Annotated in this window: 47 protein-coding genes and 4 pseudogenes (1 of these 51 only partly in view); 23 read left to right on the forward strand and 28 right to left on the reverse strand. The window is 69.6% G+C overall.

From position 1 onward, the window contains the following. Positions 1-752, forward strand: partial view of a fatty acyl-AMP ligase gene (locus ACIBBH_RS17555; RefSeq protein WP_399405439.1) — the final stretch only. The gene continues 1141 nt to the left of window position 1, outside the view; the window shows 752 of its 1893 coding nt (coding positions 1142-1893); its start codon lies off the left edge, out of view; it ends in the stop codon at positions 750-752. Positions 753-826: 74 nt separating this feature from the next. Then, on the forward strand, positions 827-2635 hold the full coding sequence (locus tag ACIBBH_RS17560) for a fatty acyl-AMP ligase (protein WP_399405441.1): 1809 nt from the start codon (positions 827-829) through the stop codon (positions 2633-2635). Positions 2636-2940: 305 nt separating this feature from the next. Here the strand turns inward: ACIBBH_RS17560 and ispG are convergent, their stop codons facing one another. The 13 genes from ispG to gap all read right to left on the reverse strand — a co-directional run bounded on the left by ispG (position 2941) and on the right by gap (position 19258). After that, positions 2941-4110, reverse strand: coding sequence for a flavodoxin-dependent (E)-4-hydroxy-3-methylbut-2-enyl-diphosphate synthase (gene ispG / locus ACIBBH_RS17565; protein ID WP_399405443.1), 1170 nt, complete (start codon positions 4108-4110; stop codon positions 2941-2943). Between the two features lie 198 nt (positions 4111-4308). Then, complete coding sequence (locus tag ACIBBH_RS17570) at positions 4309-6096, reverse strand: 1-deoxy-D-xylulose-5-phosphate synthase (protein WP_399405445.1); 1788 nt, start codon at positions 6094-6096, stop codon at positions 4309-4311. A 29-nt stretch (positions 6097-6125) separates the two neighbouring features. Then, positions 6126-7124 carry a 4-hydroxy-3-methylbut-2-enyl diphosphate reductase gene (ispH, locus tag ACIBBH_RS17575; protein WP_399405447.1) on the reverse strand — a complete coding sequence of 333 codons (999 nt, stop codon included), beginning with the start codon at positions 7122-7124 and terminating at the stop codon, positions 6126-6128. Then, positions 7121-8515, reverse strand: a complete 1395-nt coding sequence (gene ptlI / locus ACIBBH_RS17580; RefSeq protein ID WP_399405449.1) for a pentalenene oxygenase — start codon at positions 8513-8515, stop codon at positions 7121-7123. The genes ispH and ptlI overlap by 4 nt, the downstream gene beginning before the upstream one ends. Positions 8516-8627: 112 nt before the next feature. Continuing rightward, on the reverse strand, positions 8628-9641 hold the full coding sequence (ptlA, locus tag ACIBBH_RS17585) for a pentalenene synthase (RefSeq protein WP_399405451.1): 1014 nt from the start codon (positions 9639-9641) through the stop codon (positions 8628-8630). A gap of 126 nt (positions 9642-9767) precedes the next feature. Then, on the reverse strand, positions 9768-10781 hold the full coding sequence (locus ACIBBH_RS17590) for a polyprenyl synthetase family protein (RefSeq protein WP_399405453.1): 1014 nt from the start codon (positions 10779-10781) through the stop codon (positions 9768-9770). Further along, complete coding sequence (gene ptlD / locus ACIBBH_RS17595; RefSeq protein WP_399405455.1) at positions 10778-11677, reverse strand: neopentalenolactone/pentalenolactone F synthase; 900 nt, start codon at positions 11675-11677, stop codon at positions 10778-10780. Before ptlD ends, ACIBBH_RS17590 begins: the two co-directional genes overlap by 4 nt. Before the next feature lie 35 nt (positions 11678-11712). Next, on the reverse strand, positions 11713-13467 hold the full coding sequence (gene ptlE / locus ACIBBH_RS17600; protein WP_399405549.1) for a neopentalenolactone/pentalenolactone D synthase: 1755 nt from the start codon (positions 13465-13467) through the stop codon (positions 11713-11715). A 17-nt stretch (positions 13468-13484) separates the two neighbouring features. Next, positions 13485-14312, reverse strand: coding sequence for a 1-deoxy-11-beta-hydroxypentalenate dehydrogenase (gene ptlF, locus ACIBBH_RS17605; protein WP_399405457.1), 828 nt, complete (start codon positions 14310-14312; stop codon positions 13485-13487). A gap of 100 nt (positions 14313-14412) precedes the next feature. Continuing rightward, complete coding sequence (locus tag ACIBBH_RS17610) at positions 14413-15867, reverse strand: MFS transporter (RefSeq protein WP_399405459.1); 1455 nt, start codon at positions 15865-15867, stop codon at positions 14413-14415. A 59-nt stretch (positions 15868-15926) separates the two neighbouring features. After that, positions 15927-16778 (reverse strand): 1-deoxypentalenic acid 11-beta-hydroxylase, encoded by an 852-nt coding sequence (ptlH, locus tag ACIBBH_RS17615; RefSeq protein ID WP_399405461.1) that lies wholly within the window; start codon positions 16776-16778, stop codon positions 15927-15929. A 99-nt stretch (positions 16779-16877) separates the two neighbouring features. Next, positions 16878-18074, reverse strand: a complete 1197-nt coding sequence (penM, locus tag ACIBBH_RS17620; RefSeq protein ID WP_399405463.1) for a pentalenolactone synthase — start codon at positions 18072-18074, stop codon at positions 16878-16880. 179 nt (positions 18075-18253) lie between these two features. Continuing rightward, the gene (gene gap / locus ACIBBH_RS17625; protein ID WP_399405465.1) at positions 18254-19258 is read right to left on the reverse strand and encodes a type I glyceraldehyde-3-phosphate dehydrogenase; all 1005 of its coding nucleotides are present in this window, start codon (positions 19256-19258) and stop codon (positions 18254-18256) included. A gap of 138 nt (positions 19259-19396) precedes the next feature. On the opposite strand from gap, the gene ACIBBH_RS17630 reads away from it, so the two are divergent. Beyond that, on the forward strand, positions 19397-19858 hold the full coding sequence (locus tag ACIBBH_RS17630; RefSeq protein ID WP_399405467.1) for a MarR family winged helix-turn-helix transcriptional regulator: 462 nt from the start codon (positions 19397-19399) through the stop codon (positions 19856-19858). A gap of 114 nt (positions 19859-19972) precedes the next feature. On the opposite strand, the gene ACIBBH_RS17635 is transcribed toward ACIBBH_RS17630, so the two are convergent. The 3 genes from ACIBBH_RS17635 to ACIBBH_RS17645 form a co-directional block, all read right to left on the reverse strand. Beyond that, the gene (locus tag ACIBBH_RS17635) at positions 19973-21544 is read right to left on the reverse strand and encodes a flavin-containing monooxygenase (protein ID WP_399405469.1); all 1572 of its coding nucleotides are present in this window, start codon (positions 21542-21544) and stop codon (positions 19973-19975) included. Positions 21545-21728: 184 nt separating this feature from the next. Next, a complete protein-coding gene (locus ACIBBH_RS17640) occupies positions 21729-23066 on the reverse strand; it encodes a PucR family transcriptional regulator (RefSeq protein ID WP_399405471.1) in 1338 nt (445 codons plus the stop codon). Between the two features lie 140 nt (positions 23067-23206). Beyond that, entirely contained in the window at positions 23207-23821 is a 615-nt protein-coding gene (locus ACIBBH_RS17645; protein WP_399405473.1) for a cysteine hydrolase, read from the reverse strand. Positions 23822-23934: 113 nt separating this feature from the next. On the opposite strand from ACIBBH_RS17645, the gene ACIBBH_RS17650 reads away from it, so the two are divergent. Next, on the forward strand, positions 23935-24636 hold the full coding sequence (locus ACIBBH_RS17650) for a FadR/GntR family transcriptional regulator (protein WP_399405475.1): 702 nt from the start codon (positions 23935-23937) through the stop codon (positions 24634-24636). Continuing rightward, positions 24633-26003, forward strand: coding sequence for an FAD-binding oxidoreductase (locus tag ACIBBH_RS17655; protein WP_399405477.1), 1371 nt, complete (start codon positions 24633-24635; stop codon positions 26001-26003). Before ACIBBH_RS17650 ends, ACIBBH_RS17655 begins: the two co-directional genes overlap by 4 nt. A 392-nt stretch (positions 26004-26395) precedes the next feature. On the opposite strand, the gene ACIBBH_RS17660 is transcribed toward ACIBBH_RS17655, so the two are convergent. Beyond that, on the reverse strand, positions 26396-26995 hold the full coding sequence (locus ACIBBH_RS17660; protein WP_399405479.1) for a TetR/AcrR family transcriptional regulator: 600 nt from the start codon (positions 26993-26995) through the stop codon (positions 26396-26398). Between the two features lie 458 nt (positions 26996-27453). Here ACIBBH_RS17660 and ACIBBH_RS17665 point away from each other — a divergent pair, with 458 nt between their 5' ends. The 4 genes from ACIBBH_RS17665 to ACIBBH_RS17680 all read left to right on the forward strand — a co-directional run bounded on the left by ACIBBH_RS17665 (position 27454) and on the right by ACIBBH_RS17680 (position 30786). After that, complete coding sequence (locus ACIBBH_RS17665; RefSeq protein WP_399405551.1) at positions 27454-28245, forward strand: SDR family NAD(P)-dependent oxidoreductase; 792 nt, start codon at positions 27454-27456, stop codon at positions 28243-28245. A 73-nt stretch (positions 28246-28318) separates the two neighbouring features. Next, a complete protein-coding gene (locus ACIBBH_RS17670) occupies positions 28319-29095 on the forward strand; it encodes a response regulator transcription factor (protein ID WP_399405481.1) in 777 nt (258 codons plus the stop codon). 146 nt (positions 29096-29241) lie between these two features. After that, complete coding sequence (locus ACIBBH_RS17675) at positions 29242-29970, forward strand: dioxygenase (protein WP_399405483.1); 729 nt, start codon at positions 29242-29244, stop codon at positions 29968-29970. Between the two features lie 429 nt (positions 29971-30399). Next, positions 30400-30786 carry a hypothetical protein gene (locus ACIBBH_RS17680; RefSeq protein ID WP_399405485.1) on the forward strand — a complete coding sequence of 129 codons (387 nt, stop codon included), beginning with the start codon at positions 30400-30402 and terminating at the stop codon, positions 30784-30786. Positions 30787-30809: 23 nt separating this feature from the next. Here the strand turns inward: ACIBBH_RS17680 and ACIBBH_RS17685 are convergent, their stop codons facing one another. Both ACIBBH_RS17685 and ACIBBH_RS17690 read right to left on the reverse strand, forming a co-directional pair. Beyond that, on the reverse strand, positions 30810-33248 hold the full coding sequence (locus ACIBBH_RS17685; RefSeq protein WP_399405487.1) for a SpoIIE family protein phosphatase: 2439 nt from the start codon (positions 33246-33248) through the stop codon (positions 30810-30812). Between the two features lie 490 nt (positions 33249-33738). After that, positions 33739-34155: pseudogene (locus ACIBBH_RS17690) on the reverse strand (transposase); the annotation flags it as partial. A gap of 142 nt (positions 34156-34297) precedes the next feature. Here ACIBBH_RS17690 and ACIBBH_RS17695 point away from each other — a divergent pair. Then, on the forward strand, positions 34298-34897 hold the full coding sequence (locus tag ACIBBH_RS17695; protein WP_399405489.1) for a TetR/AcrR family transcriptional regulator: 600 nt from the start codon (positions 34298-34300) through the stop codon (positions 34895-34897). Positions 34898-34986: 89 nt separating this feature from the next. Here ACIBBH_RS17695 and ACIBBH_RS17700 read toward each other — a convergent pair whose 3' ends face one another. Then, positions 34987-35286 (reverse strand): hypothetical protein, encoded by a 300-nt coding sequence (locus tag ACIBBH_RS17700; RefSeq protein ID WP_399405491.1) that lies wholly within the window; start codon positions 35284-35286, stop codon positions 34987-34989. Between the two features lie 160 nt (positions 35287-35446). After that, on the reverse strand, positions 35447-38773 hold the full coding sequence (locus tag ACIBBH_RS17705; RefSeq protein ID WP_399405493.1) for a BTAD domain-containing putative transcriptional regulator: 3327 nt from the start codon (positions 38771-38773) through the stop codon (positions 35447-35449). A gap of 175 nt (positions 38774-38948) precedes the next feature. Here ACIBBH_RS17705 and ACIBBH_RS17710 point away from each other — a divergent pair, with 175 nt between their 5' ends. Beyond that, complete coding sequence (locus tag ACIBBH_RS17710; RefSeq protein ID WP_399405495.1) at positions 38949-39986, forward strand: NADP-dependent oxidoreductase; 1038 nt, start codon at positions 38949-38951, stop codon at positions 39984-39986. Continuing rightward, a complete protein-coding gene (locus ACIBBH_RS17715; RefSeq protein ID WP_399405497.1) occupies positions 39983-40666 on the forward strand; it encodes an NAD(P)H oxidoreductase in 684 nt (227 codons plus the stop codon). The genes ACIBBH_RS17710 and ACIBBH_RS17715 overlap by 4 nt, the downstream gene beginning before the upstream one ends. Positions 40667-41160: 494 nt before the next feature. On the opposite strand, the gene ACIBBH_RS17720 is transcribed toward ACIBBH_RS17715, so the two are convergent. Further along, positions 41161-41331: a hypothetical protein gene (locus ACIBBH_RS17720; protein ID WP_399405561.1), complete on the reverse strand. Its 171-nt coding sequence runs from the start codon at positions 41329-41331 to the stop codon at positions 41161-41163. Between ACIBBH_RS17720 and ACIBBH_RS17725 the strand changes: the two are divergent. The 5 genes and pseudogenes from ACIBBH_RS17725 to ACIBBH_RS17745 form a co-directional block, all read left to right on the forward strand. Further along, positions 41293-41650 (forward strand): annotated as a pseudogene (locus tag ACIBBH_RS17725) (ATP-binding protein); the annotation flags it as partial. The gene ACIBBH_RS17720 and the pseudogene ACIBBH_RS17725 overlap by 39 nt on opposite strands. A 54-nt stretch (positions 41651-41704) precedes the next feature. Beyond that, the gene (locus ACIBBH_RS17730) at positions 41705-42208 is read left to right on the forward strand and encodes an STAS domain-containing protein (RefSeq protein ID WP_399405553.1); all 504 of its coding nucleotides are present in this window, start codon (positions 41705-41707) and stop codon (positions 42206-42208) included. Between the two features lie 218 nt (positions 42209-42426). Next, a complete protein-coding gene (locus ACIBBH_RS17735; protein ID WP_399405498.1) occupies positions 42427-42885 on the forward strand; it encodes an SHOCT domain-containing protein in 459 nt (152 codons plus the stop codon). Positions 42886-43274: 389 nt separating this feature from the next. After that, a complete protein-coding gene (locus ACIBBH_RS17740) occupies positions 43275-43505 on the forward strand; it encodes a hypothetical protein (RefSeq protein ID WP_399405500.1) in 231 nt (76 codons plus the stop codon). Further along, positions 43502-43723 carry a hypothetical protein gene (locus ACIBBH_RS17745; protein WP_399405502.1) on the forward strand — a complete coding sequence of 74 codons (222 nt, stop codon included), beginning with the start codon at positions 43502-43504 and terminating at the stop codon, positions 43721-43723. The genes ACIBBH_RS17740 and ACIBBH_RS17745 overlap by 4 nt, the downstream gene beginning before the upstream one ends. A gap of 33 nt (positions 43724-43756) precedes the next feature. Here the strand turns inward: ACIBBH_RS17745 and ACIBBH_RS17750 are convergent, their stop codons facing one another. The 3 genes from ACIBBH_RS17750 to ACIBBH_RS17760 form a co-directional block, all read right to left on the reverse strand. Further along, entirely contained in the window at positions 43757-43939 is a 183-nt protein-coding gene (locus ACIBBH_RS17750; RefSeq protein WP_399405504.1) for a hypothetical protein, read from the reverse strand. A gap of 471 nt (positions 43940-44410) precedes the next feature. Further along, on the reverse strand, positions 44411-44935 hold the full coding sequence (locus tag ACIBBH_RS17755; RefSeq protein ID WP_399405506.1) for a histidine kinase: 525 nt from the start codon (positions 44933-44935) through the stop codon (positions 44411-44413). Between the two features lie 303 nt (positions 44936-45238). Continuing rightward, positions 45239-45586, reverse strand: a complete 348-nt coding sequence (locus ACIBBH_RS17760) for a hypothetical protein (protein WP_399405508.1) — start codon at positions 45584-45586, stop codon at positions 45239-45241. Positions 45587-46533: 947 nt separating this feature from the next. Here ACIBBH_RS17760 and ACIBBH_RS17765 point away from each other — a divergent pair. Then, positions 46534-47829: a phosphatase PAP2 family protein gene (locus ACIBBH_RS17765; protein ID WP_399405510.1), complete on the forward strand. Its 1296-nt coding sequence runs from the start codon at positions 46534-46536 to the stop codon at positions 47827-47829. A gap of 204 nt (positions 47830-48033) precedes the next feature. Here the strand turns inward: ACIBBH_RS17765 and ACIBBH_RS17770 are convergent. Together ACIBBH_RS17770 and ACIBBH_RS17775 are read right to left on the reverse strand one after the other, a co-directional pair. Beyond that, a pseudogene (locus tag ACIBBH_RS17770) lies at positions 48034-48668 on the reverse strand (integrase core domain-containing protein); the annotation flags it as partial. Positions 48669-49130: 462 nt separating this feature from the next. Then, on the reverse strand, positions 49131-50534 hold the full coding sequence (locus tag ACIBBH_RS17775) for an alpha/beta hydrolase family protein (RefSeq protein WP_399405512.1): 1404 nt from the start codon (positions 50532-50534) through the stop codon (positions 49131-49133). A 13-nt stretch (positions 50535-50547) separates the two neighbouring features. Between ACIBBH_RS17775 and ACIBBH_RS17780 the strand changes: the two are divergent. Further along, a pseudogene (locus ACIBBH_RS17780) lies at positions 50548-50955 on the forward strand (transposase); the annotation flags it as partial. Positions 50956-51061: 106 nt separating this feature from the next. Here the strand turns inward: ACIBBH_RS17780 and ACIBBH_RS17785 are convergent. Next, the gene (locus tag ACIBBH_RS17785) at positions 51062-52129 is read right to left on the reverse strand and encodes a LacI family DNA-binding transcriptional regulator (protein WP_399405514.1); all 1068 of its coding nucleotides are present in this window, start codon (positions 52127-52129) and stop codon (positions 51062-51064) included. Between the two features lie 355 nt (positions 52130-52484). Between ACIBBH_RS17785 and ACIBBH_RS17790 the strand changes: the two genes are divergently transcribed. From ACIBBH_RS17790 to ACIBBH_RS17805, 4 genes are read left to right on the forward strand one after another with little or no spacing between them, the layout of a single operon-like run. Beyond that, positions 52485-53780, forward strand: a complete 1296-nt coding sequence (locus tag ACIBBH_RS17790) for an ABC transporter substrate-binding protein (protein ID WP_399405516.1) — start codon at positions 52485-52487, stop codon at positions 53778-53780. An 8-nt stretch (positions 53781-53788) separates the two neighbouring features. Beyond that, the gene (locus ACIBBH_RS17795) at positions 53789-54847 is read left to right on the forward strand and encodes a carbohydrate ABC transporter permease (RefSeq protein ID WP_399405518.1); all 1059 of its coding nucleotides are present in this window, start codon (positions 53789-53791) and stop codon (positions 54845-54847) included. After that, on the forward strand, positions 54844-55677 hold the full coding sequence (locus ACIBBH_RS17800; protein ID WP_399405520.1) for a carbohydrate ABC transporter permease: 834 nt from the start codon (positions 54844-54846) through the stop codon (positions 55675-55677). Before ACIBBH_RS17795 ends, ACIBBH_RS17800 begins: the two co-directional genes overlap by 4 nt. A 54-nt stretch (positions 55678-55731) precedes the next feature. Then, a complete protein-coding gene (locus ACIBBH_RS17805; protein WP_399405522.1) occupies positions 55732-57372 on the forward strand; it encodes a glycoside hydrolase family 13 protein in 1641 nt (546 codons plus the stop codon). Positions 57373-57517 lie beyond the last annotated feature (145 nt).

Raw genomic sequence — 57517 nt, forward strand, 5'->3', positions numbered from 1 at the left:
GTGGGCCGGCGGAGCCTGAACCGGTGATCCGCCGATTCGATGCCCGGGCGCTGGCGAAAGGCAAGGTGCAGCCGGCCGGGCGCGACGACGAGGCCCGCCGACTGGTCGGCCTGGGCCAGGCGCACCCGTCCATGACCATCGCGGTGGTGGATCCGGCCACCGGCGAACCGTGCGCCCCGGACGAGACGGGGGAGATCCTGGCTTCGGGACCGAGTATCGGTACCGCGTACTGGAACGCCCCTGAGGAGACGGCCCGTACGTTCAACGCCCTCGTGCGCGGCCACGAGAGCCGCCGGTTCCTCCGCACCGGCAGCCTCGGCTTTCTGTACGAGGGTCAGCTCTTCGTCACCTGCCGGGTGGCCGACCTCATCGTCGTGGACGGCATGCAGCACTATCCGTACGACATCGAGGCGACCGCGGCAGCAAGCCATGCCGCTGTACGGGAAGGCTGCTGCTGCGCCTTCACCGTGGAGGACGGCGGGCGCACCCGCCTCGTCGTCCTGGCCGAGATCAACAGCCGGTACCGCGTCGTGGCCGGCCCCGCCACGGACAGTCCGTCAGGCTCCCGTGTGACCGTCGGGGCGAACGAAGTCGAAGAAGCCGTCCGAGAGTCCGTCGTCGCCGGGCACGGTGTGCGGCCCGACGACATCCTGCTGGTCAAGGCCGGTTCGCTGCCCTTCACCACCAGCGGCAAGCTGCAGCGCGCACAGTGCCGGTCCAAGTACCGGGCGCGGATGTTCGAGACGGTCTGAGTCTCGCTTCGTGCCGGGAGAGGCGCGCGAACTGCCGCCATCACCTTCCTCCTTCCTCCGTTTGGAGTGGTCTCATGCAAACCAGTCATCAGCACAGTGTTCACCTGCCCGAGGGGGTGGCCGGCGAGCAGGGCGCACCGTCGACGCTGGTCGACCTGTGCCGCACGCGCGCGGCAGCCGAGCCGGACCGCAAGGGTTTTGTGTTTCTGGGCGACGGGGTCGAGGAGTCCGACTCACTGACGCTGGCCGAACTCGACCGCTACGCACGGGCGATCGCCGTGACGTTGCGACGGCGGGTTCCTGTTGCACGCTCATGCGTGCTGCTGAGTTACCCGCCCGGACTGGATTTCCACGCCGCCTTCCTGGGCTGCATCTACGCGGGTCTTGTCCCGGTGCCGGTAGCTCCGCTCGACGGCACGCGGGGCAATGCCAAATGGACCCGGGTGGAGTCGATTGCGGCGAGTTCCGAGCCCCGGCTGTTCCTGTCCACGGGCCGTATGCTTGCCGCCGCGGAGCCCGTCCTCGCCGACACCGACGGGCTCGCCGGACTCGTCCGGGTGGCGACCGACGAGGTATGCCTGGATCTGGCCGAGCAGTGGACCCCGCCGGTGGCCGCCGCTGAGATGGTCGCCTACCTGCAGTACTCCTCGGGATCGACCGGCGTGCCGAAGGGCGTCGCGATCACTCACCGCAATGTGCTGCACAATCTGTCGTTGATATACGACAACACGCGTCGGCCTGCCGACGATGCCGGGCTGCCCCGCCCGGCGTCGGTGTCGTGGCTGCCGCCGCACCACAACATGGGTCTCATCTGCAACGTCCTCGACCCCCTCTTCTCCGGCCGGGACGTCACCCTGCTGCCGACGATGACATTCGTACAGCGTCCGTTCACATGGCTGCGGGCGGTCTCCAGGCTGGGACGCGCGGACAGCTGCGCGCCGAACTTCGCTTACGACCTGTGCGTCCGCCGGGTGACCGGCGCTCAGCGCCGGGAACTCGACCTCAGCGGCTGGGAGATGGCTCTGGTCGGAGGTGAGCCCGTCCGCTCCGATACGCTCGACCGCTTCAGCGAGGCATTCGCTCAGACCGGCTTCCGGCGTGAGGCGCTGTGCCCCGCATACGGCCTCGCCGAGGCGACGGTGATGGTCACGGCCGGTCCGGTCGGCCAGGGCCCGGAAGTCCTGCGGCTGGACTCCGCGGCACTCGCCGCCGGAAAGGTGCGCACAGCCGCGTCGGCACAGGACAGCCGCACGCTGGTCGGATGCGGCCGGCCGCATCCGTTGAGCACGGCCGTCGCCGTCGACCGGGACACGGGAAAGCCCTGTGCGGAGGACGAGGTAGGTGAGATCTTCGTGTCCGGCCCGAGCGTCGCAGCCGGGTACCTGAACGCTCCCCAGGAGAGTGCCGAAACCTTCCAGGGGTCGCTTCCCGACCAGCCGGGCGAGCGGTTCCTCCGTACCGGCGACCTCGGCTTTCTGTACAACGGACAGCTGTTCATCACCGGTCGGGCAAAGGATGTCATCATCATCGCCGGTGCCAACCACTACCCGCAGGACATCGAAGCCACCGTTGAGGCCAGTCACCCGGCAGTCCGCCAGTTCGGTGCTTGCGCGGTGTCGGTCGACGACGGCGCACACGAACGGCTCATCGTGCTGGCCGAGACGACGTCGCCAGCCGGCGGCGAGAACGACGAGCCGCTGAACGCCCAGGAGATCAAGCGGGAGATCAGGCGCGCCGTCCACGCAGGACACCGCATCCAGGTACACGATGTCGTCCTTCTCAAGCCGGGGACGCTGCCGCTCACGACGACCGGCAAGCTGCAACGGCGCGACAGCCGGGAGCGATACCTGGGGGGTTCCTTCGAGGCCGCCCTCGTCGAGTGAGAGGCGTGGTCGAGTAGCGCCGCGCTCAGGTGAGGAGGGAGCCCAGGCCCATCGCCGTTCATGCCGGTGCAAGCCCGGTGTGATCAGGAGGCGGGTCACCGACTCAGTGAACCGGCCCCCCGGGGGGCGTCACCGGTCGCGGCGGCCTGGGCATGCGGCAGCCACTTCGCCCGCGCCCTCTCGTCCTCACGTTCACCGGGGAGGTCTCCGCCGTGAACCGGTCGCCGGTCAGCTGCATACCGTCGCCGGAGTCACCGGCGAAGCGGATCACGACCCGGCGAGCTGTTTGACGGTGGTCGGTGTGCTCACTTGGCGCTCTCCTGCCCGGCGGAGGGGGCGGCCTCGGAGGAGTCGTCGTCTTCGTCCTGCCGCATCAGCTCGGCGAGCTTGAACGCCTCCTCGATGAGCGTCTCGACGATCTTCGACTCGGGTACGGTCCTGACGACCTCGCCCTTGACGAAGATCTGCCCCTTGCCGTTGCCGGAGGCGACGCCGAGATCCGCTTCCCTGGCCTCCCCGGGGCCGTTCACCACGCACCCCATGACGGCCACGCGCAGCGGGACGTCCATGCCCTTCAGTCCGGCCGTGACCTCTTCGGCCAGCTTGTAGACGTCGACCTGGGCGCGCCCGCAGGACGGGCAGGACACGATCTCCAGGCCGCGCTGCTTGAGGTTCAGGGACTCCAGGATCTGGAGGCCGACCTTGACCTCCTCGGCGGGCGGCGCGCTCAAGGAGACGCGGATGGTGTCGCCGATGCCCTGGGACAGCAGCGCGCCGAACGCGACAGCCGACTTGATGGTGCCCTGGAAGGCGGGGCCCGCCTCCGTCACACCGAGGTGCAGCGGATAGTCGCACTGCGCCGCGAGCTGCTTGTACGCCTCGACCATGACGACGGGGTCGTTGTGCTTGACGGAGATCTTGATGTCCCGGAAGTCGTGCTCCTCGAACAGCGACGCCTCCCACAGCGCGCTCTCGACCAGCGCCTCCGGGGTGGCCTTGCCGTACTTCTTCAGCAGACGGCGGTCGAGCGAGCCCGCGTTGACCCCGATACGGACCGGAGTGCCGTGATCCTTGGCGGCCCGCGCGATCTCGCGGACCTTGTCGTCGAACTGCTTGATGTTGCCCGGGTTGACGCGCACGGCCGCGCAGCCGGCCTCGGTGGCGGCGAACACGTACTTCGGCTGGAAGTGGATGTCCGCGATCACCGGGATCTGCGACTTGCGCGCGATCGTCGACAGGGCGTCGGCGTCGTCCTGGGTGGGGCAGGCGACGCGGACGATCTGGCAGCCGGACGCGGTGAGTTCGGCGATCTGCTGGAGGGTCGCGCCGATGTCGGACGTGCGGGTCGTGGTCATGGACTGGACCGAGACCGGCGCGTCGCCGCCCACGGGTACGGTCCCTACGCGGATCTGGCGGCTGGTACGTCGTCGGGCCAGCCTCGGCGGCACCGTCGGCACTCCGAGAACGACAGGCATGACAGTTCCCCAAGATGGTCGGCCGGTCCGGGCGGACCGGGTTGTGGCTGATGGCTGTGTGCCGTTGAGGGCTGTGGAAGTGCTGGAGAAAGGCGCGGTGGCGGGAGCGGGCGTGCCTCGCGGGCAGCCGGGTCACGGGCGGTCGGCGGGGCCGTCACCGTGCGGGTGGGCGCCGACCGCCCGTCGGGGTGCCCGATGTCAGCCGACGGCGAGGGAGGCGGTGGCTCCCTGCCGGGCCTGCCATCCGGAGGGCAGGGCCTCCAGCAGCGCGTCGGTGAGATGGCGGGGGGTGAGGCCGCTGGCCTCCAGGACGTCGGCCCGTGAGCCGTGGTCGAGGAAGCGCTGCGGGATACCGAAGACGTGCACCGGCAGGCCCGGCTTGGCGTCGCTCAGCGCCTGGGCGACGCGCGCCCCGACGCCGACGACTCGCCCGCTGTCCTCGACCGTGGCGATCAGCAGGTGGTCGAGGGCGAGCCCGGTCAGCTCGGGCGGCACCGGCTTGATCCAGCGGGGGTCCACGACTGTGACGCCGACGCCCCGCTCGGCCAGCCGTTCGGCGATGTCGAGGCAGGTGGCGGCCATGGCGCCGACGGAGACCAGGAGAATGTCGGGCCGCTCGCCGCGGTGCAGGACGTCCAGCTCGGCGTGGGCGTCCACGGCCGGGATGTCCGCTCCGCTGGGGCCCTTGGGGAAGCGCAGGGCGGTGGGGCCGTCGTCGCAGTCCACGGCCTCCCGCAGGGCGCGGCGCAGGGTGGCGGCGTCGCGTGGGGCGGCCAGCCGCAGGCCGGGCACCAGGTTCAGCAGCGACAGGTCCCACATGCCGTTGTGCGAGGAGCCGTCGTCGCCGGTCACGCCGGCCCGGTCCAGGACGAAGGTGACCGGGGCGCGGTGCAGGGCCACGTCCATCAGGAGCTGGTCGAAGGCCCGGTTGAGGAAGGTGGCGTACAGCGCGACGACCGGGTGCACCCCGCCGAGGGCCAGCCCCGCGGCGGCGGTCACGGCATGCTGTTCGGCGATGCCGACGTCGATGACGCGCTCGGGGTGGCGGCGGGCGAACTCGCTGAGCCCGGTCGGGTCGAGCATGGCCGCGGTGATGGCGACCACGTCCGGCCGGTCGGCGGCGAGGTCGGCCAGCTCGCTGCCGAACACGGACGTCCAGCTGGGTGCGCCCCCCGGTTTCTGGGCGGAGGCGGCGCGCACGGCGTGGAAGCGGTCCGTGTCGTCCTGCTCGGCGGGGAGGTGGCCGCGGCCCTTCTCGGTGACGCAATGCACCACCACGGGCTTGCGCAGGGCGACGGCCGCGCGCAGCGCCGCCTCCACGGCCTCGATGTCATGGCCGTCCACCGGGCCGACGTAGGCGAGCCCCAGGTTCTCGAACAGGGCTTGCGGGGCGTCGCCCGCGCGCAGGTCGGCGAGGTGTCCGGCGACGGCGCCGGCGGTGGGGGCGTAGGAGCGGCCGTTGTCGTTGAGGACCACGACGACGGGGCGTTCGGGGGCCGCCGCGATGTTGTTGAGGGCTTCCCAGGCCATGCCCCCGGTGAGCGCGCCGTCGCCGAGCACGGCGACCACGGCGCGGTCGTTCTGCCCGAGCAGGGCGTTGGCGCGGGCGAGGCCGTCCGCCCAGGACAGGGAGGTCGAGGCGTGCGAGTTCTCGATGACGTCGTGCTCGGACTCGGCGCGGCAGGGGTAGCCCGACATGCCGCCGGTGCGGCGGAGCGTGGCGAGGGCTTCGGTGCGGCCGGTGAGGATCTTGTGGACGTAGGCCTGGTGGCCGGTGTCCCAAAGGATCTTGTCGCGGGGGGAGTCGAAGACGCGGTGCAGGGCGATGGACAGTTCGACGACCCCGAGGTTGGGGCCGAGGTGGCCGCCGTTGGCGGTGCAGGTGTCCACCAGCAGCCGCCGGATCTGCGGCGCCAGTTCGCGGGCCGCGTGCGGGGACAGGGCGCGCAGGTCCTCCGGCCCCCGGATCTCCTCCAGGCGTGGCATGACGCAACCCTCTTTCTCCAGTGGTGGATTCATCGCACCCCACCGGGTGCGGGCGAGACCTCGCCGGCCAGCGGTGTCTGCGGGACGCGGCCGGTGACCGGGTCGGCCAGCCGGCCGGGCATGGAGAACACGACGTCCTCGGCGATGCCCCGCTGGAGCTCGACCCGGTCGAAGCCGAGTTCGGCGAGCCGGGCGACGAGCCCGTCGACGAGGATCTCCGGGGCACTGGCCCCGGCGCTGATGCCGACCGACGACACCTCCTTCAGCCAGGCCGCTTCGAGGTGCTGTTCGTCGGGCACCAGATGGGCGGCGGCGCCGTGGTCGCGGGCCACCTCGACCATGCGCAGCGAGTTGCTGGAGTTGTGCGAGCCGACGATCAGGACCAGGTCGTTGTCGCGTGCGAGGTCCTTGACGGCGTTCTGCCGGTTCTGGCTGGCGTAGCAGATGTCGTCGCCGGGGGTGACCAGGTCGGTGAAGCGGGCGCGCAGGGCCTCGACGACGCGCTCGGTCTCGTCGAACGAGAGGGTGGTCTGGGTGAGGACGGCGACCGGGGTGTCGTCGGGCAGGCCGAGGCGCCGTACGTCGTCCTCGGTCTCGATGACGACGATCCGGTCGGGGGCCTCGCCGAGGACGCCCTCGACCTCCTCGTGGCCCTCGTGCCCGACGAGGAGGATCGTGCGGCCGTCACGGGCGAAGCGCACCGCTTCCTGGTGGACCTTGGAGACCAGCGGGCAGGTGGCGTCGATGACCTCGAGCTGCCGGCCGGCGGCGCCGGAGCGCACTCCGGGGGAGACGCCGTGCGCGGAGAAGACACAGACCGCGCCCTGCGGGACCTCCTCCTCGCTGTCGACGAAGACCGCGCCGCGCTTTTGCAGCTCCGAGACGATGTGGTGGTTGTGCACGATCTCCTTGCGCACGTACACCGGCGCCCCGTGCAGGTCCAGCGCCCGCTCGACGATGCCGATGGCGCGCCGTACGCCCGCGCAGAAGCCGCGTGGCTGGGCCAGGACGACGTTCCCTTCGCTCACGTCGCGTCACCCCCGGCCGGTGCGGGGACGGCGGAGGTCATCCGGCGCGGGGTGCGTGCGTCCAGCCTCAGGCGCAGCCGGCGCGGGTGGTAGACGGTGGCCAGCGGGACCGGGCGGATGTCCATGCCGGGCTCGCAGGTGACCCGCCAGCGGCCGAGGATGGTGGCGAGCCCCAGGGTGGCCTCGGTGCGTGCGTAGAGGTCGCCGATGCACTTGCGGGCGCCGGTGCCGAACGGCACGTAGGCGTGGCGGGAGGCCGGCGCGATTCGGTCCGGGAGCCAGCGGTCGGGGTCGAACTTCTTGGGGTTGTCGAAGGCGTCCTCGTACTGGGCGACCGCGGCGGGGCTGAAGACGACGGTGGAGCCGATGGGCAGCTGACGGCCCGCGAGTTCGGTCGGGGAGGCGGTGAGGCGGGTGAACAGCCAGGCCGGCGGGTGCAGTCGCAGCGTCTCGGAGATGATCCGGTCGGCCAGGGAGAAGTGCGGCAGGTCGTCCCACTGCGGGGCGCGGCCGTCGAGGACGGTGTCGATCTCGTCATAGAGCGCGGCCTCGATCTCCGGGTGCTGGGAGAGGAGGTAGAAGACCCATGTGAGGGTGCCGGCGACGGTCTCGGTGCCGGCCGCCATGACGGTGATGACCTGGTCGTGGATCTCCTTGTCGCCGAGCCGGCCGCCGTCGTCGTCGCGGGAGGCGATCAGGGCGGCGAGCAGGTCGTCGCGCTCGGTGTCGGAGCTGCGGTAGTCGTCGATGAGCTGCTGGGTGGTCTCGTGCAGGAAGTCCAGGTTGCTCTTGTACCGGCGCTGGGACGGCAGGGGTAGCCGGCGGATCGAGGCCGGCAGGAACATCTGCCGGAACAGGCCGTTGAGCACGACGTCGAAGGAACGTTCCACCTTCGCCGCCAGCTCGGGGCTGACGGGTGTGGAGTACAGGGTGCGGCCGACCGTGCGCAGGGCCATGCCGTACATCTCCTGGAAGGCGTCGACGACCATGCCGTCCTGCCAGCGCGACGCCGTGTTCTCGATCTCGGCGTGCATGGCCTCGGCGTACCGCTTGAGCTGGCCGCGGGTGAACGCCGACTGCATCAGCCGGCGCTGGCGGCGGTGGTCGGCGAACGGGCAGGTGACCAGGCCGTTGCCGGCGATGTCACGAGCGCGGTCGTAGAAGACGCCGCCCTTGTCGAAGATGCGGTCGTTGGTCAGGACGTGCCGCAGCAGTTCGGGGTGGGTCGGGACGTAGGCCGTGGTGGGGCCGATCTTGATCTCGACCAGGTCGCCGTGGGCCGACAGCGAGGTCATGAAGTTCACGGGGTGACGCATCATCTGGAGGGCGTGTCCCACGACGGGGAGCGCCCCGGGCGCCGCTCCCGCCGAGAAGGTGGTCTGCTCGGTCATTCGATTCTCAACTTCCCGTTCTTACTGATCTGTTGACAGCTGTTCCGGTCTGTTGACAGCTGCGCCGCCGCGACGGCCGGGCGCGGGTGCGTGGTGCTGGCGGGCGGTGCTGCTAGTGGGCGGTGCTGCCGAGCTCCTCCAGGTAGCCCTGGGCACCGGCGGCGAGCGCGAACTCCGCGTCGTAGCGGCCCGAGGAGCGGTGCCAGTCGTAGGAACCGCGGATCACGGTGCGCACGGCGTCGTTGCGGTAGCGCTCCAGGGCCTCGCGCTCGGCCTCGTCGAGCCGGTAGATGTCGCCGAGCTGCGGCAGGCAGGACTCCAGCAGGAGGTACTGCTCCAGGCGGGCGCGCACCTCGCTCTGGATGTGGGCGACGCTGCGGTCCTTGGACCAGCCGTGCTCCCGGCACAGGATCATCACCATGTTGTTCTGCTCGCCGCGGGCCTCTTCCTTCTCCAGCGAGGCGATGTCGTTGAGCAGCAGATTGACGTCGACGGCGAGCTGGAGCATCGCGGAGAGCACGGCGCTGTCGAAGACCCGGTGCGGCACCTCGAAGCGGCCCGCGCGCTCGGCGAGGTCGACCGTCGGCTGCACCCCGATGGTCTGCCGGCGCACGGCCAGGTACTGGGCCGCGGAGTTGTACGGCGTGTCCCAGAAGCGGCTCTCCGCCTCGTCGACGTAGCCGTCGAAGTAGCTGCGCCAGTGCCGGGCGCTGCGCGCGCACCAGGCGGGTGTCATGCCCTCGCAGGTGCGCCGCCAGATGTCGGCGAAGCCGTGGGCGATGGGGGGCGCGGTGTGGGGGAGGGGGCCGTCCAGCGCCGCCGCGACCGCGTCGGTGAGCTGTTTGGTCTCCTCCGGGTTCTCGCCGCGCGGCCCGTCGAAGAGGTCGTCGAAGAGGAAGAACCACGACATCAGGTCGACGCCCAGGTCCAGGTCGGCGCCGGTGGCGTGGGGGTAGAAGCGGGAGGCCAGGTCGGCGTAGCCGCCGCGCAGATGACGCCTCGCCGCCGCCTCGGACTTGATCAGCCCGAGCGACCGCGGCCAGGCGAGCTGCTCGGCGTCGGCCCGCGCGTGATCCGGGCTCTGCCGGCCCGGCAGGGGTATGTAAAAGTCGACGTCCTGGGGCATGGGGGGAATCCTTGGGAGTGGGGTGCGGAGAAGCAGCGGGCACGGTGGCGCCCTGGCGGGAGTGCTGCGCTGATCGGAGAGTCAGAAGTCGGAAAGGGGCATACGGGTACGGGGGCCGGCCCGGTCTCAGGCCTCGCGGTCGACGACGAACCGCCCGAGCGCGAGGAGTTCGTCCCGCGCGCCGGCGTCCAGCTCGACACCGCGCAGCGCGTCCTCGGCCAGCGCCATTCGCCGGGCGGCCTCGGCCAGCGCCCAGTCCCGGCTGCCGGCGCCCTCGATCAGGCCGGCCACGCGCCGCAGTTCCTCCTCGTCGGGTTCGCCGGGGGTGGTGAGCCAGGCGGCCAGCTCGTCGCCGAGCGGGCCGTCCTGGTTCAGTGCGTGGCTCACCGGCAGGGACTTCTTGCGGGAGCGCAGATCGGAGTGGACCGACTTGCCGGTGACGGCCGGGTCGCCCCAGATGCCGAGAACGTCGTCGACGAGCTGGAAGGCGACGCCGACCTGGTCGCCGTAGTGCGCCAGCGCGTCCACCGTCGCCTCCGGTGCCCCGGCCAGGACCGCTCCGATCGCGGCGCTCGCCGACAGCAGCGCGCCTGTCTTGCCGGCGGCCATGTCGACGCACTCCTCGACCGTGACGTGCGAGCGCTGTTCGAAAGACAGGTCCTGGACCTGGCCGCGGATCAGATGCCGGGTGGTGCGCGCCAGCAGCCGGGCGGCGGGCGCCGCCGTCGGCAGCCCGGTGTCCAGCAGCACCTCCTGGGCGAGCGCCAGCATCGCGTCACCGGTCAGGATGGCGCTGGAGGGACCCCACAGCTTCCACACCGTGCGCCGGTGGCGGCGCTCCTCGTCGCCGTCCATCAGATCGTCGTGCACCAGGGAGAAGTTGTGCACGAGTTCCACGGCGACGGCGCCGGGCAGGGCGACCTCCGGCGGTGCGCCGACCGCCTCGGCCGACAGCAGCGCGAGCGCCGGCCGTACGGCCTTGCCGGCGTGGGCGCTGGTGGGCGCGCCGCCGACAGTGATCCAGCCGAAGTGGTAGGCCGCCTGGTGACGTGAGCGGTGGTCGAGCCGGTCGACGGCGGCGCGCCGCGTCGGGGTGATCGTGACCCGGCTGTGGCTGAGGCAGGCGGGGGCGGTGCTCATGCGGCGACCTCCGCGCGCCAGGGGCCGGCCGGGTCGTCGAAGATGCTGACGACCTGGCGCATGATGCGCCGTTCGGCCGGGTCGAAGGCCTGCTTGGCATGGACGGTGCCGAGCTGGTCCCACATGACGATGTCCCCGGGCTGCCAGGTGTGGGCGTAGGTGTACTGGGGCTTGCCCGCGTGCGACAGCAGTTCGTCGAGCAGCTTGCGGCTGTCGTCGGGGGCGAGGTCCACGATCCGCTCGGTGTTCAGGGTGCTGACGTAGACCGACTGGCGGCCGGTGCGCGGATTGCGGGCGATGAGGGGGTGGATGGTGGAGGTGCCGTCCTCGGGCTGGATCTGTTCGGTGCTCTCACCGAGGGACACCTCGCCCTGGAGCTCCTCCTCGATGGTCTCCTCGTACCCGGTGCGCAGGGCGTGGCGGACCCGGTAGGAGTGCAGGCGCCGGCGCTCTTCGGTCGACAGCGACTCGTACAGGGCGTACATATCGGTGAAGAGGGTCTCCCCGCCGCCGGAGGACGGCACTTCCAGGGCCTCCAGGAAGCCGACCTGGGAGACGCGGGGGCGGAAGGAGTAGTCGGTGTGCCAGCCCATCCACTCGGCGTCGCCGACGCCGATCTTGCGGCCGTCCTCCACCAGGTTGGAGACGATCAGGATCTCGTTGTGGTCGGGGTGGGCGCCGCTGGTCAGACCGGTCTTCGGGATGTACCCGAAGCGGCGGCCGAAGGCCAGGAACTCCTCGTAGGAGGCGGTCTCGTGGCCGCGGAAGACGAGGACGAGATACGCGTCGAGCGCCGCCCAGATCTCCTCCAACTGGGTCTTGTCCATGTCGCCGGTGACATGGGCGCCGTGCACGACGGCGCCGAGAGCGGCGCCGGGTATCGGCGTTACGTCCATGGGCGTTGCCGCCTTTCGCAGAGGGGATGGGATGGTCAGCGCAGTTCGAGGCCGGCGAGGTCGCCCGCCTCGCGCCAGCGCCTGAGGATGTTCACGAACTCCACCGAGCCGCCGCCGTAGCTGGAGTTGAGCAGGGGCAGTCCGCTCGGGTCGCCCTCGTTGTTGTAGAGGCCGGGCGTGCAGTTCTCGAGGAAGTCGATGTCGTTGGTGGCGAGCCGGAGGATCTCCTCGACCCATTCCTTCTCGCCGGCCTCGGAGGCCTCCACGACCTGGTGGCCGCGCTCCTCGACGCACTTGACGATGTGCGCGAGGTGCCGGGTCTGCTCGCCCAGCATGTAGGCGATGTTGACGTGCCGGCCGGCCTGGACCTTGGACAGGATGAAGCAGTTGGGGAAGCCGTTCACCTGGAGTCCGTGCAGGGTGTGCGCCCCGTTGGCCCACTTCTCCGACAGCCTCACGCCGTCCCGGCCGACGATGTCGTAGCCGGCGCGGTCGGTGTACGGGACGGCGAACTCGTGCTCGTAGCCGGTGGCGAAGACCAGGCAGTCGATCGGGTACTCCCGGCCGTTCGCGACCACCCCGGCCGGGGTGAGCCGCTCCACGCCCTGCCCCTGGGTGTCGACCAGGGTCACGTTGGGCCGGTTGAAGGTCTGGAGGTAGCCGTCGTGGAAGCAGGGCCGCTTGCAGTACACGCGGTAGTACGGCTTGAGGGCGGCGGCGGTCGCGGGGTCGGTGACGACGCTGTCGATGCGGGCGCGCAGCTCCTCCATCTTGAGGAAGTCCGCCCGCTCGGCCGCGAGCGCCCGCTCCTTCGGGTCGCCCCCGGTGTCGCCGGTGGGCAGGATCGCGGCGGCCAGCTTGGCCGTGGTCTGCGTCCAGCGGTCCTGGACCAGGTCCTCGTCCTGCGGGATACCAGAGGTCAGCGCGTGGAAGTTCTCCATCCGGCGCTGCTGCCAGCCCGGTTCGAGGCTGTCCGCCCAGTCGGACGGGGTGGGCCGGTTGCCGCGGACGTCGACCGCGGCCGGGGTGCGCTGGAAGATGACGAGCTGCTCGGCCCACTCGGCGAGGTGCGGGGCGAGCTGGACGGTCGTCGAGCCGGTGCCGATGACGCCGACCTTCTTGTCCTTCAGCTTGGTCAGGCCGCCGGTGCTGTCGCCGCCGGTGTAGTCGAAGTCCCAGCGGCTGGTGTGGAAGGAGTGCCCGGCGAACGTCTCCAGGCCCGGCAGCCCGGGGAGTTTGGGGCGGTGCATCAGACCGATCGACATGGCCACGTACCGGGCCCGGATCAAATCCCCGCGGTCGGTGCTCACCAGCCACTTCCCGGCGGCCTCGTCCCAGCGCAGCTCGGTGACGGTGGTCTGGAAGAGGGCGTCGCGGTAGAGGTCGTACTTGCGGGCGATTTTCTGGAGGTGGGCGAAGATCTCGGGCCCGGTGGAGTACTTCTCGGTGGGTATCGTGCCGATCTCTTCGAGCAGCGGCATGTAGATGTAGCTCTCGACGTCGCACCGGACGCCGGGGTAGCGGTTCCAGTACCACGTTCCGCCGACGTCGCCGGCCTCGTCGATCAGCCGGATGCGCTCCAGGCCGGTCTCCTTGCGCAGATGGGCGCCGGTCAGCAGGCCGCCGATGCCGGCGCCGACGACGGCGACGTCCACCTCGTCGGTGAGCGGCTCGCGCTCCTGCCACTCGGTGCAGGGGTCCTTCGCGTAGCGGCTGAAGTCACCGCGCGCGAACTGGTAGGTGCGACCGGCGCTGCGCTTGTCGCGTTCCTGCCGGTATTTCTCCCTCACCGCTTCCAGGTCGATGGTCAGTGTTTCGTCGCTACGGTCGTCGCTTTCGGCGCGGGCCACAGCTCCTCCTCGGGGGAAGGGGGCGGAAGGGAAACATGACGCCATACGTCGTCGAACTGATCGCGCAGCCGCAGCGGGGCGTCGGAGTTGCTGAAGAGATAGAAGCGGTCGGAGCCGAGGGCCTCCCACACGAGTCCGGCGACGTCCTCGGCGCTCACCGAGGTGTCGCCGCCCGCGCCGCGCGGGGCCGTCAGGCCTTGGACCATGGGGGTGTCGACCCGGCCGGGACACAGCACCGACACCCGGACCCCGGTGCCCCGCAGATCGGCGCGCAGACTGCGGGCGACCGCGAGGTCGGCGTGCTTGGAGGCGGCGTAGGCGGCGCTGCCGGCGCCGACGACGAAGGCGGACATCGAGGCGGTGTGGATCAGATGGGCGGGTCGGCCGCGCTCCAGCAGCCGGGGGACGAAGGCGCGGGCCACCAGGACGTGCGCCCAGTGGTTCACCTCGAAGACCTGCCGCATCCGCTCCAGCGGCACCTCCCACAGGGGCTGTCCCACGGGGCCGAGGACCCCGGCGTTGTTGCACACCACGTCGATGTCGCCGAGCAGGTCGAACGCCGTGTCCGTGAGCCGTTCGACGGCGTCCGGGTCGGTCAGGTCGGCGGTCACGGCGGTGACCTGAGCACCCTGTGCGGTGAGTTCGGCGGCCCGGCGGTGCAGTGCGTCACCTTCGACGTCCGCCATGACCACGCCGGCGCCGGCCCGTGCGAATCGGGCGCTGAGGGCGAGTCCGATGCCGCTGGCCGCGCCGGTCACCACGGCTGTCCGCGTCTGTAAGTGCACTTGGCTGTCTCCGCTTCTGCGCGCGGGCACACCGAAGGACGGCGCGCCGTTGCCAACGAGAAGGTCTGGATCGGATCGCGCCGTTCGAGGGGCGCGGGTGTCAGCTGGGGTCGGGGAGCTTCAGGCTGATCACGAGAACGGTCACCGAGAAACACGCCAACAGAGCGAGAACGAGCACGGCCGCCGACGCCGTCGACAGCGAACCGGCCAGGGAGACATAGAGGGATCCGCCGACGGTCGCGCCCAGCGCGGTCGCCATCTGCTGGCTGGTCACCAGCACACCGCTGCCCATGCCGGCCTGCGCGGGGGGTACGTCGGCGAGGATCATCCGGAACAGCGTCGGGCCGATCAGCGCCGCGCCCACGCCGAAGAAGGCGATCCCGACGAGCACGAGCGCCAGGGAGGGATGCGGCCAGCCCAGCCAGATCACCAGCGCCAGCAGCAGCAGGCCCGCGCCTTGGACGAGTGCGCCCAGGGTGACGATCCGGCCGCCCAGGGCCGCCGTGATCCTCGGGGTGAACAGCGTCACCCCGAAGAACGCCACGGCGAACGGCGCCAGCACCGCGCCGGAGGTGAGCCCGTCGAAGCCGAAGTGACCCTGCGCGATCAGCGCGTAGACGAACAGGAAGGCGCCGAAGCCGGCCGAGAACGGCACCACCGCCGCCAGCCCTCTGCGCATCCCCGGATGGGACAGCACCGACGGGGACAGCAGCGGTGAGCCGCCCCGCGCCTCCAGCCCGCGTTCGGCCCGCACCAGCGTCAGCGCCCCCGCCGCGGCGACCGCGAGCAGCGACCACAGCCACAGCGGCCAGCCCAGGTCGGGGCCCGCCACGACCACGGCCAGGACACAGACCATGGTGACTCCGAACAGCACGGTACCCACCGGGTCGAAGCCCGGCTTCGCGTCGGCCCTGGTCGCGGGGACGCGCCGGACGGCCAGCAGCGCGGCCACTCCGATCGGCACATTGATCGCGAAGACCGACCGCCAGCCGATCCCGGCGACGTCCAGCGAGACCAGCAGCCCGCCCAGGATCTGCCCGGTGACCATGCCGAGGGCCGCGGTCGCGCCGTACATGCCGATCGCACGGGCGCGCGCCTGGCCCACGGTGGCCGCCTGGATCGTCGCCAGCACCTGCGGTACGAGCATGGCGGCGGCGGCACCCTGCAGCAGCCGGGCCGCGACGAGGAACTCGATGGTCGGGGCGAGTCCGCACAGCGCCGAGGTGACGGTGAACGCCGCGAGCCCGTAGGCGTACAGGCGCCGTCTGCCGAAGGCGTCGCCCAGCCGTCCGCCCAGCACCAGGCCGAGGGCGTAGGTGAGGCCGTAGCCGGACACCACCAGCTCCAGTGCGGCGGGGCCGCCGTGGAGGTCGTCACTGATCGAGGTCAGTGCCACATTGACAATGGAGGCGTCCACGATGGACAGGGCGTATCCGGTGAGCACCACCACGAGGGCGATGCCGCTGAGCCCCGCGGCGGCCGGTTCCGTGCCGGCCGAGGACCCCGGTGTCGCGTTGGGCCCCTTCAGAGGGCGGAGGCCCTCGCGTTTCGTCATGCGCTGCCTACCCAGGCGTTTGTGGGGGGACGGTTGAGGCGGGGGCGGGGGTGACAACGTCACTCGGTGGTGGTGGGGGTGCCGGTGATCTTCGACATGATTCCCTTGGAGGCGTCCTTCGCGGACTCCGTCCAGGGGGTCAGGGCGTTGAACCCGCGGTGCGAGGAGGCGGGCTGGATGCGGGTGTCCATCGACATCCGCATGCCGGCCGGGTTCACCGAGACGTTCGGGATGGACTTGTGACACATGAAGGCGTGGAAGATGAGCACGTCGCCCGGTTCCATGGTCGAGAACAGCAGCTGCTCGTCCGCGCCGAACTCCTCCGCCGGGATACCGCGCACGGCGTGGCCGAAGCGGCGGAAGTTCTCGGTGACGACGTGCTCACGGGGGCCCTTCTTGTGGCTGCGGTCGGCGACGGCGACGCCGCCTATGCGGCGGGTCGTCGGGAGCAGCGGTATCCAGGCGGTGCGGAAGTCCTTGTTCGGGCCGATGTAGAAGCCGTCCTGGTGAAGCGGCGTCAGGAAGCTCGGCTCTGCGGAGCCCGCGGCGGAGGGGTAGTAGCGGATCGTCGTCGACTTGAAGACGAAGACGGGCTCGCCGAAGACCTTCTCCCAGACCTTGAGGCTCGAGGGGTGGTTCCACAGGTCGTCGTACCTGACGTAGTCGTGCATCGCCACCTCGTCGACCGCCTCGAAGGACTCGATGGTGAGGGTGTCGAGCGTGGTGCCGGGGGCGGCGTGGCCGAGTGCGATCAGGCCCTCGAGCATCTGCTCGGCGGCGGTCCGCACGAGTTCACGGTCCAGAGCGTCGCGCAGATAGAGGTAGCCGTGCTCGTCGTAGAACCGGTCGAGGGCCTCACGGTCGTCGAGAAGGGGTGTGCAGTCGACGTAGTCGCTGAAAGTGTCCGTCATGGTTCCTTGTCCTCGTAACGTCTGTGCGTGGGGGGAAGGAGCGTCAAACATCCGGGCCATGAACGGTGGACGGCTGTGTGTTCGCTCGTGCAGTGCCACTCAGAAGGTGACGGGGAGTTCATCGAACCCACCGGTGATCCGGTGCTCCTGCCAGCGCAGCGACTCCTCGGGTACCGCGAGCCGCAGGTCGGGCAGTCTGCGGAACAGCCGCTCGAACACCGCGGTCAGCTCGATCCGGGCCAGCGTGCGGCCGATGCAGTGCCGGGCGCCGTGCCCGAACGCCAGGTGCGACTTGGGCTTGTCCCGGCCCAGGTCGAACAGGTCGCCGTCGGGGAACGCCCGGTCGTCGTAGTTGGCCGCGCCGATGGCCAGCATCACCGCGTCTCCGGTCCGGATCACTGTCTCGCCGACGGTGATGTCGCTGTGCGCGTAGCGGGGTATCAGCGCGTTGGATCCCTTGCCGCCAACGCCCAGGCGCAGGATCTCCTCGACCGCGGCCGGCGCGAGTTCGGGATTCTCGGCCAGCAGGGCACGCTGGGCCGGATTGCGCAGCAGCAGCAGGGTGCCCAGGTCGATGCGCACAATGGTGGTCTCGTAGCCGAACAGCAGCACAGCGTTGCCCAACTGGGCGATGTCCGCATCGGACAGTGCGCCGTCCTGCTCGGCGATCAGCTCGGACAGGATGTCGTCGCCCGGCTCGATTCGCTTGCGCGCCACCAGTTCCGTTGTGTAGTCGACAACCTGTTGAAAGGTGTTCGCCGAGTGCTGGTTGTCGCTCTGGTCGAATGTGCCTCTCGCCCACTGCCCGAACCGCTCCCGGTCGGCCAACGGCACGCCGAGCAGATCGCAGACCACCATGGTCGGCAACGGAAACGACAGCGCGCGGTGCAGGTCGACCGGCGGAGCACTTGCGGCCAACTGCTCGAGCAGGTCGTCCACGTGGTGCTCGATCCGGGTCTTCATCAGGCGCATCCGGCGCGTGGTGAACCGGGGTACGAGCAGCGCGCGCATCTGCGCGTGCCTGGTGGGCTCGGTTTCGTGGTCGTCCCCGGCCATCAGCGCGACCATGAAGGCCCTGGCCGCGCTCTTGGCCGACTGCTCCGGGTTGGGATTGCTGAGACGGAGTCGGCGGTCGGCGAGTAGTGCCCTCACCTCGTCGTAGCGGGTGACCAGCCAGGCGTCTTCACCGGGGGTCCGCACCCTGGTGATCGGCCCCTCCTGCTGCAGTGCGCGCATCTGGGGCGCGATGCCGAGCACGTCCGGGTTATCGAACGGTAACCGCGGAAGTTCCTTCATTCAGTCTGTCCTCGTGGCGTCGTGCGGGGGATTCGTCGGACATCCGGGCACGCCGACGGCGTCGGTGGCGTCGGCGTGCGCTGCGCGCCGGTTCACGGGCGCGCCGAAGCGGCGGCCGCCGCTTAGGCGGACGACCGTTGCTGACGTGCGGGTGGTGCAGACGCCGGGTCGGCGAGGAACTACAACGACGAGCCGATGAGCAGTGCCAGGTCGATGAGGCGGTTCGAGTAGCCCCACTCGTTGTCGTACCAGCCGACGACCTTGACCTGCGGGCCGGACACCCGGGTGAGCCCGGCGTCGAAGACGCAGGAGGCCGGGTCGCCCACGATGTCGGTGCTGACCAACGGCGCGTCCACGTAGGACAGCAGCCCCTTGTACGGTCCCGAGGCCGCCGCCGCGTATGCCTCCTTCACCTCGTCCACGGTGGTGCCGCGCAGGGTGGTGACCGTGAGGTCGGTGACGGAGCCGGTGGGTACGGGCACCCGCAGGGCGAAAGCGTCCAGCCGGCCGGCGAGCTCCGGCAGGACGAGGCCGATGGCCTTGGCGGCGCCGCTGGAGGTGGGCACGATGTTCAGGGCCGCGGCCCGGGCTCGGCGCAGGTCCTTGTGCGGGGCGTCCTGGAGGTTCTGGTCCTGCGTGTAGGCGTGGACCGTGGTCATCATGCCGGTGTCGATGCCGACGGCGTCGTGCAGCACCTTGGCCAGTACACCGAGACAGTTGGTGGTGCAGGAGGCGTTGGAGATGATGGTGTGGCGTTCGGGATCGTAGTCACCGTCGTTGACGCCCATCACCACCGTGAAGTCCTCGCCGCTGGCCGGAGCGGCGATGATGACCTTCTTCGCTCCGCCTTCGACGTGTGAGCGCGCCTTCGCGGCGTCGGTGAAGATGCCGGTGGACTCGATCACGATGTCCACTCCCAGGTCGCCCCAGGGCAGGGCGCCGGGGTCGCGCTCGGCGAGGACCTTGATCGTCCGGTCACCCACGCGGATCGCGCCCGGCTCGGCGGTGATCTCCTCGGGGAAGCGCCCCAGAATCGAGTCGTAAGCGAGCAGGTGGGCCATCGTGGGGACGTCGCCCAGGTCGTTGACGGCGACGATCTCCAGCTCCGAAGCCCGCGCGGCCGCCGCACGGAAGACGTTGCGACCGATGCGCCCGAAGCCGTTGATGCCGATTCGCACAGTCATTGGTGTGTTCCTCACCTAGCGCTCTACAAGTCCATTGACGCGCCGTTGCGCCCAGGTGCAATGCAAACCGTGCGCCTGGACGAGGCGCCGGCACGCGATCGATCAGGAGCTTATATAAGTCTGCGATACATTTCCAGGGTGACTCCTACTCAGCATGCCGACGTCAACACCGACTTGGATGTCGATGACCTCACCAGGGCGATCGAGAACTTCAACCGCTACTACATCCGGCTTCCCGCGGTGCAGAAGCTGTCGTTCACGACACTGTCCGTGCTGGACACACTGGCCACCAGCGGTCCGAAGCGGCTGACCGAACTCGCCAGAACCGAACAGATAAGCCAGCCAGGGCTCACGCAGCTGGTCACCCGGCTCGAGCGCGACGGTCTCGTGGAACGCCGCCCCGACCCGACGGACGGACGCGCCGTCCTCGTCCACATCACCGACAGCGGCCGAAAGATCGGCCAGGCCCGGCACGAGTACCGGAGCCGTCACCTGATCCCGCTGATCGGGCGGCTGACGCCCGCGGAACGACAGGCGATCGCCGCGGCTCTGCCCGCCCTGACCCGCCTGGCGGAACTCGGGGCCGAAGCCGGACGGTAGGGCCCATCCGTTCCCCGAACGTGTCGGCCACGCCCACGGACCGACGACGAGGGACGACGGTCCCATGCGTCGGACGCCAGGGCCGCCACGGTCAAGCGCGGCATGTGCGTGGCCCTACCGCTCGGAGACATCCCGTAGCTTTCCGGCGTTGAGCCCCGGGGCTCCCAGTTGTGCCGTCTCCTGCAGGCGGTGCGCCGCGCGGGCGGCCGTTGTATGGCAGGAGAAGTGGAGGTTTTCGTCCTCTACGGAGTCTTCCCGCAAGAGTTTGACGTCGGCCTGGTAGTCCATCGACATCAGCCACGGCTCCTTGGTGCCTTGGCGCGGCAGGTGGTCGATGGCCCGCTTGATGTAGCCGGCTTCGAAGTCGAGCAGTGGGCGGGTGGGCATGTCGGCGTCGCTCAGCTCCGGGCAGCAGATGGTGTGGCCGTGGGCGTCCATGTAGGCGAGCAGGCGGCAGAAGTGCTCGCACAGCAGGCCGACCTTCAGTGTCCAGGAGGAGTTGGTGTAGCCGACGGAGAATGAGAAGTTGGGCACCCCGGACAGCATCATGCCCTTGAACGCGACCCTGTCCGGCAGGTGTACCTTCGCTCCGTCGACGGTGAGCTGGATACCGCCGAGCGCCTGCACGTTCAGCCCGGTCGCGGTCACGATGATGTCGGCTTCCAGCTCGCGCCCGGAGGACAGCCGGATGCCGCGTTCGGTGAAGGTGTCGATCCGGTCGGTGACGATCGAGGCGCTGCGGTTGCTCAGCGCGTCGAAGAGGTCGCCGTCCGGCACCACGCACATCCGCTGGTCCCACGGGTCGTAGGGCGGGTCGAAGTGCTCCTCGACCGGATAGCCCTTGGGTAGTCGGCGGGTGTTGACCCAGCGGATCAGCCGCCGGGCGCTGCGTGGGAAGCGCTGGCAGAACCGCCAGATCGCGGCTTGCTGGGCGATGTTCTTGCGTCGCGTCCACGCATACCCGCGGTGCCGGCCCAGGACCTTGCGCAGGAGGTGGGCGATCTTGTCCGTGGAAGGGACCGGCAAGATGTAGGTGGGGGTGCGCTGCAGCATCGTCACGTGGGCAGCCGTGCCCGCCATGGCCGGCACGAGGGTCACCGCGGTGGCGCCGCTGCCGATCACCACGACCCGCTTGCCGCGGTAGTCGAGGTCCTCGGGCCAGTGCTGCGGGTGCACGATCAGGCCCTCAAACCGTTCGGTGCCCTCGAACAGCGGCGTGTACCCCTGGTCGTAGCGGTAGTAGCCACCGGCGCAGAACAGCCACGCGCACGACAGGCTCAGCCGCTCGCCGGTGTCGGTGCGCTCGACCTGGACCGTCCAGCGAGCCTCGGTGCTCGACCAGGCGGCGCTGCGCACCGTGTGGTGGAAGCGCACCTTCTTGTCGATGCCGTTTTCCGCAGCGGTCTCGTGCAGGTAGGTGAGGATCTTGTCGCCGCGGGCGATGGCCTCCTCTTCCCAGGGCTTGAAGGCGTAGCCGAAGGTGTGCAGGTCGGAGTCCGAGCGGATGCCCGGGTAGCGGAACAGGTCCCAGGTGCCGCCCAGCGCGCCGCGCGTCTCCAGAATCGCGTAGCTGCGCTGCGGGTGCTCGCTCTGCAGGTAGTGGGCCGCCCCGATGCCGGAGATGCCGGCACCGACGATCAGTACATCGAAGTGCGCGGTACTCGGCGGTGCCTCTGAGACGGACATGAGCGGCCCTCCGGTGATCTGTTCGTCGTCGCCCGTCCATGGTGCGGCCGCACTCAGGACGCCGGAAGGTGTAATCAGCACCCGCTTTCGGGACGGGTGGTGCACTGTGCACCCGGCGATGTGCCGCTACGGAACCACGCTTCACTCCTTCGTCCCAGCAGGCGGGCACGGGCCGAAGGCCGGTTCATCCGTCGCCGCGCCAGTGCAGGACGTCGAGGGCGACCGCGATGCGCACCGTGTTCCCAGCCAGAGGGTGGGGCAGGAGGTGCTGGGCTCGCTCAAGTCGGCGCAGCAGGGTGTTTCGGTGGGTGAAGATGCGGGCTGCGGCTCGGGTGGCGTTGCATTCCTCGTGGATGTAGGCGGACACCGCCTCACGCAGCTCCGGCGCGGCCGTGGCGAGTCCGCCCAGGGTACGCCGGACGAACTGGTCGGCCTGCTGCGGTTCCTGCGTCACCAGAGCAACGATCTCGACCGTCTCGAAACGGGCCACAGGGTGGACGGTGTGCAGGCGCGCCATCATGCGCTGCGTGGTCATGGCGTTGTGGTGACTGCGGCGAAAGCCTTCCACGCCGTGCCCGGTACTGCCGAGGGCTACCCGGGCAGTGGGGTGGCTGTCCAGGTGCTGCTCCAGCCGGTTCGTCGCCGGCAGTGCGGCAGAGGGGAGCCACACCCACAGCATCGCGGCACCGACCGTCACACTGAGGAAGCGAGACACGTCGGCTGCTTTGGCCAGGGTGTCGACCGCGCGCTCCAGATCGCCCAGGTCCGACTCTGCGGCGTCACTCCAGACGATGGCCGCGGTATGGGTCTGCTCCAGCTGGTAGCCGAGCCGGGCCGAGGCCCTGTCCGGGTGGATCGGCGCCCCGTTGAGCAGCAGGGTCACCACTTCTCGGCGCTCGGCATTCGTACCGTGGGTCAGCTCGTCGCGCTCCGCCTGGATCTGTGCCGAGACCGCGGCGATGGTGGCGTCGACGAACGCCGAGATCGACCGGCTGGAAACATCCAGCAGCTCCCGCAGCTCTGCGGGGTCGGACGTCAGCTCGAAAGCGATCGACATCCAGCGCAGCCAGGCCGCGTTCTGACCGCTGCGATAGGACTGCAGGGCCGAGTCGTTCAGCCCGCGGCGGACCAGTTCCCGGGCGGTGGCCAAGGCTTCCGGGCCGACGTTCGCCGGCACCGGAGCACCTGGGCTGCGCACGTTCCACGTCGCCCAGTGCAGGACGTTGGCGCGGCTGGTGCGGCGGATCTGAGAGGTGAGATCCGGGTCATCGGCCAGGGCTTGCATGTACTCCGCCGACAAGGTGGCGTCCTCTATCTCGCGCAGCCACTCCTCCGGAGAACGCGCAGCCACCGCGGCGCCCCGCCCGATCAGCTCACGTATCCGGTCAGATGGCATGTCGCGCTCCGTGAGAGGGGTGCACAAGGGCGGTCGGATATGGGGATCGGCTGCCGACCGGCCCGCGCCGGCCCCCTCACAGCGGCCGGCGAGGCTGCGCAGTGCTGCCGGCGCGTGGTATTCCACTTCCCGAACGCTGGTGGCGGATCCCGCCGCGGGATACCGTCCGCCGACCCTGCCTGCGCACCAGGGCCGCCGACGGGGCGATCGAACCCGAAGGAGAGCACTCTGGCCGGCCAAGCCGCTGGGGCGGGGTGACGGTGGGACTACAGGGCGGCGATGACGTCGGCAGAGGTCATCGGCAGCGAGAACATCGGGAAGTCGTAGGAGATGGCGTTGTCGTGCTCCTCCTGCGAGGTGGCGGCGACGCAGTCGGTCAGGGTGATCACCCGGAAGCCGTGCTCGTAACCGGTGCGCATGGTCGACTCCACGCAGCAGTTGGTGAGGAAGCCGCCGAGGATGATCGTGTCGATGCCCTTGCTGCGCAGGATGAAATCGAGGTTGGTGCTGGCGAAGGTGTCGAGCCCGCGCTTGCCCTCGATGACGATGTCCCCGTTCGCCGGAGTGAGCTCGTCGACGATGGCCGCGCCCCACGTGCCCTTGACGAACGCCTTCCCGTCGACGACGCCTTTGAGGATGCCGTACGGGTGTCGGGTCAGCTCGCCGTAGCCTTCCGCGAAGGTGATCGGCGCGTGCATGATCGACACTCCGGCCTGCCGAGCGGCGTCGACCACGGCGACGGTGTTGGCCAGCATGCCGGTGCGCTGCATGACGTCGGCGACCGCCCCGTGCAGCACGCCGCCGTCGCTGGTGAACTCGTTCTGGTACTCGATGAGCACGATTGCGGTCTTGGCCGGGTCGAGCTCGAGCTTCTCGGTCATGGCGACACCTGATTTCCGCGTCTTTGAGGTCGTGGCCTTCTGTGTCCTGAGGCACATCGAGAGGCACGATAGCTGCTTGTCTGACAAAGAGACAAGCAGCTATCGTTCGTTCCATGACGATCTCGCCGGTATCGCGTGTGCCCCTGAGCCTGGAAGTGGCTCAGCGCCTGCGGGTGGCCATTCTCGACGGCACATTCCCCGCCGACACCGAGCTGCCCACGGAAACCGAACTCGCTCAGTCCTTCGGTGTCGGGCGGTCCACCATCCGCGAGGCGCTGCGGGTGTTGCAGGCGCACGGTCTGATCAGCGGCGCGGATACCGTTTCCACCGCGCGTCCGCGCGTCACCCACGAGCGCACGGCGGGCGCGGCGGGCCTGGCGCTGAGCACCGCTTTGCAGGTCGGCGCGATCCCGCTGGCCGACCTGGTGGCGCTGCGCACGCTGCTGGAGGCGGAGGCGGTACGGCAGATCACGTCCGTGCCGGATGCGGCTCGCTCCTGCCTGGTGACCATGGTGGCAGCGGTAGAGAACGCCGACATCCATACCTTCCACGCCGCTGACGTGGACTTCCACGTGCAACTCGCCTACGCCGGCGGTAATCAGGCGCTGGGGTTCGTCATCGGCGTGCTGCGTGAGTGCATCGCCGGCTACCTGCTCGACGCGCTCGCCGCGGTGGCCGATCAGGGAGCGGTGCTCGCCCGTCTGCTGGCCGAACACCAGGCGATCGTCGACGCGCTGGACGCGGGGGAGACCGAACGCGCCGCCGAGCTGGTCGTGGCGCACGTCCGTGGTTTCTACGAGCCGGAGACGTCATGACCGAGGTGGTCGCGGACGTCGCCGCCGCCCTCGCCGCCGCGCTGCCGGGGCGGGTGGTCACCGACCGGGACGCGATGGAGGCCTACCGCCGTGACCAGTGCCTGCTGGCTCCCGCGGGGCGCCCGGCGGCGGTGGTGCGTGCCCGCTCGACCGATGACGTGATCACCACGCTGCGCACAGCCGGCGACCATCTCGCCCCGGTGGTGACCCGGGGGGCCGGCACCGGGTTGGCCGGCGCGGCCAATGCGATCGACGGCTGCGTCGTACTCTCGCTCGCCGCGATGGACCGGATCCTCGCCCTGGACGTGCCCGGCCGGACGGCAACCGTCGAGCCGGGCGTGCTCACCGGCGATCTCGACGCCCGCGCCCGCGAGCACGGCCTGTGGTATCCACCGGACCCGGGAAGCAAGGCGATCTCCACCATCGGCGGCAACCTGGCGACCAACGCAGGCGGCATGTGCTGCGCCAAGTACGGGGTCACCGCCGACCACGTCGCCGCGCTGACGGCCGTACTCGCCGATGGCCGCGTGATCCGTACCGGTCCGCCGACCCGCAAGAACGTCGCCGGGCTCGACCTCACCCGGCTCCTCGTCGGCTCCGAAGGCACCCTGGCGGTGATCGTGGACGCCACCGTGCGACTGCGGCCGTTCCCGGCGGCCACCGCGACCGTAGTGGCCGCGTTCCCGACGCCCCAGCAGGCAGTCGACACCGTGCTGCAGATCACGGCGGTCGCCGACCCGGCAGCGGTGGAACTCATGGACCGCACCTGCATTCGCGCCGTCAACCGCCTGACCCGCATGGGCTTGGACGAGTCGGCCGGGGCGCTCGTGCTCGTCCAGTGCGACGGGCCGGCCGCCGATCAGGAGGCCGCCAGCTGTGCCAGGCTGGCCGAAGCCGGCGGCGCCACCGAGGTGCTGCACACCGCCGACCCGACGGAAGGCGAGATGTTCATGCAGGCCAGACGAACGGTGTACCCGGCGCTGGAGAAACTGGGTACCACACTGCTCGACGACGTCGGCGTCGCGGTCCAGGACCTTCCCCGACTGCTTGCCGCGATCGAGCGGACCGCCGCCGACCACGGCGTGCTGATCGGCACCTTCGGCCACGCCGCCGACGGCAACCTGCATCCGACCGTCGTCTACGACGCCACCGACCGTGACGCTGCCGACCGTGCCGGTGCTGCTTTCGACGACATCGTGGCCGCAGCGCTCGCGCTCGGCGGCACGATCAGCGGCGAGCACGGCGTGGGCTCGCTCAAGACGCGCTACCTCGACGCGCAACTCGGTCCCACGGAGCGGGAGTTGATGACCGGCATCAAGGCCGTCTTCGACCCCAACGGCATCCTCAACCCGGGCCGCGCGTATTAGAGGGGTCTGTCAAACTTCGTCCGGACTCTCGTACCGCTTCAGGATGTACCACTGCGGTCTCGTCCACCGATGCTGTCACCTGGTGCCAAGGTCAGCGGGTACGGGTAACGACCGCGGGGCCGACGTCGCGTCGTGTCGGCACCGTGCTCACTCCGACGGGCCGGTTGATGTGACACGGCGGCCCGCAGCTAGGGCGAGTGGTCAGGTGCCCGCGTCCGCGGGCCCGGCCGCGTCAGCGGCACGCTGCGAAGTCCTGGGTCCACCAGGGGGCGCCGTCACTGCGGGTCGCGCTGCGCAGGCCGGGGCGGTAGTGACAGCGGGGCAGCGTGTGCGGTGCCCGGCCATGGACGGCCCGCAACCACGGCCCGCCTCGTGTCCCCGGGGTGTCGCCCCTACGCCAGAAGGCCTTGCTCGGTCGACTGGCCGGCAGCCCCTCGTGCGAGCAGGAGGAGGGCGTCGACCAGGTCGTCTGCTGGGCTGCCTGTAGCCAATCGCCGGAGTTGCAGACCCATCACCAGGGCGACCGTCGTGGCGGCCAGGCGTTCCGCGTCCGGGACGCCCAGGGCTGTGAGGATCTGGGTGGCGAGCCGGTCGTAGGCCCTGAACGCCTCCGAGGCCGCCTCCCGCATTCGTTCGTCGCGCCCGGCGTGTATGTACAGCTCAAAGGGCGCGAGATGCGCGCTGTCGAGCGCCGTGCCGCACGCCACCTGGCCGGCCAGAGACGCTGCGTCCTCGACGTCGATGCCCTCCGTCTGGCACTGGTCGGCCAGCTCGGTGAAGTGCCGTGCCTCCTCGCGCACGAAGTGCAGCAGGCTTTCCCGCAACAGATCGTGCTGGGTCTCGAAGTGGTATGTGACCGAGCCGAGGGAGACTCCGGCTTCCTTGGCGATCCTCCTGTTGGTGAGCGCAGCGACCCCGCCCTCGCCGATGATCTGCAGGACGGCTGTGATGATGCGCTGGCGCGTCGGGGCGGAGAGGGCGGCGTTCGACATGCCATTCATTGTTCCACCAGCGCTCTCCCGCCTCGGCCTCGGGCGGTGGCGCGAGAACAGCATTGGTATGCGCACCGCTTGGCCGCCTCGGCGGAAGTGGCGCAGATGCCGCTTCCTCTCTGCCAGCGGGGGTCGCGCTGTGACGCTTGGTGCAGGCCCGTGCAGTCCCTCATGAGCCAACGGTGCCAGGCAGCGGCAGTCGCCCTCCGGCGGGTTCGCGTCCGGACCACTGACCCCTGTCGACGGCTGTGCGCCGCGTACTCCACCGCACTGACCGTGTTCTGCCCGCCTCTCGTCGCTCTTGATCGGCCTGCGGCGTCACCGCAGTGACGTCTTTGGCTATGTCTGACGTTACATCACATGCCTTACGCGTACGGCCCCTTCCTTGATGCCTCCGGTGGACAGCATCACCCACTCTCCCTATTGTTCGTTCGAACGAACAGAACCGGAGGGTGGTCATGCACATTACTGGGGCAACTGTTCTGCTTACCGGAGTCACCGGCGGCATCGGCGGGTCGCTCGCCGCCCACCTGTCCACTCGCGGCGCGGACCTCATTCTCACCGGCCGGCGTCGCGAGGCGCTGGAACCCCTCGCCGAACGCTATGGGGCCCGGACGATCCTGGCCGATCTCGCCGACGCCGATGACGTGCTGCGCCTCGCGAAGGAGGCCGCCGGTACGGACATACTCATCGCCAACGCAGCCCTGCCCTCCAGCGGCGACGTACTCGACTACACGCCGGCGCAGATCGATCGAGCGCTCGCCGTGAACCTGCGGGCACCCGCGCTGCTCGCGCGATTGCTCGCTCCGGACATGGTGGCTGCCGGGCTGGGGCACATCTGTTTCGTCGGGTCGCTGTCGGGGATGGCGGCCACCAAGTCGTCGTCCATGTACGCCGCGACGAAATTCGGGCTTCGCGGCTTCTCGCTGGGCTTCCGCCAGGACCTGCACGGTACGGGCGTGGGAGTCTCGATCGTCCAGCCGGGTTTCGTACGCGACCTGGGGATGTTCGCGAACACGGGTTCGCCGGCGCCCGGCGGCGTACGCACCGTTTCGCCGGAGCAGGTCGTCAAGGGCGTGATACGGGCGATCGAGCGCGATGTCGCCGAGATCAACGTCGCCCCGCTCGAGCTGAAGTTCCTTACCAAGATCGCGTCGCAGTTCCCGGGATTCTCGGAGCGGGTGCAGCGGCTGGCGGGGGCAGAGCGGACCGTGGACGCGATCGTGGCGGCGCAGCGGTCGAGCCGCTGAGGCGCGGGGACCGATGTCCGGCTCGTGACCGGGCGCCAGCCCAGCCTGAGAGGCGGGCGGGTGACCGATCGGATTGCCGGAAGTCGGCGCATCGGCAGGACGTGGAGTCGGTGACCGGGGGAGGGAAGCGACACCGCGTCGCGACGCCTGCCGGCTGATGGAGGACTGCCTGCCGGTGATACGTGACGAAGCGCCGCGGCGGCATCCGTGCGCGGCCCTGCACACAACCGGCGCACTCCATGTGGCTCTTGGTGACCTCGATGCGGCTGAGGCCGCATTCGCCGACGGGCTGCGCGCCGCGCCCCCCAACTCCCTGCACGCCCTGTACCCGGTGGAAGGTCTCGCCGTCGTGGCGGCGAAACAGGGCGAGGTGAAACGCGCGGTCCGGCTGGCGGCCTCCGCTGCGGCGGTGCGGACCCGCGCCGGTGTGCCCGCCGAGCCGGAGTGGCAACGGCAGGTCCACGAGGCTGTCGCTGAGGCGAGGCGCCACAGGCGTGCGGCGAGTCAGAACCTGGCCGCAGCCGCGGCACACCGACTGGATGGTGACCGGCTTGTTGCCTACGCGCTGCGGCTTTCTGCCCGCCAGCCGTCCGGGAGCGGCCAAGGGGACTCGGAACCGCCGCTGACCGCACGCGAGTACCAGATCGCCTTGCTTGTCGCCGAAGGCCTGTCCAACCGCGAGGCCGCCGAAAAGCTGGGGCGGTCCACCGCGACCGTGGCCTCTCACCTCAACAGCATCCGGGACAAGCTCGCCCTTCGGTCCCGGACGCAGATCGCGCTGTGGGCCGTCGCCCAGCTACGCGACGGCGACAACCCGCCCTCGGACCCACGGCAGGACGGTGATTCGTAACGCCCGGCCGGTCCTCGTTCATTCGGTCGTGGTGTGACGCGTCCCCGCACGTGATCGTTGACGGGCATCAACCGGTCCCCCCACGCAACGGGCACGGGCCCGGCTCCCCTTCTTCCCGAGCCCGTCAATGCCCACGAGGAGCTGACATGTCGCAGGATCACAGCCCACAGGATCAGCCGATCGCCGCCGTCTCCCCACCGCTTGCGGACACGGGGCCCCACGCCTTGCCCAGGCCGGAGCCCGCGGACGAGGCCCTCGCTGCGAGTACTCACTCCTGCCGCACCTTCATGCGGGCCGGCTCCATCGGCGTCACGACGGCCGCGAAGGCATTACCCCTGGCCCTCACCCCTTCCTGCAAGGGCGAGGAGACTCCGGCCCTCATGGAAGGGCCCCTGTTCAAACCGAATTCCCCCGAGCGCACCAACTTGCTCACCCCCTCTGTCAGCACTGGTGTGTACCTGCAGTTGCGCGGCCTGGTGTACGACACCGCCTGCACACCTGTTCCGGACTGCCAGATCGAATTTTGGCAATGCGACCAGTACGGCGACTACGACACCGCCGGTTTCACCCTGCGGGGCCATCAACGGACCACCGCACGAGGCACATACCAACTGGACACGATCATCCCACGGGACTACTGGGGCCGTTGGGGACAGCGCGCCCCGCACATCCACGCCCAGGTGCAGGCGCCCGACGGACCGGTACTCATCACCCAGCTGTTCTTCCCGGACGACACCGAGGCATACGACCGCGACTTCGCCGCCCTCAACGCACGCGACCGGCTGCTGAACCGCGCCTGCACCCTCACCCTCGAGAAGCAGCAGAGCGGCGGCTACGTCGGGGCGTTCGATTTCGTCATCGCGACCAAGGCCTAGCAGGCGGCCTCCAAGCAGACGAGGAAGGAGCGTCATGCCGGAAAACCTCCCGGACACGCCTACCGTGCGGAAGAGGTGGCGGGCGGGACTCGCGGGTCTGGTCGCCTGCGCGTCCGTCGCCGCTGTCGGACTCGCGGCCACCCGCGACGGTACGGGAGCTCCGGACATCAACGTTCGGGCAGGTGCAGCCGTTCCCGGCAGCTCGACCGTATGGGCTGCGGGAGTCGCCCGCGAAGACCTGGTACCGGCGGTGTCGCGGCTGCGCTGACGCCCCGTACCGCCCAGCCGTGGTGGGCCGTCCTACTGGGGAGAGGGGCCGGCCCACCACTCGGCATTCTTGGATTGCTGGCACGTTCACTGCGCAGTGCACCGTGCCGGCGGGATACCCCGGTGTGCTCCCGCCGGTGAGGGCGGCTGCCCTGCGATCCCTTGGGCCCTCTTCGTACGCCGGCGGCCGGCCTGGCGCGCGCGCCCTTGGGGAGGGTCCTGAACATCGTGCTGCTGGCCGCGTTCCTCGTCGCGGTCCTGGTGGCAGTGGTGGCCACGGCGCTGCTGCGGCGGCAGAGCCGCCCGCGCCCCCTCGCCGCCACCGGCACGACGCCCCACCAGGCCCATCGGGCTCTCGCGGCCCCGGTCCGCGCTGGGGTGCTGGCCGGGGGCGCCTCGTTGCTGTCGCCTCCGGCAGCCGGTTCCGGCGCCGTGCCCGGGCGGATCTGCGTCGTGCTGGACGCGGACATCGTCTGCTTCGGTCATGGCGAGCCGCTCGTCGGCGACGCTGCGACGGTCTTGTGTGCCGATGCGGCGCGGACGGCGTGAGGTGGCATACGGTCCAAGGCGGTTCAGTCGGGTATGGCCTGCTCGGCCCAGATGGTCTTGCCCCGCTCGCTGTACCGCGTCCCCCAGCTCTGAGTCAGCTGAGTGATGAGGTAGAGCCCGCGGCCGCCCTCGTCCGTGTCCCTCGCCCGCCGCACGTGGGGAGAGGTGCTGCTGCCGTCCGACACCTCGCAGATCAGGTTTCGGTCGCGGATCAACCGCAGCGTAATGGGTTCCTCTCCATAACGGATGGCGTTGGTGACCAGCTCGCTCACGATGAGTTCCGCGGTGAACGACTCTTCTTCCAGACCCCACTGCGACAGTTGCCGGGACGTCAGCTCTCGGGCGGAGGAGACCTCTTCCTCTTCGGCCCTGATGGGCCAGATGACATGACGGTCCGGCGACAGACCGTTCATGCGAGCCACCAGGACGGCAGCGTCGTCCTGAGGACGCGGCGGGAGCAGGTGGCGGACCAGCGCGTCGCACACTTCTTCCGGGGCGGCCGACGTGGGCGTGCGGGAGAGCTTGTCGCGCATGCGGCGCAGCCCGATTTCCAGCCCCTGCTCGCGCGACTCGACGAGGCCGTCGGTGTAGAGGACCAGAAGGTCACCGTCCTCCAGCCGGATCCGGCCCGATTCGAACACCACACCCCCCAGGCCCAGGGGCGGACCACCCGGCAGGTCGAGGAAGGACACCGCGCCGCCCGACGAGACCACGGCAGGGGGAGGATGGCCCGCCCTGGCCATCACGCACTGGCGGGAGACCGGGTCGTAGACCGCGTACAGGCACGTCGCTCCGGCGGGCTGGGACCCTTCGTCGCCACGCTCGTCGAGGAACCGGTTCATCTGGTCGTCGAGATGTGCCAGCAGCTCCTCGGGAGCCAGGTCCAGGTCCGCCAGTGTGCGCACCGCCGTCCGCAGACGGCCCATGGTCACGGCGGAGTGCAGGTCGTGGCCCACCACGTCGCCCACCACCAGGGCGACCCGCCCGCCAGAGAGGGGGATCACATCGAACCAGTCGCCCCCCAGACCGGTGTGCCCGCTCGCCGGCAGATAGCAGGACGCGGTGCGCACCGCTGACGGCGCCGGCAGCCGCTGGGGCAGGAGACTGCGCTGCAGGGTCAGGGCGGTCGTCCGCTCCCGGTTGTAGCGGCTGGCGTTGTCCACGCACACCGCCGCGTGCGTCACGATCTCCTCGGCCAGCAGTACGTCCTCTGTCTCGAACCCGAGCGGATTGCGGGAGCGCATGAACACCGCCGCGCCCAGCGCAATGCCTCGCGCGAACATCGGGACGACGAGCCAGGAGTGGACCTCCGGCCCGACGGAGGGACATGTCCGGGCGGTTGGGACCCCGGCAGGGGAACCGTGCAGGTCGCTGCCGGTCAGAAGGACGGACTCTCTCCTGGCCAGTGCCCGGCAGAACGGCGAGCCGGGCACCGCCGCAGGCACGTCCTGATCACCGACGGCCACCACCCCGGCATCCTGTCCTTGCGTGTGTTCCCCCTCGTGCCGCCATGCGGCCCGCCGCAGCGGCGGAGGATGCGGCGCGGGGCCGTCCCGCGGTTCCTCGGCTTCGAAGACGGAGTCGAGCAGGTCGACGTAGCAGAGGTCCGCCAGGCGCGGCACCACGACCTCCGCCAGTTCCTGGGCGGTGCACCACAGGTCCAGGGTGCTGCCGATTCGCATGGCGGCCTCGTTCGCCAGCAGGAGTCGCTCGCGCGAACGGGCCCGGTGGGTGACGTCGGAGACCGCGTGCGCCAGCGCGATCACCCTCCCTGAAGGGTCTCTCAGTGGCAGGATGGACTCGGACCAGACGTATGTGCGCGGTGAAAGACCCGGAACGACATGACCGGCCACTTCCGTGTCGATGAGGGCTTCGCCGGTCGCCAGCACCCGCCGCTGCCTCGCCTCGAAGGCGTCCATGTCCAGCAGGCCGGGCGGGGCCATCTCTCGCATGGTGTGTCCCGCGTACTGGGTTCCCCGGAACACTCCCGCACGCCGTTCCGCGAGGTTCAGGGCCACGAAGCGCAGGTCGGTGTCGAAGACGTCAATGTGGAAGGGCGCGTCGGTGAACAGGCCTTTCAGCAGTGCGCGACCGAGATCGTAGGCACGGACGGCCTCTGTGTCGGCGGCCTGGACCAGCCACTGACGTCCGCCGGCGACCGAGGCCAGGGGCCGGACCCACACGTCGGCCTCCAAGGGCTCACCGCTGGCCTGCCTCAGGATCAGCGGCCCCAGCCGGCCGCCCACCTCCGGATCCCATCGCTGGACGATGTTCGCGGCCTCGCCCGGGTGGTACAGGAGCTCCGCCGCAGGTCGGCCCAGGACCTCCTTTGGGAAGTGGCCGAGCATCCGCTGGGCCCCTGCGCTCCAGCCGGTCACCCGCCCGAAGGCGTCCAGTACCGCGTCAGCCTTCCCTCCGGGCTCGGGCAGTTCCCCGTCGCCGCGGAAGGTGATGTCCCGCATCCCGCACCTCTGGCGTCCGCATACTCCGCATACCGAAGAGCGGCAATTTCAACGTTTGGTGACTAAAGCGTTATAAATACTACATCTACGTCTGTCTTAGCGTCCCGGCGCCGTCCTCTCAGCGCCGCCCCTCCAGCCCCCGACCCCCGTGGCTGTACGGAGAGCGTCCGCCGTGCGGTCCCGCGGAGCGACATCTGGACTGACACGGCGGCCGTCATCGAGATCCTCCCGTTGCGACCGCCGGGCGAGGCGGTCGCCTTCGATGACGACATTGCCGTTGGTCCGCGTCCGCCAGGGGCGGGTCCAGCGAGGGCTGATGCCCAGCTGGCGGCAGGTCTGGCGCCAGCTGGTAGTGGTGTAGGCCAAGGCGTTGCCGGTCAGGACCGTTCGATGGCGATTCCTTGCCCGGTGAACCGGACGGCAGCCCGCTGGAGCGAGGCAGCGCATGTCGCGGCGGTCTCATCCGGCAGGTTCTCGGTGTAGGCCAAGTCCGCCCTCGGTCGGTGGCACAGGCGAGGGAGACGCCGATCTGGGAGTTCTCCGTCCGCCCGGCGGTGCCGGAGTACTGCCGTTGCACTCCGGCCGACCGCGTCCCCTTCTTCAGAAAGCCGGGGTCGTCCACGATCAGGACGGCGTCCTGGTCGCCGAGCTGTCGAGCACGTAGTCACGCACGTCGTCGAGAACCTCATCGGCGTCCACTCGATCCGGTTCAGCATCCGGTGGATGCGGTCCGGACCGTCATGACCGGCCTCCTCCGCCAAGGTCCAGCCACTCTTGCGCGGCAGCGGGGCGATGAGCCCCGCATGTAGGCCAGTGCCGACTCACGCGGCTCCGACCTGCTGAAGCGGTGCAGGAACCGACCGGTTCGACATCCTTGACCGAGGAGACCGACCCGTTCTGCCTGCACACAGTCGATGCTGCGGCGATGCTTCGCGTGTTCGAGGGGTGGCCCGCATGGATGGGTGGGTTCTCCTGCACGTCGCGTACAAGAGGTACGATCGACCGTATGGACACTGGGGCGCGAACGATTCGTCACGCGGGCAGACACGGTGTCGATCACTGACAAGCGCCTGCTCAAAGGGGCACGAGCGCGTCAGACCGTACTGCGGCGCGCCGTCGACATCGCCTCCCTCGACGGGCTGGACGACGTGAGCTTCGGCCGTCTTGCGGCCGATACGGGCATGAGCAAGTCGGGCATCCAGACCCTCTTCAGGTCCAAGGAAGTGCTCCAGCTCGCGACCATCGATTATGCGGGCGAGATGTTCATCGACGCGGTCGTCCGCCCGGCGAGGGAAGCGGCTCCCGGAGTCGACCGGCTCCGCTCTCTGATCGAGCACTGGATCGATTACGCCAAAACCCCGTTGTTCGAGGGCGGCTGCTTCCGTGTCGCGAACATCGCCCGTTTCGACAGCAAGCCGGGAACGATCCGCGACGCCCTGTTCCGCAACCAGCGGGAATGGCTCGACACCATCGGGAAGGAATTGCGGAACGCCGTCGGATCCCACGAGATCGCGGAACTCGACATCGACCTCGCGGTCTTTCAGATCGATTCCGTGCTCTGCGCGGCCAACACGGCTCTGCGCCTCGGAGACGAAGACGTCATCGCCAAGGTTCGCCGCACCGTGGAAAATCTTCTGAAAACGGGCTGAACACTCCACGCGCCGGGCCGTGCGGCGCAAGAGGTGCGGCCGCCTCCCGGGACTCGCTACCCGGAGGCGCCGGCACCTGCTGCACGTCGTCACGCCTTCGTCGGCGGCGCCTTCGGCAGGAGGAACACCAGCAGGGCCGCGAGCGCCGCGATGGCGAAGGTCGTCAGGGACGTCAGTGCGAAAGCGTGTCCCGCCGCGTGCACCTTGTCGCCCGAGGCGCCACCTGTCTGGAAGGAGTGGAAGAACACCGCTCCGACGACCGCCACGCCCAGCGCAGCGCCGACCTCCTGGGCGGTGGACAGCGAGCCCGAGGCCACGCCGGCGGACTGCGGATCGATCCGTGCCAGGACCGTGTTGAGCAGCGGGGTGATCAGCAACCCGCCGCCCACGCTCTGCGTACCCCTCGGACCTCCGCGACACGAACGAGGACATACGAATCACGCTGCTCGCGGCGCTGTGCTCCTCCCGGCAGGCGCAGATTGGCGGCGGCTCCCGCGCCGGAGGCGTGCCGCCCGGAGCGGTGGCGCAAGTGGTCCAGCCGTACCACCCTCATTCCCGCCCGGTGGAAGCGCTGTCGAGCAGAGCGATCTGGTGGTCCGCCGTGAGGCCCCGCCCGTGGTCGAACGCGGCGGCAAACCCGTCCTCGCCCAGCGCGTCGCGCGCGCGGGCGGCGGCCCGGTCCACGTCGGCGCGTTCGCCCTGGGGGAGTGGTGCGTCGACGGAGTCCCGGATGGCGGCGGCCGTACCGAGCAGCGACGCGGCGTACTCCATGTGCCCGTCGGTGGCCCGGGCCCCCGCCAGTCCTTCGAGGGCGAGCGCCAGGGCACGGGGGTCCCCGGTTCTGCCGGCCGCCGCGAGACTCTCCCGGTGCAGCGTCTCGGCGAGCCTCGCATCGCCGCGCTGCTCGGCGACGAAACCGAGTTGGGCAAGGGTCAAGGCCTCTCCGGAGGCCACGCCGAGGCGGCGGTTCCACTCCAGCCAGGGGAGCAGATGGGCCTCGGCGGCGGCCAGGTCGCCGCGTCGGCGGGCGCCCATCGCCAGCCCCATCGCGGCGAACTGTTCGGCCGGGCGGTGCGACTGCTCGGCGGCGAGGCGCCGGGCGCGCTCGTGAAACTCCGTCGCCTGCGCGTCGTCGCCGGTGAGCAGCGCGACACGGCCCAGTCTGGCCAGCCGGAACGAGACCTGCGTCCAGAGCTGGAGTTCCTCCGCGCTGCGCAGTCCGTGCCGGTGGAGGCGGGCCGCGCCCTCGTAGTCACCGGCGATCTCGGCGAGTACCCCCAGCTGTTCCGATGCCTGCAACCGGCCCCAGAGGTCACCGAGTTCGGCGAAGAGGGCCGCGCTGCTCTCGGCGTTCCTCCGCAGGGCCGCAAGGTCGCCCTCGTAGATGGCCCAGGTGGCACGGGTGCTGAGCGCTGCAGCCTCGCCCCAGCGGTCGCCGCTTGCCCGGAACTCGGCAGGCAGCGCGTCGAGGTCACGGGTGGTCCGGTCGCCGAAGCCGCACCGGGCGAATGCCAGCAGCCACCTGCCCCGCGCGTCGGCACCCTCGAAGGTGTCGCCGAGATGCGTGTCGTCCCCGGTGAGCAGGGCGAACGCGGCCCGCCTGACGCGGGCGCCGGCACGGGCCGCGCCCCGGCCCTCGGCAGCAGCTGCGCCGTGGGGTGGAGTCCGCTGAGGTGACGCGTCGTGGGGTGGGGCGCCCGTCTCCCGCCCGTCGGCACACTCCACCACCGGATCCTGCTGCGCACCTTCCAGCGCGCACCCCAGCGAGCGGACGGCCTCGCCGATCCGGCCGCGCAGATACCAGTACCACGCCTGTGCGTTGACCAGGCGAAGCGCGAGATCGGCGGCGCTGTCCGCCACGGTGTGGTCCAGGGCGGCACGCAGGTTGGCCGTCTCGCTGTCGAGGAGGCGCAGCCAGTGACGCTGGTCGCGGCCGTGCAGCAGGGGTGCCACGTGCTCGGCCATGTCGGTGCAGTGGAGTGCGTGCCGACGCCTGAGCTCCTTGGTCTCGCCCGCCTCGTCGAGCCGCTCCAGAGCATAGGCGGTGACCGATTCGAGCATCCGGAAGCGAGTGCCGTCGCTGTCGAACGCGGCGACGACCAGCGAACGATCGACGAGCCGGGTGACGAGGTCCATCATGTCGTCGGCGGCGACGTCCCCTTCCCCGGCCGTCGCGCCGGGCGGGGCGCACACACGCTCGGCGGAGTGCAAGGTGAACCCTCCGGCGAATACGGCCAGCCGGCGCAATACGATCCGCTCGGGCGGGGAGAGGAGTTCCCAGCTCCAGTCGATCATCGCGCGCAGCGTGCGCTGGCGTGCCGGGGCGTCCCGGCGCATCTGATTGAGCAGCCGGAAGCGGTCGTGCAGACGGTCGGCCAGGGTGTGTACGCCGAGTGTCCGTACGCGGGTGGCGGCCAGCTCCAGGGCCAGGGGTATCCCGTCGAGGCGCCGGCAGATGAGGGCGACGGCCTCGCTCGTCTCCGGAGTCAGGGCGAAGCCGGGCGTGGTGGCGGCGGCCCGCGCCGCGAACAGTGCCATGGCCTCGCGGTCGGCCAGCGGTTCCACGGGATGGAGTATCTCCCCGGAGATGGCCAGGGGCTCCTGGCTGGTGGCGAGGATGCGGAGCCCGGGAGCTCCGCGCAGCAGGTGATCGGCGAGCACGGCCACCTCCTCGACGAGGTGTTCGCAGTTGTCGAGGACGAGCAGCAGCCGGCGCTGGGCGATCGCCTCCGCAAGCCGGTCCCGGGTCGTGCCGGCGCCGCGCGGCAGGCCCGCCACGCCCGCCGCGTCGTCGTCACGTAGGCCGAGTACGCCCGCCACGTTCTCGGCCACGCCGCCGCTGGTGCCGCCGAGTTCCACGAACCAGACGCCATCGGCCCGGACATCGTCGACGTCCTCCTCGGCGGCATCCGGTGCGTCCCCGGCCGCGTCCGCCAGCCGTGCCGCCGCTGCCAGCGCGATCCTGGTCTTGCCGACGCCGCCCGGTCCGGTGAGGGTGACCAGACGGTTCCCCCGGACCAGCGCACACACCCGCGCCACCGTTTCATGCCGGCCGATCAGCGAACTCACCGGCGTCGGCAGGTTCGTCTGTGGCCGGGCGCTCGTGGTGGCCGGGGTGGGCACCGGCGCGAGTCCGGGGTCCTGCCGCAGGATCGCCTGGTGCAGTGCGGCGAGTTCGGCGTCCGGGTCGATGCCCAGCTCGTCGGCGAACCGGCGTCTGAGGTCCTGATAGGCGTCGAGCGCCTCGCTCTGCCGACCGGTCCGGTAGAGGGCGAGCATGTGGGCGGCCCGCAGCCGCCGGCGCAGCGGGTGGGCCGCGACCAGTTCCCCCAACTCGTCGGCCATAAGGCTGTGTTCGCCGAGTTCCAGCCGCAGCTCGGCGAGATCCTCCTGAGCGGTGAGGCGCTGCTCCTCCAGGCGGGCGATCGCCGCCTGCGCGAAGCCCTCGTCCCGGAAGTCGGCGAACGCCGCTCCGCGCCACAGCCCGAGCGCCTCCGACAACAGCGACACCTTGGCGCGCGGGTCGGCTGCCGTCCGGGCACGTGCCGTCAGTTCCATGAACCGGCCGGAGTCGACCGCGTCCTCGGGCACCCGCAGCGTGTAACCCGCCGGGCCGTACTCCACGAGCGCGCGGGCATCTGCCCCGCCCTTCGCCAGGGCGCGCCGCAACTGGGAGACCTTGGTCTGCAAGGTGTTCCCCGGGTTGCCCGGCAGGGACTCGCCCCACAGGTCGTCGATCAACCGGTCCACCGGTACCGGACGCCCGTGGTGCACCAGCAGGTCGGCGAGGAGCGCTCGGACCTTCGCCTCCGGTACGGAAACGGGATTCCCGTCGCCCGTACGGACCGTCACCGGACCCAGCACCTCGAAACGCATGCCCGTCACGCTAACGCGTGTGCCGTCGGCCGTCGTGAGCGGTCCGTCAGCAGTCCGTGCGCGGGCCCCCGCATCGTGGTTCCCGTGATCGAGACCGATCACCGCCCCGGCAGCCGCGGAAACACTCTCCCGTACCGCGCTGCCCCCACCATCCGCACCGGAAGGAACCACCTCCATGAGCACCACGAGCACCGCGGCCACGACCGTGTCCCGCGAAATCCGTCTCGCCTCCCGTCCCGTCGGCGAGCCGGTGCCGCAGAACTTCCAGCTGGTCACCACCGAGATACCCGAGCCGGGCGAGGGCCAGATCGTGGTCCGCAACACCTGGATGTCCGTGGACCCCTACATGCGCGGCCGCATGGACGACGCGCCGTCCTACATCCCTCCCTTCGATCTCGGCACCGCCCTCGACGGCAGCGCCATCGGCGAGGTGATCGCCTCCCGCGCCGAGTCGGTACCGGTCGGGGCGACCGTCTCCCACTTCCTGGGCTGGCGCGAACACGCGGTCCTGGACGCGACGGCGGCCACCGTCGTCGACACCGCGCTCGCCCCGGCGTCCGCCTATCTCGGCCCGCTGGGCACCACGGGCCTGACCGCCTATGCGGCACTCACCCGCACCGCACCTGTGCGAGAGGGCGACGTGGTCTTCGTCTCCGCCGCGGCCGGCGCGGTCGGCAGCGTCGCCGGTCAACTGGCCCGGCAACTGGGGGCGTCCCGGGTGATCGGCTCGGCGGGCGGACCGCACAAGACCAAGAAGCTCCTCGACGCGTTCGGCTTCGACGCGGCGGTCGACTACCGCCAGGGCGGGTTGACCGAGCAGCTCACCAAAGCCGCTCCCGACGGCATCGACGTCTACCTCGACGCCGTGGGCGGCGACCACCTGCAAGCGGCCATCGGGGCGATGCGCACCGGCGGACGGATCGCCATGGTCGGCGCGATCAGCGGTTACAACGCCACCGAGCCGGCCCCGGGCCCCCACAACCTCTTCCAGGCCGCCGCCCGAGAGGTCACCCTGCGCGGCATGCTCGTCACCAGCCACCTCGATCTCTTCCCCGAATGGATAGGCAAGGCCGCGGCCTGGCTCGCCGACGGCACCCTGCACACCGAGGAGACCGTCGTCGACGGCATCGAGAAGGCACCCGACGCCTTCCTCGCCATGATGCGGGGCGCCAACACGGGCAAGATGCTGGTCCGGCTGGAGGGGCAGCGATGACCACCCTCAACGGCACCCCCGAGCACGACACAACCACATCCCACCCGGCCACCTCCCACACCGCTGCGCCCCACCCCGAGCCGACGCCCCCGCCCGGCAAGCGGGCCCTGCTCGTACTCGCTCACCCGCGCGCCGACTCCCTGACCGCCGAGCTCGCCCGCCGAGTCCGGGCCCGGCTCGCGGACGACGCTTTCGCCGTCGATCTCCTCGACCTGCACGCCGAGGGCTTCGATCCCCGGATGACGACCCTCGACGAGCCCGATTGGGCGGACCACGACAAGGTGTACTCGCCAGAAGTCCGGGCGCACATGGCCCGCATCGACGCCGCCGATGTGATCGTCGTGGTCTTCCCGCTCTGGTGGTTCGGACTGCCTGCCATGCTCAAGGGCTGGATCGACCGGGTGTGGAACCACGGCTTCGCCTACGGCCGCAGCGAGCCACGCCTGCGCGGCAAGCGGATGTTCTGGATCAGCCTGGTCAGCTACCCGCAGGACCAGTTCGCCCGGCTGGGCTGGGACGACATCGTCACCCGCACCATCGGGTCGGGCATCTCGGCCTTCTGCGGCATCGAGGACGCTTCGGTCCACTTCGTGTACGACTCCCTCAACGCGGGTGAGACCGCACTCACCTCCGTGGACGCCGCGCTCGACGTGTTCGTCCGGACCGCCCCGACGCCGTGATCACACCAGCCACCACAAGATCATCTCACCCGGGGAACAGCAGTTACGGGACAACCCTTGAGCCAGCCCCGGTCCGCTGGGTGGGAACCGGCACGCGAGCGCCTGCCCCGGGACTGTCCGCAGACGCGCGCTCCCGGGATGTCCGAGGACGGCCGTGTCCGGTGCAGCGCTGCGGCGCCGAAGCCTTGCTGACGGCCTTGTGGGCCTTGCCGTCACGTCCGCGGGCTTGCCGGCGCTGCGCTGATCCGGGCCTCGATGCCGACGGGGCCGGTGCGGCCCAGGACGAACCGCAGCCTGGGGAGCGGTGTTGCGCGTCGGCCGGGGCCGCCGTGCCCGTGCCGCCGTCAGTGCGGCGGCGACGTCAGGTGGGAGGCTGTGTCCCCCGTGGACATCATTTCGACCGGGCGCGGGAGTCATCTGCCGAGTGTCTGCATGGCCGATGTCGACGAGTTTTGAGGTCGCTCGCCTCTGACGGTGGATGATTGGCGTAACGGTCAGGACTCAGGAAGCGGGCGGATCGCATGGATGGGGCTGCCCAAAATGATGGTCAGTTGCAGGGCGATGAGCTGATCAAGGCTTCTGCGGCGTACGAGGGCAGCCCCGGTGACATTGCCCAGGGGCGCGAGGTGGCCCGCAGCTTCTTGGTGCGCCTGCAGTCCGTTCACGGCCTTCCGGTGTCCGACCGTGCGTGGGAAGTTGTCCCGCTGGTGGTCAGCGAGCTGTTGACGAACGCCTGCACATACGCGCCCGGACCCGTGTTTGCTCGAACTGGAGATGGCCGGTGGCCGGGTCCAGATCACGGTCTGGGACAGTGCCCCGACGCTGCCGGTGGCCCGGGCCGCTGATCCCGGCCGGGTCGGCCAGCACGGTCTGGAGATCGTTATGGCCCTCTGCCAGAGCTTCGAGGTGCACCGAGAGCCGGTCGGCAAGCGCACGACAGCTGCGGTCATGCTCGCGGACGACCCTGGCGGGGATCCCGCTGGACACGAGCCCGAATCAGCGCCGGGTACGGTCATGACCGTCACGAACTCGGTCGTCATGGCGGGGCAGCATGGCGGACCGGGTGCGGGCGAGCCGTCTGCCAAGGAAGCGGGGTGGGAGCCGGACGTGGATTCCCGGTTGGGGATCCTTCGGGTGCCGGCAGGTGAGTCCGGTGTACTGGTGTGCCTGTCGGGCGAGTTGGATGTCGACACCGCTGACGGCCTGCGTGAGGTGATAGTGGAGCTGGCGCTGCGCCCCGAGGACCACCGCCATCTGCTGCTGGACTTGTCCGAAATCGCCTATTGCGACAACGCCAGCCTGTTCACCCTGCTGGGCATCTGCTCGGCGCTCCAAGCGGTGGGCATCCAGGCGGTGATCACCAAGACGGGCGCCGCCGTGCGCACCAGAATCAACCACACCGACCTGGCTGATCGCCTGCCGCTCGCGGTCAGTCAAGATATACAACAGGATGCGGACGGGCATCCAGACCTCCACCGTCCCGACGCGAGCCCCAGGGTGACGTCAAAGCAAACCGACACCGGAAACTCGGTCAGCAGGTGACTCCCACAGTCACGGGTGGTGAACGTCGGCGGGGGAGAGGCCGGGGAGGGCGTGGTGCCAGCGTGCGGGGTGCCGCCACCGGCCGGAGGCGTCGCGGGCGACGTCGATGCGTGGCACCACGCGGCAGGCCGCGGAAACGAGGGCAACGTGAGCGTACAACCTTCCGCCGCCACCGCCAGTCTCGCCAGGACCACACCCGCACCCAGGAGAAACCGCACGTGACCACCGTCAGAAGACGCGCACGCCTCGCGCTCACGCTCGCCGGTCTGATCATTGCCGCCATCGGCCTGATCATCTACATCCCGGCCAGCATTGACAGCAGCACCGCCGACAAGGAAGCCATCGACGCCTCCGCCGCCGACTGGGCGGACGTCCTCGGCTTCGAGGCCAGTCAGTCCGCCAAGGATGCGGCCTTCGAAGCCGAGCAGGACAAACGCATCGCCGAAGAAGACAAGACGTTCGGTCTCGTCCTCATCGGCATCGGCGCTATTGCCTTCGCCGGCCGCTGGGCAGTGCGCCCCGCCACAGCCAGGCCTGCGCCCCCCATACCGACCTTCGCGCCTGCCGCCGCACCGTCCGTAGCTGACGAACTCGCCAAGCTTGCCGCACTCCGTGACCAAGGCGCCTTGACCGGAACCGAGTTCGAACGGCAGAAAGCACGACTCCTCGGCAAGTGACAGCAGCGGAGAAGGCCCCGAACCGCTGCGACAGTCGGGGCTCTTTCGATGCGCCGGCAGACGCGGGGCCACCTTGATGAGACAAGCTGGGCGCACCCGTTGACAACGATATGGCGGAACTGGCTGGAGCCCGGGTCAACGGCCGCGGCCTGAACGTCGGTGACCGCACGAGTACGAGTGCCCCTAGCCTGCCCAGCCCAAGTCGTAGACCTCGACTCCGTCGTGTACGCGGTGAACGCCACCCATGAACCCCGCCCGGACCGCAGCGCCCCGTCCCAGCCGCCCGCCGCCGTCCAGGATCCCGGGCGGACCAGGGCCGTGGCGATGGTCCCCTTGGACCGACACCTCCCTGGTCCGGCTGGAAGTCCTTACGGGCCGACGCGACCGCCGTGCTGCCCGCCGACCTTCCCACACAGCAGGCCGGCGCGACGGACACCCTTTCGCCCCTCGTCACGGGCGTCGTCACCTCGCGCAACGGCGGGATGGTGGAGGCCCAGTTCCGTCTCGGCGACGCCACCGGGATCCAGACCCTGGGCATCCAGCTCGTCGCCGAAGGAGAGCGCGCGGGCCGCGACCCCCGCGATCTGCCGACGCAGCGGCCCCGTACGATGACCGTGTGACAGCCCGCCGCACCCTTGGCACCGGCCCCGAGGCCCCGCACAACATCCGCGCCGCCCAGGCCGACCTACTCGACTCCCTCCCCGGAGTCCGTCTCCCCGACCTGGACGAACTGCGTGCCCGCGGTGTACTCGGCGCCCTCCCCGCAGCCGTCCCGGCGCCGCGGCGAACCCTCGGAGCCGGCGGTCGCGCCGACGAGGCGCCCCACCCTGCCGCCTGACGCCGGAGCCGACCAGGACGACCGACCGTCGCGCTATCCGCGGGCCAGGGCGAGGGCGAGCGTAACGAGCACGGTCACGCCTCCGAACGCCGTTCCCAGAGGGGCACTCAAGGACGGGTGGCGCCACGTCAGGTAGGCGAGCCCGATGAAGACGAGCAGGATCACGAGCACCAAGACCAGGATCAGCAGGGGCCACACCGCGCGGGGTCGGCGCACCGAGGAAGGCGCCTGCTTGGGCGACGACAACCTCTCCGTCCGCATGCGTGCCGGGCACGGAGAACGAGCAGGCGGGCCGCGAGCTGGGCAACCGGTACGGCAGTGACCGGATCCTGCACGGCAACGCATACGGAATCTGCGTGAAGTAACCGGCATCTGCCGGTCGAGAGGGGAGCCGGCGCAACGCTGCTCTCCTTCTCGACTGTGCACGTCAACGTATGTTCAGTGGCGGTTTTCCGTGCCGGCGGGCAAGGCGCTCCCCTCGGCTCTCCACTTGGGCGGGTTGCGGCGGCTCTGTGTGCCCGAGGGGACGAACAGGGGATCACATAGCTCTCGAACACGTCGAAGCCGTCCCGTTCCTCGCGCTGCACCGCGGAGTCGAACCGTTCGCGGGCATCGGCCCGGTCCTGCGCCCACACCTGCACCCGGTAGGTGCGGGCCGGGTCGAGATCGACGAAGGGCTCACCCGGCTCAGCCTGCCGACCGGTTGTGTTTGAGTGCGCCCGCCGACAGGGCGATCAGGCTGAGGTCATGGCCGAGTACGTCATGCATGTCCTGGGCGATACGCGTCCGCTCGAGCAGCCGGGCGTGATCAGCGATCAGCTGCTGCTCGCGTTGCAGTTGCTCGGCACGCTCCCACCCGGCCCGGACAAGCTGCTGATACTGGAGCCAGAACCGGCCCGCGAACCAGGGCAGCATCGTGGCGACAACCATTACTGCCACAAACCGGCCGGCCAGGGGGAGCCAAGCAGGCACGACGGACAACGCCACCACGCCGGCCGCGAGAATCGCGACCAGAGCGAGCGCTGTCGGGGCGGTCCTTCCAGGCCGCCGTCCTGCCAGGAACGCGGCGATGGCAGCCGGGACCGCCCACCACAGGTTCACCATGCTCAGGCCGGCGGCCACCACGGCGGCCGCTGTCAGAATGGTCCCTGGATCAAGTGCCCGCCGCAAAACAGCGGTCCCGGTCGCAGTGTTGATCGTCGTGCTGTCCACGGAGGCGACAGTACGGACATGGGGAGCCGTCCGACACTGCCGAAAGTTCAATCTGCGCCGGTGACCGCCGAGCACTGTGCTCTCGGAGCGTCCCCACGTGGGTGCGATTTACCAGCTCAACGACCGCCATGGACATGCGTTTTCGGCATTGCAGGCGAGGGAGAGTCCTCTCGTTCCGGTCCCATTCCTCGTCGTCCGCGTCCTCGGTCGCGTCCGGGTCGCGCGGTGGGCGCAGGCCGCTGCCCGGCGCGCTGGCAGCGATGTTGAACAGGTAGCGGCCCAGGAAGGCGATGTGCCGGTCCTTTAGCGGAGAGAGCCTCGGACATCGTGCACGGACCACACCGGATCGGTGTGGGAGCCATACTTGCCGGCGGTGCTCCAGCCGGCGAGCAGATGGTCATCGTTGACGCCGTACACCATGCCGTTCCAGGTCTCGAGGATGCCGGTTCGCGGGGCCACGCCGTTCGGACGCACGGCGTCGCTGGACCAGCGGCCCGGCATGCCGAAGCCTCCGTCACCCATACCGACCAGCGGGCCGTCGGCGGTGGCCGCCATCACCCGGCTGCCCGAGCATATGTCTGCCTGCGCACACTGGGGCAGGAGGTCATCGGCGTTGTCGTAGGCGGCCGTCTTGCCCGTGGCCAGGTCCACCGCGACAGACCACTGCGGGCATGCCCTTTTCGCCCCAGAGTCCCCACCGACGCGGGCACCCAGCTCAACGTCTCGTCCCAGCCCTTGCCCGCGTCGTAGGCGGCCGGCACGCTCAGCTTGGCGAGCGGCTGGGCCTGGTGGAAAGGGTCCGGGGCGCCGTTCTTGCTGCCCTCATGCCCACCACGCGCACCGCTGCAGCCCGTCAGCGAGACGGTCGTCAGCAGAACCGTTCCCACCACTAAACCTGCACGCATACCGTGTGCTTCCCCTCTGCCCCCGTGACGGTCTCTCCGACCGTCGGTGATCAATCGATCGCCGACGGTACCAGGGGTGGGGTAAGTGGCTGTACACAGATCCGTTGCTGCGCAGGGGCGTTGGCCGCTTCTCACCCCAGGGCCCCTCGGGACCCCTGGCCCTGCGCGCCGGCAGAACCTCCTGTGTCGGCGTACGAGCTCAAGTGACTCCGGCAAGAGAGCCGCCTAATGGCGGCGTAGGTGGGCGATCAGCAGGACTCGGTGACGGAGGAGCGGGACTCCGGCGCGTCCCGCCATGATGCGTTTTTGAAGCTTGACGTCGGTGATGCTGCCTTCGTTGACCCCGCACTTGTAAGGGTTCCGGTAGCGGGACAGGACGGCGGCGGTTGACCGCGAAGGCAGCGTGCTGTATTCGAGGTGTTGGCGGTCTGCCAACGTGCCGTTCGTGCCGCAACACGGCGCCGGCGACGTGGCGGAGCCCTGTGGATAACTGGTGACGCCACCCCTGACCAGCGAATGCCACCCGCACCGCTCCGATAACATGTTCGAACTCGCGATGAATGCCCTCATCGCTTTCCATCCATTTAACCCATATCGAACGAATCGGCTAAACGATTGATATCTAGAGCGTCGCGGGTGTCTTCGCGAATACACGGCGGGACTGCTTTGCCCGCTTGGCGGCAACGCCGAGCGTTGCTGTGGGCCGCAGTGGGTGTGGCGGGTCTTGGATTCCTCATCACACTGGAGATCGCCGCACGCCGCTACGGTCAACCGGGGCCGATTACCAACCAGGTGAAAGGGCTGATATGCGCCCCGAAACCGGGGCCGTTGTACGGCGGTTTGGCGTTGATGACGGTGGTGCTCACCTGGCGGCAACGGTTCATTGCGGTTGGTGTGGCCATCGGTATCGACGTCGTCTTCACGCTGGTGCGGTGGGCGGTCCGCATCAAGATGACCGACGGCCACTTCTTCGGCAACGGCGCGTTGTGGGTGATGTTGGGCTGTGCGGTCATCGCCGTCACACGCCGCACCGGCGCCGAACGCGCCCTGCTGCTGAAGGGCGTCGGTCTGGGCCTGCTGCTGGTGGCCGGCCGCAAGACCGGTGACACCTGGCTGCTCATCACCTCCAAGACCCGCCCGGCGGTGCTCGACCAGTACGTGGCAACCGCCGATCAGGCCCTGGGTGACCCGTCGTGGCTGGCCGGCCGGATTCTGCGGGCCACCGGCCCGATCGGCACCCATCTTCTCCACTTGGTCTACGCCCAGCTTGCAGTGGCCGCGGTTGTCGTCGCGCTGTACCAGCTGCGTAACGTGGCGGTCGAGCGCCGCTTCCCGAGCCATCATCTGGTACGCACCTTCCTGGTGATCGGCCTCATCGGACCAGCCATCTACATGATCTTCCCGGTGGTCGGGCCGGTCTTCGCCTACGGCCCGGGCGCCTCCGGCACCGGCGGCGTGCACTGGGCGGTGGCCAACCTCTGGCCGGACACGCCGCCGCCGATCAACACCCCGCACCCGATGTCGTACGATGAGTTCACTCCCCGTAACTGCATGCCCAGCCTGCACACAGCGTGGGCTACGGCGATCTTCATTCACTCCCGCAGGGCCCCACGGTTTCTGCGATTCGCGGGCACGTTCTGGCTGATTGCCACGCTCAGCGCAACGCTCGGCTTCGGCTACCACTACGGCGCGGATCTCGTCGCCGGCGTGGTGTTCGCGCTCACCATCGAGGCAGCGCTGCGCTCGCTGGACCGTGGCTGGGACCGGCCAGGAATCCAGCTGGTCGTCTCCGGTGCGACAGTCTTTGCCGCGCTCCTGGTGTCGTACCGCTATCTGCCGGTGGAGATGGCCAGACATCCATGGGTGTTCGGGCCACTTCTCATTCTGGCGATGACATCAGTGGTCCACGGCTACGTACGGACCACCAAACTGTGGGAACCGACGGCCGCGCCGACACGGCAACCGGAACCGCAACCCGAGCCAGTTTGAAGCGAGTCGCATCATGTTGCCGCTGAAGACCACGAGAGTCACCGAAGGCCACGCCGAGAGCACCGATCACCAGCGCGAGACGCACCGTGTCATGCGTGCTCGCGCTACGAGACTCCGGCGCACGTGCTGCGAAGCCGTCGTCCCGCGCGGTCCCATGCGCGCGATCGGCCATGGCGCTCCTCCTGGGTGGGCCGTCGTGCTGGTGGGGACGCGGCTGGCGGGTGGTTTGCCTGCGAGAGCGGTGTGTCCGCGGTGGTGATCGTAGGTGTGCAGCCAGCCGGGGAACGCTTCGCGTCGTTCGGTCTCTGAGCGGTAGGGGCGGGCGTAGGCCCACTCGTCGAGCAGGGTGCCGTTGAAGCGTTCGACCCTCCCGTCGGTCTGCGGCCGGTAGGGCCGGGTGCGCTTGTGGAATCCCGGCCGCGGTGAGCAGGTCACGCCAGCCGCGTGAGCCGTAGCAGAAGCCGTTGGCCGTAGGACACGTTCGACGGTGATGCCGGCCTGGGTGAAGAACGCCTGGGCACGGGTTCAGAAGCCGCTGACGGTCTCCTTCTTCTCATCCGCGTGGATCTCGCTGTAGGCCAGTCGGACATGGTCGTCGACGGCGGTGGGGGGTAGCCGTGACCGGCGTTGGAGCGGGTCTTGCCGCCCGTCTGGCGGCCCAGCACCTTGTTTCCGCCGCCGGGGATGTTGCCGAGTTTCTTGATGTCCACGTGCACCAGCTCGCCGGAACGTTCACGTTCGTAGCGGCGTATGACGCGGCCGGTGGCCCGGTTCAGGTGCGTGAGGCGGGCCGGTCCCCAGCGGCGCAGGACACGGACCTTGATGATGCGCCACTCGGAGCCATGCCCCGGCACCATAGACACGACGTATGCGCGCGATGTATAGCCAGGCACCCTATCTGTTTCGTCAAGTTTGTGGTGTTTGCCCTCGGCCTCTTCCGCTCGCAGTAGGCCCCGGATGCGAGTCGGTCAGGGCCGCGAACACGGAGAGGCGAGGGCCTGTTTGAGATGCTTGTCGCCTCTGCAGGACGGGCTTCCGCCGCGGATCTTCGGCAGCAGCGGCTCCAGCACCGCCCCTTGCTCGTCCGTCAGATGTCCACGCGCCGCGAGTCAAGCTCATCGGACGGCCGAGATCCACTTTCCGGCGTCGGAAGCCGCGGGGCTGGCTTCTTCCAGCAGATCCTGCTCGCAGCCGGGGAGCGCCGGGCTTGCTTCCCGTTGCCGCACCGGCGTCCACTCGATTCGGGCAACTCATCCGGGAGTCGTTCCACCTCCCGGAGTCAGGGGTTGAGGCAGCGGGGGTCAGCCGCGCTGAAGTGTCTCCTGCAGCCAGTCGAAGACGACCTCGCAGTGCTGCCGGGGAGCCATGGGCGAGCAGTGCAGCTGCGCGCCGGTCGCCGCGGTGAGCTTCACGTACTTCTTCGGGGCCGTCAGTTTGTCGAACATCTGGTGAGGCTGGCCCGGGTAGAACTGCTCGAAGTCGTAGTCGAGGACCAGCGTGGGCGCCTTGATACGGCCCACGGTGTCCGTGATGTCGAGCGACTCGATGAGCTTGGCCGGGGTGTAGAAATCGGTGAAGAGCCTGCCCTGGCGGGCGGCGAGCATCGCCGGCACGGAGAAGGGCTCGAAGCGCTTTTTCACCGCCGCCGCCTCGGCGGGCGACAGTTTTGGGGCGACCTCCTTGTTCCAGACGTTGTTGGTCTCCTCCTTGCTCGGAGTGAGAATCTTCCGGAGCTCGCCGAAGCCCAGCCACGGGTTCAGGCAGCCGGGCATCGCCGCCACCGCGGCGATCCGCTGTTCGAAGGCCGCGGCCCGCGGAGCCAGGTCGCCCCCCATGCTCAGCCCCGCGAGAGCGATTTTGCCGGTGTCCACGTCGGAACGGGCGATCAGCCAGTCGACAAGCGGCGTGACCACGGTCTCCCAGCGCGGGCTGAACACCACCTGGTTCACGAAGATCATCTGCCCCTGGCCGGGCCCTTCGTAGACGAGGGCGTTCCAGTCCCGGCTCAGCGCGGCGGAGACGCCGTACGTCCACATGTCGACGTTCTGCCCGTCGCTGCCGTTGGTGAGGATCACGGTGGGGCGGCGGCGTCCTGAGGCGTCGGGGCGGAAGAACCACACGGGCAGTGGGGTCGTCCCATACGGAACGTTCGCTGTCACCGGCGCCGGATCGCACAGTTTGCAGAAGATGTCCCATGCGCCGCGGCAGGCCTTGTACAGCTGCTCCTCACTGCCCGGGTCGTCGGACCCGAGGACGAAGAAGAGCGCCTGGGAGTAGTACTGCGACGCCCTCAGTGCCCGGAAGCGCCTGGTCTCCCGGTCGGCTTCGGCGCCCTCGGGTGCCTTCATCAGCTGGTCGCCGAGCTTCCTGAAGGTCTCGACGTACGTCTGTGCGGACAGGCCGGCCTTGGTGATCGCGTTCACGGCGGTGAGCACCTCGCCCACGTCGCTGCTGCCCTGGTCGGAGCCGCCGAGCGCCAAGAGCCCGTTGAAATTGAACTCCGGGTTGCTGAACAGCGTCATCACGCCTGGCGTGGCCCCGGCGCCGGAGGCGGAGGCCGTACCCGAGGTCGGGGGCTGCGCGGAGGAGGCCTCCGTGGTGGTGCAGCCTGTGGCCAGCAGGGCGGCCCCCGCCACGCCCACGAGCCCGGAGAGGGCGCTGCGCCGTCCTGGGCCGAGGACCTGGTCAGGCGGTAGGTGTCTCATGGGCGCCCAATGTATGTCCGAGCTCCTCTCACCTCGCCGCACAACGCCCGCCGTTGCCCCGAATAGCCCCGATGTGGTGAGCCAGGCCCAGGCGGAGGGTCCGCGGCTGACGGGTGAGGGCGGGCTGCTGCAGCAGTTGACCAAGCGGCTGCTGGAGTCCGCCCTCGAGGGCGAGATCACCGATCACCTCGGCCATGACAAGCACGATCCGGCGGGCAAGGGCGGCGGCAACTCCCGCAACGGCAAACGCTCCAAGACCGTGCTGACCGACGTGGGACCGGTGGAGACAGCCGTGCCCCGCGACCGGGACGGTTCCCTCGAGCCAAAGATCGTCAAGAAGCGGCAGAAGCGCCTGACCGGGGTGGACGAGATGGTGATCTCACTGGCCGCGAAGGGCCTGACCACCGGGGAGGTCCAGGCCGCCTGGCGGAGGTCTGGGCTCGCGTCCACGGCCGCCCAGGCACCCGTTGATCCGTTGATCACCGCGGTGATCCGGCGACCGGGTCCGTCACACGCAGCCCAACTCATCAGATGTGCGTCGGCTCGCCGCAGCCCTCCCGCTCGTCCTGAGTGTTGGGCGGCGGAGCGGTGGTACCCCGCGGAATCACATGGGTGGGCAGGACGATGTGCCGCTTGTGGTCCGTGTCGGAGTCGTTGATGAGTTTCAGGGCCAGTTCGCCGACCTCGCGGCCGATGTCCGAGGGTGACTGGGCCACCGTGGACAGGTCGAGCCACTCGGCCAGCGGCTGGTCGTCGAAGCCGAGGACGGACATCCGCTCGGGCACCTCGATCCGCGTCTTGCGCAGGACCCCGATGAGGGAGGCGGCCAGTTCGTCCTGTTCGGCGAAGATGGCCGTGGGAGGCTTCTGCAGGCTCAGCAACTGTCCCACCGCCTCCATGACGCTGCGCCTGTCCTGGGGTGGCGCGCCGACCACCAGGTCGTCGTCCGGGGGGATGCCCGCTTCGGTGAGCGCCTGCCGGTAGCCGAGCAGCCGCTCCTGGGAGCTGAAGCTGAAGCCTCTGGCCCCCACCGTGTGGGCGAAGGCGATCCGGCGGTGTCCGAGGTTGAGCAGGTGGTGGGTGGCCTTCCGGGCGCCTGCCATGTCGTCGACATAGACGCTGGGCCGGCCGTCGACGTGCTGGCTGACATAGATGACCGGCATGCCGAGGTCGTCCAGCCGCTCGGTCTCCTCTTCGGTGAGGTCGAAGCAGAAGACCAGTAGCGCGTCGGCGTTCCGCCGCGCCGGGAGGTGCTCGAAGAACGCGGTGCGCTCGGCCATGTCGGGGACCACGTAGACGTTCATCTCCATGCCGGCCGCTCGCAGCAGCGGGCCCAGGCTGGACAGGGACGAGCCCATGAACCACGAGGTGAGCGTCGGTACGAGCACAGCCATCACCCCGGTCCTGCCGGTGACCAGGCTCGCAGCCTGACGCGAGACCGCGAAGTTCAGCTCGCGCGCGGCCTGCTCGACCCGGGAGCGAACCTCCGGCGAGACAGTGGACAGGCCACGCAGGGTGCGTGAGACGGTCGAGGTCGAGACCCCGGCCCGTTCGGCGACGTCGGCCATCGTGGGGTGTCGCTGAGCTGGTGGCATGAGCGGACGGTAGCACGAAACCCGCCGCGTGGGCGGCTCGCTGTGACAGCGCTGTCACGCCCTAGAGTGCCCTGAATGCCCGTATAGGAACCACGTCTTCGGCCCCGCAGACTCTTTATTACCTGGAAGTAACGCATTGACTTCCCCTGCGTGCACTCCTACGGTGCAAGCGTTGTCTCAGCGGAGTCGAAGTTATCCCGGCGGAGTGACCCTTCAGTGCTTTGACCTGCAGTATTTATCTACCAAGTGTCGCGACAACGCAGTCTCACAACAGAGGCATCTCAGAGTCATCGAGGCAGCGACTCCTCTACAGGGAGTCGGCCCCGGCTTCGGTTCCGCACAACCAGGAGAGACAGTGAAGATCCAGACCACCAGAGCCCTTCAGTGCTCCGCTGCGCTCGTCGCCGCCGGGCTCGTCCTGACCGCCTGCGGCTCGTCCGGAACAGGTGACTCCGGGGAGCAGGCGGGCAGCGCGTTCGAGGGCCGTGGCCCCATCTCGTTCGTGGCCGGCAAGGACAGCACCGGCGTCTTCCAGGCGGTGATCGACCGCTGGAACAAGGCGCACCCGAAGGAGAAGGTCACCTTCATCCAGTTGCCGACAGATCCGGACGCGCAGCGCCAGCAGATGATCCAGAACGCGGAGACGAAGTCCGACGCCTACACGGTGCTCTATCTCGATGCCGTGTGGACCTCGGAGTTCGCCGCCCATCAGTGGGTCGACAAGCTGCCCGAGAAGCAGTTCCCGCTGGACGAGATGCTGAAGCCGGTGGTGGAGACGGCGCAGTACCGCGGCGGTCTGTACGCGGCACCGGGCACGTCGGACGGCGGCCTGCTGTACTACCGCACCGACCTGCTGAAGAAGGCCGGCATCAGCAAGGCGCCGACGACCTGGGCGGAGATGAAGGACGCCTGCGCCAAGGTGAAGAAGCTGCCCGAGGCCAAGGGCATGTCGTGCTACGCCGGGCAGTTGCAGAAGTACGAGGGTCTGACCGTGAACTTCGCCGAGGCGGTGAACTCCGCGGGCGGCGTCATCACCGACGACAACGGCAAGCCGAACGTGGACACCGCGGAGGCGAAGAAGGGCCTGGACTTCCTCGTCGACTCCCTCAAGGACGGGACGATCCCCAAGGAGGGCATCACCTACCAGGAGGAGGAGAGCCGTCAGGCGTTCCAGGACGGCAAGCTGATCTTCCTGCGCAACTGGCCGTACGTGTACTCCCTGGCGCAGAAGAGCGAGATCGCGGGGAAGTTCGCGGCCGCGCCGCTGCCCGGCCTGAACGGGCCCGGCTCCTCCAGCCTGGGCGGTCACAACCTGGGTCTGTCGTCCTTCGCCAAGAACAAGGCCACGGCGCTGGACTTCATGAAGTTCTTCACCAGCCAGGAGACCGCGGGCACGTTCCTCAAGGACGCCTCCCTCGCCCCGCAGTACACGGCCCTGTACGACGACGCGTCGCTGGCCAAGCAGTTCCCGTACCTGCCCGTCCTCAAGGAGTCCATTGAACGCGCGGTGCCGCGTCCGCGGGTCGTGCAGTACGGCGATGTGACTTCGGCGATCCAGCAGGAGACGTACGCCGCGCTGACCGGCAGCAAAAGCAGCGGTGAGGCGCTGAAGGACCTGCAGAGCGACCTGCAGAAGTCCACAGCGCAGTGAGGAGCAGGATGATGGCCGGTACCAAGGTCCCGCCCGAGGCCGCCGCCGCACGGCCAGGCGGCCGTGACAACAAGACCCCCGCGCCGGCGGTTCACCGGCGCGGAGGCTCCCGGGCGACGGCGGGTTCGGGGCGGATGGCGGCACTGCTGGTGTCCCCGACCCTGCTGGTGCTGGCGGTGGTCGTTCTCTATCCGACGATCATGGCACTGCACGAGTCGCTCTACGGGCCCAAGGGACTGGACCCCAGGACCGGCTTCATCAGCACCACCGAGCCGTTCGTCGGCCTGCAGAACTACGCTGACATCTTCGGCGAGGCCGGAGAACGGTTCTGGAACGCCTTCTGGAACACCACCTTCTTCACCGTCGTCACCGTCGGGCTGGAGACGGTGATCGGCGTGGCCATGGCGCTGATCATGCACCAGGCATTCAAGGGCCGGGCCCTGGTACGGGCCGGCATCCTCATCCCATGGGCCGTGCCCACCGCCATCTCCGGCCTGCTGTGGCGGTGGAACTTCAACAGCGACGGCATCGTCAACACCCTCATCGGCCACCAGGTCTTGTGGACCACCGAGGGCTTCCACGCCAAGGTCGCGGTCATCGTCGCCGAGGTGTGGAAGACCGCCCCCTTCGTCGGACTGCTGGTCCTGGCCGGACTGCAGGTGATCGGCAAGGAGGTGTACGAGGCCGCAAGGCTCGACGGGGCCAGCCCTCTGCGCCAGTTCTGGCACATCACCCTGCCCCTGGTGAAGCCCGCCCTGCTGGTGGCGGTGCTGTTCCGCTGCCTGGACGCGCTGCGCATGTTCGACTTGCCCTACGTCCTCGTCGGCGCCCAGAAGACCTCGGTGGAAACGCTGTCCATGCTTGCGCAGAACGAGGCGTCCAACGTCCGCTTCGGACCGGCTGCCGCCTACTCGGTGCTCCTTTTCCTCTACGTCTTCCTCATCGCGCTGGGCTTTGCCCGGCTGCTGTGTGCCGATCTCGTCGACGGCGGCGGCAAGAGCAGGCGCCATGGCAGCGGCCGGCGCCGGACGATGACGTTCTCCCGCCGTACGGAGGTGACGGCATGATGGCCTCGGCGAAATGGCGCACCTGGCTGGTGTACGCAGGTGTCGTCGCGATGGTGGCCTACTGCCTGGCCCCCTTCTACTGGATGCTGGTCTCCAGTCTGCGGCGTACGTCCGACATCTTCGACACCTCCCTGCTTCCCTCCCCGGTGTCCTTCGAGAACTACCAGGCGGTGTTCGACCCCTCCCAGGGGTTCACCCGCGCGCTGCTCAACAGCCTGATCGTCGCCGGCATCACGACCGTCCTGGCGCTGCTGCTGGCCACCTTCACCGCCTACGCGATGGCCCGGCTGGAGTTCAGGTTCAAGCGGCTGGTACTCACGCTGATCATCACCACCTCGATGTTCCCGGTGGTGTCGATCGTGGTCCCGCTGCTGAAGCTGTTCACGGAGATCGGCTGGATCAACACCTACCAGGCCATGATCGTGCCGAGTATGTCCTTCGCGCTGCCGCTGGCGGTGTGGAACCTGACCACGTTCTTCCGGCAGATGCCGGACGAACTGGAGCACGCCGCCATGGTCGACGGCTGCACCCGCGGCCAGGCGTTCCGCAAGGTCATCGTCCCGCTCGCCGCGCCGGGCATCTTCACCACGGCGATCATCACCTTCATCGCCGCCTGGAACGAGTTCCTCATCGCCCTGTCGATGACCAACAAGTCCGAGATGCAGACGGCGCCGGTCGCCATCTCGAAGTTCTCCGGAGCCACCCAGTTCGAGACCCCGTTCGGCAGCCAGATGGCGGCGGGCGTCCTCGTCACCGTCCCGCTGGTGGTCATGGTGCTGTTCTTCCAGCGCCGCATCGTCGCCGGACTCACCGCGGGCGCGGCCAAGTAGCCACCGCGCTCCGCGCCTTCTCCCCCCCCATCCTTCAAGGAGTCACACCGCAGCATGTCTCCCACCGCAGAATGGTGGCGCAGCGCCGTCATTTACCAGGTCTACATCCGCAGCTTCGCCGACGGAAACGGCGACGGCGTCGGCGACATCGCCGGCATCCGCTCCCGCCTGCCGTATCTGAAGGAACTCGGCGTTGACGCCATCTGGATCACCCCGTGGTACAAGTCGCCGCAGGCGGATCACGGCTACGACGTGGCCGACTACCGGCTGATCGACCCCCGGTTCGGTACCGTGGCCGAGGCCGAGCAGCTCATCGAGGAAGCTCATCGGTACGGCATCCGCGTCATCCCCGACATCGTGCCCAACCACACCTCCGACCAGCACGCCTGGTTCCAGGAGGCGTTGGCCGCGGGACCGGGCAGCCCGGAGCGGGAGCGCTACATCTTCCGGCCCGGCCGCGGAAGCGACGGCACCGAGCCGCCCAACGACTGGGTCTCCGCCTTCGGCGGCCCGGCCTGGACACGGCTGCCCGACGGGGAGTGGTACCTGCACCTGTTCGCCCCGCAGCAACCGGACCTCAACTGGGAACACCCCGACGTACACGCGGAGTTCGAATCCGTCCTCCGCTTCTGGTTCAGCCGGGGCGTCGACGGATTCCGCATCGACGTCGCCCACGGACTCGTCAAGCACCCCGAACTTCCCGACCTGCCACCCCGCCCCGAGCCGACGGACCAGCGGCCCCGGCAGCACACCGACCACCCGCACTGGGACCGCGATGAGGTCCACGACATCTTCCGCACCTGGCGCAAGGTGGCCGACGAGTTTCCCGGCGACCGGTGCTTCGTCGCAGAAGCCTGGGCGGACACCTCCGAGCGGCTCGCCGCCTACGTCCGCAAGGACGGTCTGCACACCGCGTTCAACTTCAACTTCCTCATGTCCGGCTGGGATGCCAAGGACCTGCGTGCGGTCATCGACGACTCGCTCGCCATGCTCGGCGCCGTGGGCGCCCCCGCCACCTGGGTGCTCTCCAACCACGACGTCATGCGCCACGTCAGCCGCTACGGCCGCCAGACAGTCAGGGGCTGGATGGTCAACGAACGCTACGAACCCCAAGGCCCTCCCGACCTCGCCCTGGGCACCCGCCGTGCCCGCGCAGCAGCCCTGCTCATGCTCGCCCTGCCCGGCGGCGCCTACCTCTACCAGGGCGAGGAACTCGGCCTGCCCGAGGTTGAGGACCTGCCCGAGTCCGTCCTCCAGGACCCCGTCTGGGAACGCTCCGGACACACCGACCGCGGACGCGACGGCTGCCGAGTGCCCATCCCCTGGTCCGGGCAGGCCGCACCGTACGGCTTCAGCCCCGAGAACGCCGCCGCCACTCCTTGGCTTCCGCAACCCACGGACTGGGCCGCACGCAGCGTGGGGGCACAAACCGGCGACAGAACCTCCATGCTGGAGCTGTACCGCACCGCCCTGCGCCTGCGCCGCGAGCACCCGGCCCTCGGTGAAGGCACACTCACCTGGCTCGACGCCCCCGCCGGAGTCCTCGCCTTCAGCCGCGACCCCGGCTTCATCTGCCTGGTCAACCTCTCGGCCCAGCCATACCCCCTGCCCGAAGACACCTCGATCCTGCTGACCAGCGGACCTGTCGAGAACGGCCTGCTGGCACCGGACCACGCGGCCTGGCTCGCGGTATAGCGACCCGATCCGCCAGGGCCTGGCCGGTGTTCTCCCCGCCGACAGGGCAGGCCCTGGCCCCTCACCGCACGCCAGCCGGGTCGGCTCCTCCATGAACCGCTCGTAAGTGCCCACCAGCATTCGGCTGACGGCAACCCCACTTCAC

The organism is Streptomyces sp. NPDC051636 (assembly GCF_044453765.1).
GTDB lineage: Bacteria > Actinomycetota > Actinomycetes > Streptomycetales > Streptomycetaceae > Streptomyces.

Bases quoted from the DNA above. Each gene is read 5' to 3' on its own strand.
- ptlH (WP_399405461.1), bottom strand. From the start codon at position 16,778: ATGACGGACACTTTCAGCGACTACGTCGACTGCACACCCCTTCTCGAC.
- ACIBBH_RS17590 (WP_399405453.1), bottom strand. From the start codon at position 10,781: ATGAGCACCGCCCCCGCCTGCCTCAGCCACAGCCGGGTCACGATCACC.
- ACIBBH_RS17805 (WP_399405522.1), top strand. From the start codon at position 55,732: ATGTCTCCCACCGCAGAATGGTGGCGCAGCGCCGTCATTTACCAGGTC.
- ACIBBH_RS17710 (WP_399405495.1), top strand. From the start codon at position 38,949: ATGAGCACCACGAGCACCGCGGCCACGACCGTGTCCCGCGAAATCCGT.
- ACIBBH_RS17570 (WP_399405445.1), bottom strand. From the start codon at position 6,096: ATGCCACGCCTGGAGGAGATCCGGGGGCCGGAGGACCTGCGCGCCCTG.
- ptlI (WP_399405449.1), bottom strand. From the start codon at position 8,515: ATGACCGAGCAGACCACCTTCTCGGCGGGAGCGGCGCCCGGGGCGCTC.
- ACIBBH_RS17785 (WP_399405514.1), bottom strand. From the start codon at position 52,129: ATGCCACCAGCTCAGCGACACCCCACGATGGCCGACGTCGCCGAACGG.
- ACIBBH_RS17650 (WP_399405475.1), top strand. From the start codon at position 23,935: ATGACGATCTCGCCGGTATCGCGTGTGCCCCTGAGCCTGGAAGTGGCT.
- ptlD (WP_399405455.1), bottom strand. From the start codon at position 11,677: ATGGACGTAACGCCGATACCCGGCGCCGCTCTCGGCGCCGTCGTGCAC.
- ACIBBH_RS17655 (WP_399405477.1), top strand. From the start codon at position 24,633: ATGACCGAGGTGGTCGCGGACGTCGCCGCCGCCCTCGCCGCCGCGCTG.
- ACIBBH_RS17800 (WP_399405520.1), top strand. From the start codon at position 54,844: ATGATGGCCTCGGCGAAATGGCGCACCTGGCTGGTGTACGCAGGTGTC.
- ACIBBH_RS17635 (WP_399405469.1), bottom strand. From the start codon at position 21,544: ATGTCCGTCTCAGAGGCACCGCCGAGTACCGCGCACTTCGATGTACTG.
- ACIBBH_RS17610 (WP_399405459.1), bottom strand. From the start codon at position 15,867: ATGACGAAACGCGAGGGCCTCCGCCCTCTGAAGGGGCCCAACGCGACA.
- gap (WP_399405465.1), bottom strand. From the start codon at position 19,258: ATGACTGTGCGAATCGGCATCAACGGCTTCGGGCGCATCGGTCGCAAC.
- ptlA (WP_399405451.1), bottom strand. From the start codon at position 9,641: ATGCCCCAGGACGTCGACTTTTACATACCCCTGCCGGGCCGGCAGAGC.
- penM (WP_399405463.1), bottom strand. From the start codon at position 18,074: ATGAAGGAACTTCCGCGGTTACCGTTCGATAACCCGGACGTGCTCGGC.
- ispG (WP_399405443.1), bottom strand. From the start codon at position 4,110: ATGCCTGTCGTTCTCGGAGTGCCGACGGTGCCGCCGAGGCTGGCCCGA.
- ACIBBH_RS17715 (WP_399405497.1), top strand. From the start codon at position 39,983: ATGACCACCCTCAACGGCACCCCCGAGCACGACACAACCACATCCCAC.
- ACIBBH_RS17660 (WP_399405479.1), bottom strand. From the start codon at position 26,995: ATGTCGAACGCCGCCCTCTCCGCCCCGACGCGCCAGCGCATCATCACA.
- ACIBBH_RS17645 (WP_399405473.1), bottom strand. From the start codon at position 23,821: ATGACCGAGAAGCTCGAGCTCGACCCGGCCAAGACCGCAATCGTGCTC.
- ACIBBH_RS17675 (WP_399405483.1), top strand. From the start codon at position 29,242: ATGTCGCAGGATCACAGCCCACAGGATCAGCCGATCGCCGCCGTCTCC.
- ACIBBH_RS17795 (WP_399405518.1), top strand. From the start codon at position 53,789: ATGATGGCCGGTACCAAGGTCCCGCCCGAGGCCGCCGCCGCACGGCCA.
- ACIBBH_RS17775 (WP_399405512.1), bottom strand. From the start codon at position 50,534: ATGAGACACCTACCGCCTGACCAGGTCCTCGGCCCAGGACGGCGCAGC.
- ACIBBH_RS17730 (WP_399405553.1), top strand. From the start codon at position 41,705: ATGGCGGGGCAGCATGGCGGACCGGGTGCGGGCGAGCCGTCTGCCAAG.
- ACIBBH_RS17685 (WP_399405487.1), bottom strand. From the start codon at position 33,248: ATGCGGGACATCACCTTCCGCGGCGACGGGGAACTGCCCGAGCCCGGA.
- ACIBBH_RS17560 (WP_399405441.1), top strand. From the start codon at position 827: ATGCAAACCAGTCATCAGCACAGTGTTCACCTGCCCGAGGGGGTGGCC.
- ACIBBH_RS17705 (WP_399405493.1), bottom strand. From the start codon at position 38,773: ATGCGTTTCGAGGTGCTGGGTCCGGTGACGGTCCGTACGGGCGACGGG.
- ACIBBH_RS17665 (WP_399405551.1), top strand. From the start codon at position 27,454: ATGCACATTACTGGGGCAACTGTTCTGCTTACCGGAGTCACCGGCGGC.